Raw genomic sequence first — 57,477 nt, 5'->3', positions numbered from 1 at the left:
GCCGGACCGCTTGCGTCGATCTACACGGACTTCGCCCCTGGAATCGGATCGTACAATACACAGATAGTCGGTTACCAGTGCTCGTCGCTCGGGCAGGTGACGCGTGGGCATTTGATCGCAAAAGTGCCGTCTGCAAAATATGCCCGATTCTCCGCGGTGGGTTATTTTCCCGACGTTCTCACTCGATTGTGGAATCAGATCGATCACGCCGAGGAGAACGGGGAGATAGTGCGATCGTTCACCGGTGATTACGAGTGCTACCCGCACGCCTACAAAGTCGACCTGTATTTGGCCATCACGCAGCCCGGCGGTTCGTGATGAGCTTTCGGATCACCGCGCGCAGTGCCGAATTGTTCGGTGGGTTGGTGGCACCGCGGGTGGAGCCCGGTGCCGAGGCCAGTTGCAGCGAATGGATGGGATTCCTCCGAGATCGTGTGCGCGAGAAGAACATCGACGCCACGGAGGTGACCACCGTGTATGTCCCCGATGCGCACGGCACCGTCAATGCACTCGTCGGTGTCCCGCTGGACTCTCCGAGTGACGTCGCTGTGGGAGATGTGTTCGTATCCATACCGACTGGTGTGTTTGCAGTGTTCGTGCCCAGTGGTGGTCTCGCGGATCCGATCGAAGACGTCTGGGCGCAAGTCGACGAGTGCGTTCGATCCGGGACGCTATTCCGTGCTTACGCCGAGGAAGTAGAAGTCGTTACGAATGCTGGAGAAGTGGAACTTTTCGTTTCGATCGTTTTGTAAACGAGGTCTTCTTCATGTATTTGTCACTTTCGAATCACAAAATCGCCGATGAACCGGTTACTATTGGCAAGCGCTGACAAGCCCGTATAGGGAACGTGAATTCGAGTTCGTGGGTTCAGCACCCGGGAGCCAGCGCGGACCACAAGGTGTCGATGTCATCGCACGATCGACTGAGCAGGGGTGTAGCAACATGGTGAGACAACTCAGGGCCGAAGCCACTCGCGCGGCGGCGCTGCGCGCTGCAGCAGATCTCTTCCTCGACGTCGGGCATGCCAATGCCACGCTGAGTCAGGTGTCGGCGCAGTCCGGCGTGACCAAGGGCGCGCTGTACTTCCATTTCGCGTCCAAGGAAGAACTCGCTCGCGCCATCGTCGACGAAGGTCACGAGCGCGTGTCCACGGCCTGCGCGGGGCTGGTGGACAGCCGCAGCCCAGCCCTCGAGTCCGTCATCGGAATCTCGTACTCGGTTCTCGAACTGGCAGCGTCGGATCCGCTCGTTCGTGTGATGTACCGGTTGCAGATGGAGATCGACGGGTCCGACACCGCTCGCGGAAGCGTGTTCGGCACCTGGGGCAACATCTTCGAGCATCTTTTCGAGCGGGCCATCGAGCACGGCGACGTCGCCGACCACCTGGACGCAGGCAACGCGGCACTGCTGGTGTGCGAAATGCTGGCCGGGGTTCTGATGGTGTCCGAGGCGCAGTCGCGTCTGGAGGATGCGCCGTCTCGTATGGAGAAGGTGTGGAACACCGTGCTGCCGTCGTTGGTGCCTGCCGACAAGCTGGCCTACTTCCGCGAATTCGCAGCTCGCAGCCTCTCGAGCTTCGTGCGCGAGAACATCGATTCGAGCTCGGTCACCGTCTGACGTTCTCGTCGCCCGGGTGCTTGCTGCACGCCGACGTGAGGCGCACACTGTGTGACATGGAACACAGAATGTCGGACAACGAGCTCCGGAAAGCGATCGGCACTCTGCAGCACCGCGCGGACGATGCGCGGAAACGAGGTGCCGACGACGAGGCGACGCGTATCGAGAACACCGTCGCCGATTACCGAGACGAGATGTCGCAGAGATTGTGACGGCCCTGTCGGTCGTCACCGCGTAGGGTCGGAATCGACCTGACACGTGGCAACCGGTGGGGGAACAAGCTTCGATGGCTACATACGATCTGCGCGGCAAGAAGACGTTGATCACGGGAGCGGGCAGCGGAATCGGCCGGGCGACGGCCATCGCGGCTGCAGCGGTGGGAGCTGAACTGTTCCTTACCGACATCAACGCCTCCGGGCTTGCCGAGACCGTGGACCTGGTCGGTCGAGCGGGCGGCACGGTCAGTCACTCCTTGCCCTTCGACGTCTCCGATTTCGAAGCGGTCACCGCCTTCGCGGACGATATTCACGCCGAGTTCGGCAGCCTCGACGTCGTGATGAACGTCGCGGGCATCTCGGCGTGGGGCACCGTCGAGAATCTGGAGCATCGGCATTGGAAGTCCATGGTCGATGTCAATCTCATGGGTCCCATCCATGTCATCGAGAAATTCCTCCCGCCGATGATCGAGGCGGGCCGCGGTGGGCATCTGGTCAACGTCTCGTCCGCGGCGGGATTGATTCCTCTGCCCTGGCACGCTGCGTACAGCGCCAGCAAGTACGGCCTTCGTGGCGTGTCCGAAGTTCTTCGATACGACCTCAAACGTCACGGAATCGGCGTCAGCCTCGTCGTGCCCGGTGGGGTCAAGACCGGCCTGGTGCAGACGCTGCAGATCGCCGGTATCGATCGAGACGATCCTCGGGTGCAGAAGCTGCAGCACCGGTTCGAGAAGCGTGCTGTCGAACCGTCGGTCGTGGCCGATGCGATTCTCGCCGGTATCGCCAAACGCAAGTACCTCGTGTACTCCTCCAACGACATTCGCTTCGGTTACTGGATCTCGCGAAAGTTCGCGCCACCGTACGAGTTCGTGCTGCAACGAGCGAACGATCAGTTCTCCAAACTGCTCGAGCCGCGTCGCACCGACGGGGCGTCGAAGTCGACGTCCAGTGTGCGGGCACCGGGGCCGGAGTAGGAGAGCCGGTCGTGCGGGTTGGCCAGAGCGCAGCCGGCCAACGACAGACAACCACAGCCGATGCACCCGGTCAGATCGTCCCGTAAGCGAACCAACTGCTCGATACGCGAGTCCAGTTCGCGATGCCACCGCGTCGACAGCCTGGCCCAGTCCTCGCGGGTGGGCGTTCGCTCGTCCGGAAGTTCGCTCAACGCCTGACGGATGGTCGCGAGAGGGATTCCCACCTTCTGCGAGATACGAATGAACGCCACTCTGCGCAAAGTCTCGCGGTGAAACCTGCGCTGGTTGCCCGATGTTCGTCGACTGCTGATCAAGCCCTGCTTCTCGTAGAAATGCAACGCGGACACGGCGACGCCGCTGCGCTCCGACAGCTGGCCTGGAGTCAGTTCACGGACGTTCCACTCGGGCATCGGCACGACCTCGACATTACTTCAGGTCCGGATGCCAGCGCTGAACGACGAATGGGTTTACCGTTCGTTCATGAGCGTCGACTCCGCTGCGGGCCCGTTGGGAGCCAATTCCGAGGTAGGTGTGCTCCGCACTGTGATGCTGCACCGCCCGGGCGACGAGCTGCGGCGCCTGACTCCGAGAAACAACGACCAACTGCTGTTCGACGGATTGCCGTGGGTGGACCGGGCACAGGACGAGCACGATGCGTTCGCGGAGCTGCTGCGCAGCCGCGGCGTGACGGTGCTGCTGCTGGGCGAACTCCTCACCGAAGCGATGACGGTCAGCGGTGCCGCTCGGATGCAGGGCATCTCGGCTGCCGTCGACGCTCGGCGGCTCGGACGGGCTCTCGCCGAGGATCTCGCCCAGTACCTGCGCGGTATCCCGGCAGCCGAACTGGCTCAGATCCTGATGGCGGGCATGACGTTCGACGAGTTGCTCGAAGCCGAGTCCGGTGAGGCCGAGCCCAGTGGTGCCTCGCTGGTTCGCCGCATGCATCACGGGGGCGACTTCGTCATCGATCCGCTGCCCAATCTGCTGTTCACCCGTGACTCGTCGTTCTGGATCGACAACCGAGTGGCGATCACCTCCCTCGCCTTGCCTGCGCGAGTACGGGAAACGTCGCTGACCGACTTGATCTACGCATTCCATCCCATGTTCAAAGGCGTGCGACGTGCGTACGAATCCCGTACCGCTCCGGTCGAAGGCGGTGACGTGTTGCTGCTCGCTCCTGGAGTGGTCGCGGTGGGTGTGGGGGAGCGCACCACCCCTGCGGGCGCAGAAGCGTTGGCACGCAGTCTCTTCGAGGACGATCTGGCGCACAGCGTGTTGGTGGTGCCGATCGCGCAGGAGCGCGCGTCCATGCATCTGGACACCGTCTGCACCATGGTCGACACCGACGCGGTCGTGATGTATCCGGCTATTCAGGACACGTTGTCCGCGTTCACGATTCACCGCGAGGATGCCGGCGTCAGTATTCGCGGCGCCGACCCGTTCCTCGAAGCCGCTGCCGATGCGATGGGAATCGGCAAACTCCGGTTGATCGACACCGGACTCGATCATGTGACCGCCGAACGCGAGCAATGGGACGACGGCAACAACACCCTCGCGATCTCCCCGGGGGTGGTCGTTGCCTACGAGCGCAACGTCGAGACCAATGCGCGGCTCGAGGCGTCGGGCATCGAGGTGTTGCGAATCTCCGGGTCCGAGTTGGGCTCGGGCCGGGGTGGCCCCCGGTGTATGTCGTGCCCGGTGTCTCGCGAAAGGCTTTGACCGACAGGCGTTTCTACAGGACGGCGAGGACCTTGTCGGCGGGGCGAGCCAACACGGTTCCCTTGTCGGTGACCACGATCGGGCGTTCGATCAGTATGGGGTGCGCCGCCATCGCCGCGATCAAGGTCTCGTCGTCGGCCTCCGCCAGTTCGAGTTCTTTGTAGATGCTCTCGCGGGTGCGAACAGCCTGACGTGGTGAGAGTCCCGCGTCGGCGAGCAGCGTGCGGAGTTCGTCTTCGGTCGGCGGCGTCTCGAGGTACTTGACGACCTGGGGGACGATGCCCGCATCCTCGATCGTCTTCAGAACGGTGCGGGAGGTGTTGCAGCGTGGGTTGTGATAGATGGTTGCGGCCCGGGTCATGTTTGCAATCCTGTCACGCGGGTAGCCAACGCGACAGATCACGTCAGGAACGGGAGTAGTCGCATGACCGACAAGCGCATTGTCATTGCAGGTGGGCACGGCCAGATCGCCCAACATCTCACGCAGGTTCTCACGGCGCACGGTGACCGCGCTGTGTCGCTCATTCGCAACAGCGATCACGTCGATGCCGTCACGGCCCTCGGTGCGCTGCCGCAGGTCATCGATCTGGAGTCTGCGTCCGTCGACGAGTTGGCCGACGTTCTCTCCGGTGCCGACGCAGTGGTGTTCGCGGCCGGTGCAGGTCCCAACAGCGGTCCCGAGCGCAAGGACACCGTCGACCGGGCCGGTGCGGTGTTGTTGGCCGATGCCGCCGAGAAGGCCGGCGTTCGCCGCTACGTGCTGATCAGTTCCTTCGGGGCCGGTGAGCCGGTCGCGGACGACCTCGACGAGGGATGGAAAGCATACATCCGGGCCAAAACTGCTGCGGAAGAAGATGTTTCGTCCCGCGCGGGCTTGGACTGGACCGTTCTTCGCCCCGGCAAGCTGACCGACGAGGATGCGACGGACTCGGTTTCGCTCACCGAGCCTCCACTCGACCCCGGCGAGGTGACCCGTGCCGACGTGGCAGCGGTCGTCGCCCGTCTGATCGACACCGGCAGTGCCATCGGCAAAACGCTGATGCTCACGTCCGGATCGACGTCCATCGCCGACGCTGTCGACGCGGTTCGATGAGGCGATCGTGCGCGTAAGCATCGATCCGTCGAACACGACCCCGGTGTTCGAGCAATTGCGGATGCAGATTCTGGGATTGGTGCGGTCCGGGGATCTCATCGCCGGAACAAAGATCCCCACGGTACGTGGGCTTGCCGAAGAGCTGAAGATCGCGCCGAACACGGTGGCGAAGACCTACCGGGAGCTCGAACAGCAGGGAATCATCGAGACGCGGGGTAGGTCCGGATCGTTCGTGGCGTCCGGCGGTGATCCGTCACGGGACATCGCAGCCAGGGCCGCAACGGAATTCGTCCGGGCCGTCAGATCTATCGGTCTCGACGACGACCAGGCGCGAACGTTTCTAGAAGCTGCTCTGAAAGGGGCAGGCGGCCGGTAAGTTGACGCTTCAACCTCCTTCTGTCAGGGTGGTGCTGCCCATTCAGCCGCGCCAGAAGGATGCCTATCAATGAACTCCACACTCGTCCGTGACGCCGTCGCCCTCGTAGCTCGTATCGGCCTGGGAGTCGTCTTCATCGCCCACGGGTGGCAGAAGCTCAACACCTTCGGCCTCGACGGCACTGCTGCCAGCTTCGAGGCGATGAACATTCCGGTACCCACGGCGTCTGCCTACTTCGCAACGTTCGTCGAGCTCATCGGCGGCGGCGCATTGGTTCTCGGCATCTTCACTCCGATCGCCGGTCTGCTGCTGTTCGCCGACATGTTGGGAGCTGCATTCCTCGTCCACTTCGAGAACGGGGTGTTCGCCACCGAAAACGGCTACGAGCTCGTCGTCGCTCTCGGCGTCGGCGCGCTGATGCTCGCGGCGTTCGGTGCCGGTCGCATCAGCATCGACGGAATCACCAAGGGCAAGACCGCAATTCTGCAGTAGTCGGTAGCGAGCCGGGTGGGGCGCTCAGCGCCAGCTCGGTAACCACAATTGTTCCTGCCACATCTGCGGGGTGATCGGCATCGCGGTGAGGATCGGCCACAGCCACACGAAGTTGGCGATCACCACCGCGATGTACAGGCACACCAGAAGCAGTCCGGTGCCGCGTCTTTCGGCCGAGGCGCTCGCTTTTCCGATGATGTCGCCCAGTACCAGTGCGAAGCCCATCACCATGAACGGCGCGAGCGCCACCGCATAGAAGTAGTACATCTGCCGGTCGAGGGTCGCGAACCAGGGCAACAGTGCGGCACCGTAACCGACGAGAACCGTGGCGTAGCGCCAATCTCGTCGTACGAGAACGGACCACAGTGTCCAGGCGAGCATCGGCAAGGCCAACCACCACATCGCGGGCGTGCCGATCAGCATGATCGCCTTCACGCACGACGACGCCGAGCACCCCGACACGTTCTCGCCGTCGGCGAAGTAGTACAGCATGGGGCGTAGGCCCATCGGCCACGTCCACGGCTTGGATTCCCACGGGTGCCGATTGCCTGCCGAATTGGTCAGTCCCTCATGGAAATCGAGCACACTGCCGCTGTAGTACCAGAGCGACCGCAGGGCACCGGGGACAAAGGAGAACGGTCCGCCGAATCCGATTCCGTTGCCCACCTCGTGTCGGTCGACACCGGTCTCGGAGGTGAACCACGCCCAGTACGTCATCAGGTACACGGCGATCGGAACGATCACCAGCGCGTACAGCGCGGGTCCGATGTCGCGCACCGCAGTTCCGCGCCACGGTCGGCGAACCCCGTACGAACGACGAGCAGCCAGGTCGAACGCCACGCTCAGCAAGCCGAAGAACGCGATGAAATACAGACCCGACCACTTGGTGCCACATGCGAGACCCAGCATGACGCCGGCCCCGAAACGCCACCACCGCACACCCATTCGAGGGCCGAGATCGCTGACGTCCATGCGGCCCTCGGCTCGGACCGTCCACAGTCGCTTTCGCACGTCGTCGCGGTCGACGACCAGGCAACCCAGAGCAGCGGTGACGAACAGGGCCAGAAAGATGTCCAGCATGCCGATGCGGCTGCTGACGAACGTCACACCGTCGACGATGAGCAGAATCCCTGCGATCGCACCGATGAGCGTCGAGTGGGTGAGGCGTCGGACGATGCGAATCACCAGCAGTACCAACAGTGTTCCGGCGACCGCGGACGAAAAGCGCCATCCCCAACCGTTGTAGCCGAACAACGCCTCGCCGACGGCGATCAGCTGTTTGCCGACCGGCGGGTGCACCACCAGTCCGTAGGCCGGATTGTCCTCGAGCCCGCCGCCGGTGAGCACCTGATAGCCCTGCGGTGCGTAGTGCTTCTCGTCGAACACCGGCGTTCCGGCGTCGGTGGGGTACCGAAGCATTGTGAAACGCGTGATCGCACAGATGGCGGTGACGACGAGGGTGACGATCCAGCCGCGTCGTACATCGGTGTCGTGGAACCAGTCGCGCGCGGCAACAGTGGGCCCGGGACTGACCATCGACCGGTCGCCGGAGCGCTCAGAGGTCAGCAAGGTCACGTACCGATCGTAGGCGGTGTTCCGGAGTGGGCGGCAGGCCGCTGCACCGCATGGGAGACACTGGAGACATGCTCATCCTTGCTGCCACCCCGATGGGCGACGTCGGAGATGCCTCGCAGCGCCTGCGTGATGCCCTCGGTAGTGCCGATGTCGTGGCCGCCGAAGACACCCGACGCACCAAACAACTGGCGTCCTCCCTCGGCGTGACGATCGGGGGCAGGGTCGTCAGTTTCTACGACCAGGTCGAAACGGCGCGGCTACCCGCACTGGTCGAGGCCGTCGCCGAGGGAAAGACCGTACTGCTGGTGACCGACGCGGGCATGCCGTCGGTGAGCGATCCGGGCTACCGGTTGGTCGCGGCCTGCGTCGACGCCGACCTGCCGGTGACCTGCCTGCCCGGACCGTCGGCCGTCACGACCGCCCTCGCACTGTCGGGGCTGCCGGTGGAGCGCTTCTGCTTCGACGGATTCGCCCCGCGCAAGCAGGGACAGCGGCGCACGTATTTCCAGTCGGTGCTCGCCGAACCGCGTGCCATCGTCTTCTTCGAGGCCCCGCATCGGCTCGTCGCATGTCTCGAGGACGCGGTGCACGTTCTCGGCCCCGACCGCCGCGCTGCGGTGTGCCGAGAGCTCACCAAGACCTACGAGGAGGTACGCCGCGGCGGACTGGGGGAGCTGCTCGACTGGGCACGTGACGGAGTGCGCGGTGAGATCACCGTTGTACTCGAAGGAGCGGTCGCCGTCGCCGAGGAACCCGAGGATCTCGTGGCCGAGGTGGAATCGCTCGTGGCGTCGGGCATGCGGTTGAAGGACGCCTGCGCTCAGGTGGCCGTCGCAGGCGTGTCCAAGCGCGAGGTGTACGAGGCCGTTCTCGCCGCCCGCAAGGATCAGTGACGCTCAGCCCACCACGTGCTGGCGTAGCCCTTCGGTCGCTGCCTCGAGAATGGTCTTGGTGCCCTTCTTGACGAGGAAGCCGGGCAGGGGAGCCTTCGGGTCGACGGTCAGCTCGAATTCGACGTGCGTGCCGTTGCCCTTGGGCGTCAACGTGTATCGGCCTTCCTGGGCCTTCTGCTGTGAGCTCTCCACCAAGCTCCACGACACCTCGTTCTCGCTCCAGGTGTACTGGACCAACTGCTCGTCGTTGATGCCGATGATCGAGACCTTCATCTTGACGTGGTTCGGTCGACCGTCGTCGAAGCGGTCGACCACCTCGCACTTCTTGTGTACGGGGGACCACGAGGGGATGCCTTCGACGTCGGCGAGGACGTCGAGAATTGTCGCTGCGTCGGCCTCGATGTCGACGGACTTGTTCACTGTGACTGCCATGGGGAGAAGGTATCTCAGCTTTCTGTACTGGGGCTGACGTTCCGGGCGAACTCGCCGATGGCGCGTAGTGCGCGTCGGGCTTCGGGAACGAAATCGGCGGCCTGGAACACGTGCACCTGATCCTCGAAGACCTGTAGTTCGCAGTCGACGCCGGCGACGGCGAGGCGCTCCGCCATGAGTTCGGCGTCGGCATAGACCATTTCGGTCGATCCGACCTGGATCAGCACCGGCGGCAGGCCGGCGAGATCTCCGTCGACCGGTGAGACCCGAGGGCCGCGTTCACCTTCGATGACGATCCGTGCGTCGACCCGATCGGCGAGGGCGGTCAGTGCGGGAACAGCGTTGGACGGAAACACCGAACACTTCTTGGCGTTCTCGTGAGTCAGCTTGCCGGTGGGATCCATGTCGGTCAGCGGCGACATCGTGAAGATGCCGGCAGGTGCCGGAAGGCCGACGGTACGCAATGCGAGGGTGACCATGAAAGCCAGGTATCCGCCGGCCGAGTCCCCACCCATCAGGATCTGATCCGGCCGGTAGCCGGAGTCGAGGAGAAAGCGATAGGCGTCGACTCCGTCCTCGACGGCGTGCGCGATCGGGTTGCGCGGCATCATGCGGTAGTTCACCGACAGCACCGGGCCGTCGACGCTCTTGGAGACCCGCGAGGTCATCCGCCGGTGCGTTCTCAGTCCGCAGCACACGAACGCGCCGCCGTGCATGTACAGGACGACACGGTCGTTTCCACTGCCTTCGGCGCGGATCCACTCGGCCTCGCATTCGGAGAGCATGACGCGACTGCGGGTGGTGCCGCTGATCTGGGGGACGAGCAGACCCGCGTAATCGACCAAACCCATCGGCCACGGCAGCGACGGTGCCTGCGCCCACACCGTCAGGAACGGGCGCACGGTGAACTGCAGGTACTTGGACAGGATCTGCGACTGCAGGCTTGCTCCGCGGATATCGCGGCGGCGCGCAGTGGCTGCCGCGTCGGACGTTTTCACTACGGTGAGCGCCGGATTCATAGCCGTCGCCTCCATCCCCGTTGGCTGTTGCAGGGCGCGTGTGCGCCGTGCGTCGGATCCCCGTTCTGTTTGGAACCCCTGGTAACGGACAATAGCGGGTGGGATTTCGTGAGCGCACGTAAGGTCGTGTTCTGAGTCACATTCGGTGCCGTACCGTGACATAAAACAAATGGAAAAAGGACAGCTCATGGCACTCATGCCCATCACCGAATCGATGTTTCTGATCGCCGAGTCACGGGAGCACCCGATGCACGTGGGCGGGTTGCAACTGTTCATTCCACCGGGGGATCCGCACGAGTTCGCGCAGGAGGTGCATCGCAAGTTCACCACTGGTGAGGTACACGAGTTGTTCCGCAAACGGCCTGCCCGGCCCGTGCAGATCATGGGAAACCTGGCGTGGGCATTCGACCAGGACGTCGACTTCGAGTACCACGTCCGACGGGCCGTCCTGCCCTCGCCGGGGCGCATCCGCGAGCTGTTCCAGTTCCTCTCGCTCAATCACAGTTCCCCTCTCGATCGGTACCGGCCGATGTGGGAACTGCACATCGTGGAGGGTCTGGCCGACGGCCGAGTTGCGTTGTACACCAAGATGCATCACTCGCTGGTCGACGGCGTCAGCGCTCTGAAGCTGTCGATGCGCACGCTCACCGATGATCCGGAAGACCGCAACGGGGTGGCCACCTGGGACCCGTCGCTGTTCCGCAAGCGCAAGAATCAGGCCGTCGCCGAGCAGCCTGGGCGGCTGGCGCAACTGGGCAGCGGGCTTTCGGTGGGACGCAAGATTGCCGGCGACCTGGTGGATTTCGCGCCTGCCTCCGCGCGAATCGGATTGCGCGCGTTGAAGAAACAGGGCGCACAACTACCGCTGCAGGCGCCGCGGACGATGTTCAACGTGCCCATCGGTGGCGCTCGACGCTTCGCGGCGGAGAGCTGGTCGATCGAGCGTATTCGTAAGGTCGGTACCGCCCTCGATGCAACGCTGAACGACATGGTGCTCGCGATGTGCGCCGGTGCGCTGCGTGCCTACCTCATCGATCAGAACGCGCTCCCCGAGGAGCCACTGATTGCCATGGTGCCGGTCTCGCTGCGCAAGGAGGGTGACAGCAAGGACGCCGGTAACTCCGTGACGACCATTCTGTGCAACCTGGGGACCGACGAATCCGATCCGCTGCTTCGCCTCGGACGCATCAAGGAGTCCACCGTCCGAGGCAAGCAGATGATGGGGGAGCTCAACACCCTCGAAGCGCTTGCCGTCGGTGCAATCACCATGGCCCCGTTGTTGTTCGGGCCGGTGCCGGGATTCGTCGACTACACCCCCCCGCCGTTCAACGTGATCATCTCCAACGTGCCGGGTTCCAAGGAGGATCTCTACTGGAACGGCGCGAAACTCGACGGCATCTACCCGGCGTCCATCGTGTGCGACGGACAGGCGCTGAACATCACCGTCGCCAGCAACGGCGATTCGTTGAACTTCGGGCTCATCGGGTGCCGACGCAGTGTGCCGCACCTGCAGCGGATGCTCACGCATCTGGAGAACACGCTGGAGGAACTCGAAAAGGCGGCGTAGCCCCACGTGAGTGGAACCTCGTAGTGGGCTACGAAGTTCCACTCACGAGGGCTTACTTCTCCTCGTACTTGGGGAACACCGGCGTCGGGGCAGGGAGAGCGGTGCCGGGCACCGAACGTGTTGCGATGTCGGCGAATTCGCGGTTCGACGCCCCGAGTAGGTCGAGGATGCGCGACGCGGAATCGGGCATGACGGGCTGGGCCAGGATGCTCACGATGCGCAACACCTCGATCGTCACGTACAGCACCGTGGCCATGCGATCGGGGTCGGTCTTGCGCAGCACCCATGGCTGCTGCAGCGAGAAGTAGCGGTTGGTCTCGCCGAGTACCGACCAGATCGCTTCGAGCGCGGAATGGATTGCCTGCACATCGAATTCGCGTCGGCAGATCTCCAGCAGCGCGTCCGCGCGGGCCAGCATCGCCTCGTCCTCGGCGGTGAATGCACCCGGTGTCGGGAGCTGTCCTTCGAGATTCTTCGCCACCATCGTCAGCGAACGCTGCGCGAGGTTGCCCAGTTCGTTGGACAGGTCGGCATTGACGCGGGCGACGATCGCCTCGTGGCTGTAGCTGCCGTCCTGCCCGAACGAGACCTCGCGGAGGAAGAAGAAGCGCACCGGGTCGAGGCCGTAGTTCTCCACCAACGAGTCGGGGGTCAGCACGTTGCCCAGAGACTTGGACATCTTCTCGCCCTTGACATTCAAGAACCCGTGCACGAACACCCGCTTGGGTAGCTCGATGCCTGCGGACATCAGGAATGCAGGCCAGTAGACGGTGTGAAATCTCGTGATGTCCTTGCCGATGACGTGCAGATCGGCGGGCCAGAACTTCCGATACGCCTCCGAGTCGGTCTCGGGGAAACCCGCACCGGTGAGGTAGTTGGTCAACGCGTCGACCCACACGTACATGACGTGCGCGGGATCGCCGGGTACCGGCACACCCCAGTCGAATGTGGTCCGGGAGATCGACAGGTCGCGCAGACCGCCCTTGACGAAGTTCACGATCTCGTTGCGGCGCGTGTTCGGCGCGATGAAATCGGGCGACGCGTCGTACATCTCGAGCAGTTTGTCCTGGTACTGCGAGAGCCGGAAGAAGTACGACGACTCCTCGGTCCACTCGACGGGTGTGTTCGACTCGGTCGCGACGCGGGACCCGTCCTCGGTCAGGGTGGTCTCGGCCTCGGTGTAGAACGCCTCGTCGCGGACCGAGTACCAGCCGGAGTAGGAGTCGAGGTAGATGTCGCCGTTCGCCTCCATCCGTCGCCACAGTTCCTGGCTGGCGGCATGGTGGTCGGCATCGGTGGTGCGGATGAAGCGGCCGTAGGAGCTCTGCAGCAGATCGTGCGCCGCCTGGAAGGCGTCGGAATTGCGCGCCGCGAGCTCGCGGACGTCGATGCCCTCGTTCTGCGCGGTCTGCTGCATCTTGAGGCCGTGCTCGTCGGTTCCCGTCAGAAAGCGCACGTCGTAGCCATCGAGGCGCTTGAAGCGCGCGATCGTGTCGGTGGCGATGTATTCGTACGCGTGCCCGATGTGGGGTGCTCCGTTGGGGTACGCGATTGCCGTGGTGACGTAGAAGGGTGGCCGTGAGGCATCAGCTGGCGCAGTCATGGTGCGCCTACTCTATCCAGCGTGAGTAGAGAACGTCCCGCGCCACCGCTGCCCGATGCCGTCGGCACCCTCGTCGACGCCCACACCCACCTCGATGCCTGCGGAGCGACCGATGCCGCGAGCGTGGCCGCGATCGTCGATCGCGCCGAGTCGGTGGGGGTCACCCGGGTGGTCACGATCGCCGACGACCTCGACGCCGCGCGCTTCGCCGTCGACGCTGCATCCTGGGATCCACGGGTGTGGGCGGCGGTCGCGATCCATCCCACCCGCGCGAATGTGCTCGACGACGCAGCGAAGGCCGAGATCGAACGACTCGCGGCCGATCCCCGCGTCGTCGCCATCGGCGAAACGGGTCTGGACTACTACTGGCCCGGCAAGCTCGACGACTGTGCGACGGTCCCGGAGCAGCACGAGGGATTTCGCTGGCACATCGATCTCGCCAAGCGCCTCGGGAAGCCGCTGATGATCCACAACCGCGAGGCCGACGAGGATCTGCTCGCGGTCCTGGTCGCCGAGGGCGCTCCGGAGACGGTGATCTTCCACTGCTTCTCCGGCGGGCCCGAGACCGCCAAGGCCTGCGTCGACGCCGGTTACGTTCTCAGCTTCTCGGGGACGGTCAGTTTCAAGAACGCGCATGCGCTGCGTGAGGCCGCAGTGCTGGTGCCCGACGAGCTGGTGCTGGTGGAAACGGATGCTCCGTTTCTCACTCCGCATCCGTTTCGCGGTGCACCCAACGAGCCGTACTGCCTGCCGTACACCGCCCGGGCGCTGGCCGAGGTTCGTGGCCAGGACCCGGCCGAACTGTCGGCGCATGCCACGGCGAATGCCGAGCGGGTGTACGGGCTGTAGCTCCTTGGGTTGCGGCGGAGGTACTAATTCGTTACCGTACCGTGACCGAACTCGGGCGTTTCGACCCCGAAGTCACGCTTGCAACCGCCAGGAATACGAAACTTGTCGACTATCAGACGCCTCAACTCCGCTCGTTCGACCACGCTCTACCTGGTCATCGCGGCCCTGTTGATGACGCTGGTCGCCGGGGGCGTGATGGCGGTGAGCCGTCACAAAACCGTGACCATCGACGTCGACGGCGACATGATTTCGCTGAGCACGATGAAGACCGACGTCAACAGCGCTCTCGTCGATGCCGGCTACACGCCGTCGGACAAGGATCTGGTCGTTCCCGCGCCCGACTCCGGGCTGAGCGACGGCGACACCGTCGTGCTGCGCCGCGCCCGCGAGATCACCCTGAACGTCGACGGCAAGCCGGAGGAGATCTGGACCACCGCGTTGACCGTCGAGGAAGCTCTGCAGCAGACGGGCCTCGCCGAGGACGTCCACGTGTCGGCGTCTCGCTCCGAGCGGTTGCCCCTCGACGGCACCGAACTGGACGTGGCCCTGCCCAAGCAGGTCTCGCTGGTCGACGGAGGCAGTCCGGCAACGCCGGTGACGCTCGCCGCTCCGACCGTGCGCGAATTCCTCGAAGCAGCGGGCAAGCCGTTGGAAGAGGCCGACACCGTGTCGCCGGATCCGGATGCCGCCGTCACCGACGGTGCCGAGATCGTCGTCACGCGCGACCGGACCGTCACCAAGACCGAGACCACCGACACCGATGCCCCGGAACAGCGCATCGAGGATCCGACGATGAACATGAGCAAGACCGTCGTCGAGAACCCCGGCGCTCCCGGCGTCTCCGACATCACCTGGAAGATCAACATGGTCAACGGGGTCGAGGCCGGACGCGAGAAGATCGACGAAGTCGTCAAGGTGCCGGCGCAGCCGAAGACCGTTCGAGTCGGAGCCAAGCCCGGCACCGAGGTCCCACCCGTGGAGAACGGTGCGATCTGGGACGCGCTTGCTCAATGCGAGGCAACCGGCAACTGGGCCATCAACACCGGTAACGGTTTCTACGGCGGCGTGCAGTTCGACCAGAACACCTGGGAACGCCAGGGCGGCCTGAAATACGCACCGCGCGCCGACCTCGCCACCCGCGAAGAACAGATCGCCATCGCATCGGTGACGCAGAAGTCGCAGGGCTGGGGCGCATGGCCGGCATGCACCTCGCGTCTGGGTTACCGCTGATCACCTGCCCGCCCGTAGAGTTCGCACCGTGTCCGAACATGTGAGGGGAGCTGCGGCTCTGCTCGGTCCTGCCGAAGTCCGCTCTCTCGCTGCCGAGCTCGACGTGCGTCCCACCAAACAACTCGGCCAGAACTTCGTGCACGACGCCAACACCGTGCGACGCATCGTCGCCTCCGCCGGTGTCGGACCTCAGGACACCGTCCTCGAAGTCGGTCCCGGCCTCGGATCGTTGACTCTCGCTCTGCTCGATGTGGCCGACGCCGTTGTCGCGGTCGAGATCGACCCCAAGCTCGCGACCCGGCTGCCCATCACGGTGGCCGACCGCGCCCCCACCCTCGCCGAACGGTTGACGGTCATCGAAGCCGACGCGTTGCGCGTACGGGCCGAGGACATTCCCGGACACCCGACGGCATTGGTGGCGAACCTGCCGTACAACGTCGCGGTGCCTGTGCTCATTCACCTGTTTTCGGAGCTACCCAGCCTGCGGGTGGCCGTGGTGATGGTCCAGGCCGAGGTTGCCGATCGCCTCGCCGCGGTACCGGGAAGCAAGATCTACGGCATTCCCAGCGTCAAGGCCCGATTCTTCGGTGACGTCAAACGGGCCGGGGCAGTAGGCCGTTCGGTGTTCTGGCCGGTTCCCAAAGTGGAATCGGGGCTGGTGCGCATCGATCGATACGCCGAGCCGCCGTGGCCGACCGACACTGCACACCGGAAGTCGGTATTCGCCGTCATCGACGCCGCATTCGCCCAGCGCCGCAAGACTTTACGAGCAGCCCTCGCGGGGTGGGCCGGTTCACCCGTCGCCGCGGAGCGCAGACTTCGCGAGGCCGGAATCGATCCCACGGCCCGCGGGGAAACGATCGACGCGGCAGCGTTCGTTCGTCTGGCGGCTACCGAGGCCTGACGTCTCGTTCTTACAGGTGAATGTCCGACAGTCGCGTCAGTTCGGTCCACTTCGACGCCTCGGCGCGTGCCGCTGCGACAGGTGCGTACCGGTCGGCCTCGGTGAGACTTCCCAGCTCCAAGCCGGTCGCCGACGCGATGTCTGCTACCGGAACCTGATACGTGCGGTACGGGCCGAGCGGTGGGGGATCGGTCTCGACCCGTAGCGGTTTGTCGAGAATCGGGTCGAGTGACGGCGACTGATCGAGCACGTATCCGGTGCACGCCGGTGCCGAATCCTGGGACCACGCGGCAATCTTGAAGAAGCGACGTGGTATGGCAATGCCTCGGTAGATCGGATCGTCGTCGACGAAGATGCAGCCACTGAACACCGAGAGTCGTTGCCCGTACTGCTCGGCATGGCCCAGTACGTAATCCTCGAGCCCCAGCCACAGAGTTTTCGATTGGTTCAGAGTGGCCGTCTGCGGAGCGCACACCGTGTAGTGGAAGGTATCCGCATTGGCGCGCGTCGCGACCGACAGCTCGCCCCACACCGGATCTCGTCGGCGAACGAGATGCCCACGGTCGAGGTCGTTGTTCGAGTACAACTCGTTCCCCGCCTGCTGCGCTGCCGGAAGCCGCTCGTCCAGACGCCAATCATCGCCTCGCTCCACGTCTTTCAGACTCGAGCCGTCGATGTTCACACCGGTGACCGCGGCAAGGCGTCGGGCAGGATCCATGGACACCGAGAAATGCGTGTACGGAAGAACCACCAGGCCTGCCCGACTCGGCAGCGGAACGTCGATGTCGGCCAGGAAGCTCGGGTCGAAACCGAGTGGGGTCGTCATGGACCCATTGACTCACGCGTCGGTTACCGGAGGGTGAACCGCGGCGAGGTATCGCCGTTCGAGGGCCGCGTGACGCTCGGCGACCACGCGGCATTCCTCTTTCAGTTCCGGCGGGTCGAGCACGGTGAAGTCGGTGTCGAAGGCCGCCAGCCAGCGGGCGATCGACGGCAGTGAGTCTCCCGAGAGCACCACCGCACACGAGGTGTCGTCGATGGATTCGAGTGTGCCCCAGTGCTCGTCGACCATCGGGGCGATCGTCTCGATCGGCGCATGCAAGCGAATGCGCGCCTGAACCTGGGTGAACGCGCGGTCGATTCCCTGCGAGACGTAGGCCGCCGCGCCGCCCGCAGGTAACTCCCGCGGCGTGAACCGTGGGCCGGTGGGAATCTTCGGAGTGAGCCGATCCACCCGATACGATCGCCAATCCTGGCGCAGCACATCCCAACCCAGCAGATACCACCGCGCTCCCGCCCGAACCAAGCTGTAGGGCTCCACCTCGCGCCGAGACTCCGAACCGTCGTGCTTGCGGTAGTCGAATCTCAGTCGCTCGTGACCGTGACACACCGCAGCCACCGTCGACAACACCGCCGCATCCACCGCAGACCGCGGGGTGTGCTCCACCACGTCGATCCGGAGGGCGTCGAGCCGATGCCGGATGCGCGACGGCATCACCTGCCGCAGCTTCGTCAACGCACGCAACGACGCCTCGCCGATCCCCGCCACCGACCCACCGGCCGCCGACTGCAAACCGAACGCCACCGCCAAGGCCTCGTCGTCGTCGAGCAGTAGCGGGGGCATCTCGGCACCCGGCCCCAACTGATAGCCGCCGCCGACGCCCGGCGTCGCATTGACCGGGTAGCCGATGTCGCGCAGCTTGTCGACGTCCCGCCGCAGCGTGCGAGGCGTCACGTCGAGCCGTTCCGCCAGCTCGGCACCCGCCCAATCGCGCCGGGTCTGCAGAAGCGACAACAGCCGCAACAGCCGGGCCGAGGTTTCCTTCATATCCACACAATGCCACCGAATGCGGACACCTTCGGTCCTCTTTACCGACCCGACCCCGCCACCGAAGTCCACTCAACGTGACATTGACCCCCGGAAGTGCCCGACGGTCGTTCCGCAGGCTGCACTCCAGTCCACTCAACGTGACATTGAGTACCCCCAGGTGGGCCGCCTGATGGTGAACCCGGCCCCTGTTTCTCCACTACTGTGGTTAAACGTGCTGTCTGTCGTTCCCACGCCCGTTGTCGTTCGGGCCCCGTCGAAGGTGAATCTGCATCTTTCGGTCGGTGACCTGCGTCCCGACGGCTTTCACGAGTTGACGACGGTGTTCCAGGCGCTGTCTCTCTCCGATGAGTTGTCGGTCGTTCCGGCGAAGGCGTTGTCGGTTCGGGTGCGCGGCGACGACGCGAAGGTCGTTCCGACGGATTCGCGGAACCTGGTCTGGAAGGCCGCCGAGTTGGTGGGCCGTCGGGTCGGGCGCGAGCCGTCGGTGGAGATCACCATCGACAAGGGCATTCCGGTCGCCGGCGGCATGGCGGGCGGTAGTGCCGATGCTGCCGCGACGTTGGTTGCGCTCAACGCGATGTGGCATCTCGAACTCTCGCGTGACGAGCTCGACGAGGTGGCCGCCGAACTCGGTAGCGATGTGCCGTTCTCGTTGCACGGCGGGACTGCCGTAGGTACCGGCCGCGGTGAGAAGTTGCTTCCGGTGCTCTCGCGTAACAACTTTCATTGGGTTCTGGCATTGGCGAAGGGTGGTCTGCAGACCCCCGCCGTGTACGGCGAGCTCGATCAGTTGCGGGCCAAGGGCGATCCGCCCAGGCTCGGTGGAACAGAGGATTTGATGCATGCCCTCGCGTCGGGTGATGCGCGGGCCCTCGCCCCGCTGTTGGGCAACGATCTACAAGCCGCTGCGGTCTCGCTGATGCCGCAGTTGCGTCGCACGCTGAGAGCGGGTGTCACTGCGGGTGCGTTGGCGGGCATCGTGTCCGGCTCGGGCCCCACGTGTGCGTTCCTGTGCGCCGACGCCGATGCGGCGGTGTCGGTGAGCGCTGAATTGTCCGGTGCAGGCGTGTGCCGCACCGTCCGTGTTGCGAGTGGACCGGTTCCCGGTGCTCGTGTGGTCACTAGTGAATCGAATGGTTTTTCCTGATGGTCAATCTCGTCAATCTCGAAAACGTCAGTAAGTCCTTCGGCGTCAAGCCTCTGCTCGACGGCGTCTCGCTCGGTGTGCAGGAGGGCGAACGCATCGGCATGGTCGGCCTCAACGGCGGTGGCAAGACCACCACCCTCGAGGTTCTCGCCGGCATCGAACCCCCCGATTCGGGACGCGTCAGCCGAGTGAACGGACTGCGGATGGCCGTCGTCACTCAGCGTGGTGTGTTGCCGCCCGGGTCGACGGTCGGTCAGGTGGTGCTCGATCCGCTCGGGATGGCCGAGCACGAGTGGGCCGGTGATTCCCGGGTACGAAACATTTTGACCGGCATCGGTATTGCCGACCTGGGTCCGGCCGGTAGCTCCGGACTGGACGCGCCGATCGACAACCTCTCCGGTGGCGAGCGTCGACGAGTCGCGTTGGCAGCAGCCCTCGTTCAGGATCTGGATCTGTTGGTGCTCGATGAGCCCACCAACCACCTCGACGTCGAGGGCGTGCAGTGGCTGGCCGCGCACCTGGTGAGTCGTCGGAGCGCGCTACTGGTCGTCACGCACGATCGGTGGTTCCTCGACACCGTCGCCAATCAGACGTGGGAGGTCGTCGGGGGTGGTATCGAAACCTACGAGGGTGGCTACAACGATTGGGTCTTCGCGCGTGCAGAGCGCTCCCGTCAGGCCGACGCATCCGAGGAGCGGCGTCGCAACCTCGCCCGCAAGGAACTCGCATGGCTGCGCCGCGGTGCTCCCGCGCGAACGTCCAAGCCCAAATACCGCATCGAGGCCGCCGAGGCACTGATTGCCGACGTACCGCCGCCTCGTGACTCCGTGGCGCTGTCCTCCTTTGCGCAGCGCCGTCTGGGCAAGGTCGTCATCGAACTCGAGGACGCGCGCCTGGAAACTCCTGACGGCCGTGAGCTGGTCAAGGACTTCACGTGGCGTCTGGCTCCCGGCGAGCGCGTCGGTCTCGTCGGCGTCAACGGATCGGGCAAGACGACGATGCTGCGCACGCTCGCCGGTGAACTGCAGCCCGCTGCGGGCAAGCGCATCCAGGGCCAGACCGTCAAGATCGGTTGGCTGAAGCAGGAATTGGACGACCTACCCAAGAAGCTGCGGGTCCTCGACGCGGTCAAGGAGGTGGCCGAGCGGATCACGTTGGGCGACAAGGAGATTTCCGCCGGGCAGCTCGCGGAAAGGCTGGGCTTCACCCCAGCTCGCCAGCGCACGCCGGTCGGAGATCTGTCCGGTGGCGAACGCCGTCGCTTGCAGTTGACGCGAGTCCTGATGGCCGAGCCGAACGTGCTGTTGCTCGACGAGCCGACCAACGACCTGGACATCGACACCCTGCAGCAGCTCGAGGACATCCTGGACGGCTGGGCGGGCACGCTCGTCGTCATCAGTCACGACCGGTACCTCATCGAGCGCATCTGTGACTCGACGTGGGCACTGTTCGGTGACGGCAAGCTCACCAACCTGCCCGGCGGCATCGAGGATTACCTGCGCAGGCGGGCCGTCCTCGCCGCCGACGCGACGCCGGACTCGTTGACCACCGGCGGGGTGCCGCGGAAGGCAACCCGTGATGCGGCTTCGGAGCGCGCGGCCCGTAAGGAACTCAGCAAGCTCGAGAAGCTCGTCATTCGCCTGTCCAAGCGGGAGACCGAACTGCACGCCGAACTCGCCGAGGCTGCCACTGCGCCGGACAAGCTCGTGGCCCTCGACACCGAACTCAAGCAGGTTCTCGCCGACAAGGACGTCGCCGAGGAACGCTGGATGGAATTGGCCGCCGAACTGGAGTAGAGGGCTTCGCCCATGTGAGTGGTAACTCGTATCCTGCTACGAAGTTTCATGCACATGCGCGCAGCGCATACTGTGGTCATGGCATCGGTCGTCGCAGAAGTGATGGGTTCGGATTTCGCTCGTCTGCATCCCAAGGTCCAATGGCGTTTCGGTTTGCAGTCCTCGGATCATCGGGCTCAGTTCGGGGTCGGTGTAATGAAGGAGATGACTCACTCTCGTCTCGTTCCTCCGCCGCTGCTGTGGGCCGGTCGTAAGCGAGGCCTGTTTCCTGCTGGGGTGGGCAAGGATGTGCCCTTCACCATTGCCAACTATGCGTACGTCGACGAATTGGGCCGCGAGACAATGTCTTTCGTGCGTCGCTTCGCGTTCGCCGCGCGTCCGCAGGGGATGAATTCGGTGATGGTGTCGTCCGCAGAATCCGACGCGTATGCGCTCGACTATCTGGGCTTCTCTTCGGACATGGTGGTGCACACCACGTGTGCGGTCGACTCCGACGGTGGGTTGGTGCTCGAGAGCGAGGTGCCGCGGTTTCTGCTCGGTCCCATTGCGCCGAAGTTGCCGAGGGTGGCCTCTGCGGTCACGATCGGCCGGGAATGGTGGGACGCGGCTGAGGAACGGCACCGCATCGAGATCGAAGTCAAGAGCCCGGTGCTCGGCCAGTTGTTCCTGTATCGCGGGTGGTTCACCGCGGAGGAGCGCGAGTGCCGTCCCGCCGACATACCGTCCGACGCGCGGCCGCGCTCGATCGAATCACGCGAATAGCGCTACTGTTACGCGTCGATCGAAGCAGGTGAAAGGGAGTCCGCAGTGGCCGTAGTCGAAGCCGAGGTAGTCGGTGGTGTCGGGCATATCGTCCTGAACCGGCCGGAGGCCCTGAACTCGTTGAACGAGGCCATGATCCACGGCATTCGCGCGGCACTCGATGCGTGGCGGGACGACGACACCGTCGGTTCGGTTCTGGTGACGAGCAGTTCACCGCGCGCGTTCTGCGCCGGCGGAGACATCAAGGCCATCAGGCAGGCCGTGATCGACGGCGACCGAGAAGCCGGGCCGCGCTACTTCTCTGCCGAGTACGACCTCGACGAGATCATTGCGACGTACCCCAAGCCGTATGTGGCGGTCGTCGAGGCCGCGGCGTTCGGGGGAGGGTTAGGAATCTCGGTGCACGGCAGCGTGCGGATCGTGACCGAGAACGCTCTTCTGGCGATGCCGGAGACGGCGATCGGATTCGTTCCCGATGTGGGTTCGAGCTATTTCCTGTCCCGGTTGCCCGATCACATCGGACGCTACTTGGCGCTGACGGGCACGCGGATCACCGGATCCGACGCTGTGACACTGGGATTGGCGACACACTTCTGTCCCAGCGAATCCGTCCAGGCGCTCAAGGACGACATTCTCGGCGGCACCGATCTCGGTGCAGCGCTCGCGCGACACACGACCCCGCCGCCGACGACGGAATTGTCGTTCGACGCGAAGGCGGTGGCCACGGTGTTCGAGAAGACCTCGCTCGTCGACATCATCGATGTATTGGAGTGCGATACCGCGTGGTCTCGCACGACCAAGACTCAGTTGGCAACGCTGTCGCCGACGTCCTTGATGGCCACCGATGCCCTGATCGAGCGGGCTGCGGACAGTACGTTGCGGGAGTGCCTCGATCGCGAGTTGCGGCTGGCGACATGGATCATCACGGAACCGGACTTCGCCGAGGGGGTGCGCGCAGTGCTGGTCGACAAGGACCGCGCGCCGCAGTGGAAGCCTCTGGTGCTCGAGATGGTGCGACCAGAGGCCTTCCAGCAGCTGCTGTGACCGTCAGTGGGTCAGCGGTAACCCTTGGCGGGGTTCTGCAGGTCCAGCACGATGGTCTGGCCGTTGGAACGCACGTGGATCTCCGGGTTCTGCAGACCACCGGAGACGAGGTATTCGCCGAGGAGCTGAAGCAACTCGTCGGGGCCGACGGAAGTGTCGGGGGTGCGGATGTCGCCGGTGCGGCTGCCGAGTTCGTTCTGGGTCAGCCGACCCGCGATACGAACCGAGGCGACGCCCATGGCGGTACGACGGTCGGGTGCCTGGCCGCGGCCGAGAGACGGCGACGTGCTGCCGCTGGAGGCGTGAGCGGTGGAACGGCCGTTGGTGGGCAGGCCGTGTTCTGAGATCTGATCGCTGGTGGTCACTTCAACCTCGTTCGATTCCGTGGCGGGCTTCTCTGATGCTGCGGGCTGTGGAGCGGATGCCGTGTCGGTGGACGTGACCACTGCCGCCGGGAAATCGGTGGTGGTTTCGGCCGCCTTCTCGGCGGGTGCAGCTACCGAACTGTCGGTGCGGGCACCGTTGGACGGAGTGGAATCGGACTTCGGCGGCGTCGCCAAACGATGCGCGGGAGCGCCACCGACCTTGATCCCGGCCAATGGGTAGTTCGTTCCCTTAGTCATGTCGTTTTCCACTTCATCGTGATTCTCGGGTGGTTCCGCGCCGAGACGCCATGATCGGAGAACTCACATGACGCCCAACTCGGCGTCGAGCACGCCAAAACGTACTCGAAGTTTGTTCGGACCGCCTGAGAGTAGCATCACGATTGTTTAGATCGCCATTTTTTGGTCCAAAGGCTTGTTCTGGATCCTGAACCACACCACGAAACCCCAGGTCACAAACCCGGCGTATACCAAGTAGAGGACAGCGGACGGGTAGAAACCGGCGATCACCAGCAGCGGGACGCCCACGATGTCCACCGCGATCCAGATGAGCCAGAATTCGGTGAGCCCGCGGGCCATGCCGAACGTCGCGAGCATCGAGCCGGTGAAGATCCACGCATCGGCCCACTTGCCGAACGAACCGAGGTACCCGAACAGCTGCGCGAACACGATCGTTCCGACGACTGCGACAGTGATCATCACCAGTCGCTCACGGGCAGTGCCCCAGCGTGGAACGACGGCGGCCCCCGAGTTCTTCGAGCCGCGCATCCACCGGGCCAGCCCGTAGGCGCTGACGGCAATGAACATCAGCTGCCGTCCGGCTTGTCCGTACAGATCCAACGCCTGCGGAGTGTGGAACACCCCGCCCATGAAGACGGTGAACAGCAGCGCATTTCCGATGATTCCCACCGGCCACGCCCACACGACTCGACGCATCCCGCCGACCGCGGAGAGCAGTCCGAAGCCGTTCCCGATCACCTCGCGCCACAGCACCGGGTGGCCCAGCACGCTGAATTCGGCGTCGAGCAGATCTGTCAGCACCGCGACAGGCTACTGATCGCCTGCGGCGACGAGGGGCTCGAGGGTGAGCTCGGGCATCTCCTTCTGGATGTACTGCAGTCGCCATTTGTCGCTGACGAGAGCCAGCAGGGCGCCGTCGGTCCGGGTGAAGACCTCGACGCCGCGCTGACGGCCCAATTCGACGGCCGACGCCGCGTCGGTGCGCCGAGCAAGTGAGTAACCCAACGGTTCCATCCGAGCGTCGACGCCGAATTCGGTCTTCATTCGTGCGGTGACCACCTCGAACTGCATCGGGCCGACGGCCGCGAGAACCGGGGAGGCGTCGCCGCGAATGTCGTTGCGCAGCACCTGAACCACGCCCTCGGAGTCGAGTTGTTCGACGGCTCGGCGGAACTTCTTGTACTTGTCGGCGCTGTCGACGCGCAGTGCCGAGAAGTGCTCGGGTGCGAACGACGGGATCGGTGGGAACTCGACCTTCTTGTCGGTGTACAACGTGTGGCCGGGCGCGAGCGCGGTGGCGTTGACCAGACCGACGATGTCGCCGGGGTAGGCATTCTCGACCGTCGTCCGGTCACGCCCGAAGACGGTGAGCGCGTACTTGGTGGTGAACGGCTTCTTGGTCTGTGCGTGCGTGACGACCATGCCCCGCTCGAACACGCCCGAAACGACGCGCATGAAGGCCAGGCGGTCCCGGTGCGCGGTGTCCATGCCGGCCTGCACCTTGAACACGACGGCACTGAAGGGATCGGTCACCGCGCGCACCCCGTCGGAGACGTCGGCCCGGGGGCCGGGTGCGGGGGCCAGCGCCACCAGGGTGTCGAGGATCTGGCGCACGCCGAAGTTCAGCATCGCCGATCCGAAGATCACCGGCGACGTCTGGCCGGCGAGGAACATCTCCTGGTCGTGTTGCTGGCCGCTCGAGATCAGCAGATCGCTCTCCTCGACGGCGGTGTCCCAGTCGACGCCCTCGCGCTGCGCGGCGGCCTCGGCCGTCATGAATTCCTCGGGCGCGATTGTGGCACCACCGGCGGTTCGGGTGAAGCGGATGTAACTGCGGTCCTGCACATCGAGCAGGCCACGGAAGTCACCCGCGATGCCGACGGGCCAGTACAGAGGCGTCGGCGTCAGGCCGATTCGTGACTCGATCTCGTCGAGCAGTTCGAGCGGGGACTGACCCGGGCGGTCCCACTTGTTGATGACGGTGATGACCGGGATCCCGAACTGGCGGCACACCTGGAACAGCTTGAGGGTCTGCGGCTCGAGGCCCTTCGCGGCGTCGATGAGCATGACGGCCGCGTCGACCGCCGTCAGGACGCGGTAGGTGTCCTCGGAGAAATCGGCGTGCCCGGGGGTATCGACGAGGTTGATCACGTTGGTGACCTCGGCGTCGGGGGAGGTCTGGTAATTGAACTGCAGCGCAGTCGAACTCACCGAAATGCCGCGCGCCTTCTCCATCTCCATCCAGTCCGAGACCGTGGAGCGGCGGCCAGCCTTGCCGTGAATGGCACCGGCCTCGGAGATGACGCGCGCGTGCAGGGCGAGGGCCTCGGTGAGCGTCGACTTACCGGCATCGGGGTGTGAGATCACCGCGAATGTTCGACGCCTCGCGACCTCGAAATCGAGTTCCCTGGCCGAGTGTCGAGCGGGGCCGGAGTTCGGTCCTGACCCGTCGAGTGCTGCATCGACGTCGGGGGAACTGGGCGGGGTACTCACGAAGGCCTCTATCTCGTAGTCACGGCAACGGCAAAGGTCAAGGATACGCGGCCGGTAACGGTCACCGGTCATCGCGGGATTGCTTAGGGTGAGGGACGCGGAAGGACCGTCGAACGAGGAGATGACGCGTTGAGCAAGTTCACCGACGAGATGTTCGAGACCGCAAGCAGCAGCAAACGTGGTTTGGTCACCGGCGAGCCCGAGGCGGCGTTGCGCCAGTCGTGGGGTGAGATCCACGAGCAGGCGCGGCGGATGGCGGGCGCGTTGGCCGACGCGGGGGTCGAACACGGCGACGCGATCGGCATTCTCGCCGGCCAGCCCGTCGACATCGCACCTGCGTGCCAGGCCACGTGGATGCGCGGAGCGTCGGTGACGATGTTGCATCAGCCCACCCCGCGGACCGATCTGGCCGTCTGGGGCGAGGACACCGAAACCGTCGTCCGGATGATCGACGCGAAGGCGGTGATTCTGGGAGCTCCGTTCGACATCGCCGCACCGGTGCTCGTCGAGCGCGGCATCACTGTGCTGAAGATCGACGACATGAAGTCCGGTCGCGACATCGATCCGGTGCCGACGGCCGAGACCGACATCGCGCTGCAGCAGCTCACGTCCGGCTCCACCGGGTCGCCCAAGGCCGTGCGCATCACGCACGAGAACTTCTACGTCAATGCGTACGCGATGATCGATCGCATCGAGTTCGACGTCAATTCCGACGTCATGGTCAGTTGGTTGCCGCTCTTCCACGACATGGGCATGGTGGGCTTTCTGTCGGTGCCGATGCAGGTAGGTGCCGAGGTCGTGAGCATCACTCCGTTGGACTTCCTGCGCTCGCCGCTGTTGTGGGCCAAGCTCATCGACAAGTACCGCGGAACAGTCACTGCTGCACCCAATTTCGCGTATTCACTGTTGGCGCGTCGGCTGCGTCAGGCGGAGGACGATCTGGATCTGGATCTGTCCACGCTGCGTTACGCGTGGAACGGTGCCGAACCCGTCGACCCCGACACGATGATCGCATTGGCAGAAGCGGGTGCGCCGTACAAACTCGATCCTGCGGCCCTCGCGCCCGTGTACGGAATGGCGGAAACGACTCTCGCCGTGTCGATTCCGGACCCCGGCCAAGGGCAGGTGATCGACGTCGTCGACGCGGATCTACTCGAAACGCTCGGCCGCGCAGTCCCGTCCACCCGCGGCAACACCCGATCCCTGGCCACTCTCGGAAAGTTCGTTCCCGGTCTCGAGGGCCGCGTCGTGGACAAGGAAGGGCAGGTGCTCACCGCGCGCGGCGTCGGCATCATCGAGGTCCGCGGCAAGGCCGTCACGCCCGGATACATCACCGTCGACGGCCCCGTGCCGACACAGGACGCCGACGGCTGGCTCGATACCGGCGACGTCGGCTACATCACCGAGGACGAACTGGTCGTCGTCTGCGGCCGGGTCAAGGACGTCATCATCATGGGCGGCCGCAACATCTATCCCACCGATATCGAGCGAGCGGCGGGCACCGTCGCGGGAGTTCGGCCCGGTAACGCCGTCGCGATCCGCCTCGACGCCGGCGACAAGCGCGAAAGCTTCGCTGTTGCAGTCGAAACGAACGATATCGACAACCCCGACGAGGTCAAGCGGATCGAGCGTGAAGTGATCCACGCGGTGCATTCGGAGGTAGGAGTACGCCCGCGCACGGTGGCAGTCCTGGGGCCGGGCAGCATCCCGAAGACGTCGAGCGGCAAACTGCGACGGGCCAATTCGGTGTCGCTGCTGAACTGATCAGCGCGGGTGCACCCGATTCTGGGCGGCCTCGAGACCGACCTTCAGCAGTAGCTCGGCGGCGTCGGCGGCTTCTTCGATCACGACGCCGAGGTCCTTGCGTTCGGGCGTCGAGAAGGGCTTGAGCACGAACGACGCCGGATCCATCCGTCCCGGTGGCCGTCCGACGCCCACGCGGACCCGCAGGTAGTCCTTGGTGCCGAGGTGCTGAGAAATCGAGCGCAGACCGTTGTGCCCGCCCTCACCGCCGCCGAGCTTGAGTCGCAGTGCGCCGAAGTCGATGTCCAATTCGTCGTGCACCACCACGATGTTCGCGGGGTCGACGGAGAAGAACCGAGCCAGTGCCGCCACCGGCTGGCCCGAGAGGTTCATGAACGTTCGCGGCTTCGCGACGACGACCGAACGGCCGTCGAGCCGGGCCTGCACGATGTCGGAATTGGACTTCTTGTGCGACGAGAACGACGAGCCGACGCGCCCGGCGAGTGCGTCGGCGACCATGAAGCCCACGTTGTGCCGAGTCTTGTCGTACGGCGGACCGGGGTTGCCGAGCCCGACTATCAGGGCGGGGCCGTTTTCGGTGCTCACGGGCGTCATTCTTCCATCGATGGTTCGAAACGAACGGCGCGCCGTCTCCCGAAGGAGAACAGCGCGCCGCTCGAGATGCAGGGGAGAGGATCAGCTCTCGTCGGAGCTGTCTTCGTCCTCGGAAGCTGCTTCTTCCTGAGTCTCGGCTTCGCCGGTCTCGGAGATCGGCTCGGTGCCTTCGCCGTCGGCCTCGAGGTCTTCCTCGGACGGTGCCTCGACGACGTTGACCAGGAGGGTCTCGCCGTCGGAGATGAGGGTGACGTCGGACGGCAGATCCAGGTCTGCCGCGGTGATCTGCGTGCCGATCTCGGAACCCTCGACGGAGACGACGAAGTTCTCCGGGATCTCGAGCGCGTCGGCCTCGATCTCGACGGCGGTCGAGTCGGTGGTGACGAGGGTGCCCGGTGCGGCGTCGCCCTCGACGATGATGTTGACCTCGACGGTGACGCGCTCGCCCTTGTTCAGGACGAGGAGGTCGGCGTGCTCGATGCTGCGACGGATCGGGTGCACGACGATCGACTTGGTCAGTGCCAGCTGCGACTTGCCGGCGATGTCGAGGGTGAGCACAGCGTTGGTGCCGTCGTTACGCAGCACGGCAGCGAATGCGCGGGCGTCGAGTGCCAGGTGCTGGGGGTCGGTTGCGTGTCCGTACAGAACGGCGGGAACGAGGCCGTCGCGACGAGCGCGGCGTGCGGCACCCTTGCCGAATTCGGTGCGGACCTGCGCGGTGAGGTTGTTTACCTTCGATGCCATGGTGCTACATGCTCCTGATAACTGTGATCTGTGGTTCGTGCGGCGTACTTCGTCGGGCTGTCAAACTCGTCGGGGCGGACACGAACGAGCGCGGCCAACGGGGCCGAGCCGCGTCGATAACGGTGGATCCTGATGAGCCGGATCTACCCTCGCCGAGACAACCTGGAAGACAATACACGATGCTCCGCAGTGGCTCGGTTATGTGCCTGCTGGGGCACTTACCCGCGCCACTGCGAGCGCAGCGAGCAACTCGGCGGCCACCGACCGGGCGACGGCGATGGCGTCGTCCCGACCGCCTGCGGTTCCCATGACCACCGCACCCTCGTGCAGCAGTGACAATCGAGTCCCGAGCTCGTCTGAATCGGGGTATCCGGCATCGGCGGCCAGGCGTGCGAACAGCGATCGCGTCCACGCCTTCTCCGACTCGATGATGGCCAACACCGGGCTGTCGGTGCCGCCGAACTCGGCGAATGCGTTGACGAATCCGCAGCCGCGATGGTTGTCGCACATCCACAGGTCGAGTGCGTCGTAGACCCCTAGTACCCGCTGCTCACCCTGGTCGAGGGAGTCGACGTACTGCGTCACGTGCGCACACCAGAGGTCGTATCGCCGCTTCAGGTAGCGCTGCACCAGGCCGTCCTTGGAGCCGAAGCGGTCGTACAGGGTCTTCTTGGTCGTGCCGGCTTCCTCGGCGATCAGGTCGACGCCGACGGCGCGGATTCCGCGGTCGTAGAAGAGCTCGCTCGCGACGGCGAGAATTCGTTCCGCTGCGGGGGTCAGTGGCTTGTCGTGCATGGCGACCTTTCGAAAGCGCTGGTCGGAGTGGGGTGCACTGCGAGTATACAGACCTGTATGTTTACATCGCTCTCATGACCTCACGCATCGATGTTCTCGCCGGTACAGCTCTGGTGATTCTGTGGAGTTCGGGCTTCATCGGAGCAGAATTCGGCACCGCCGAAGCTCCGGCCCACACGCTGCTGGCCTGGAGGTACCTGGTGGCAGTCGTGCTCCTCGTCGCGTGGTGCAGATGGCGACGACTCACCCCGACGTGGCACGCGCTGCGTATCCACGCAGTCCTCGGCCTCTTCTGTCAGTTCCTCTACCTCGGTGCCACCATCACCGGCATCGGCATGGGCGTCCCTCCGGGCGTCGCCGCCCTGATCGCTGCTTTGCAGCCGTTGGTGGTCGCGCTGGCCTCGAGCCGGATCTTCGGCGAACGCGTCGGATCGAGAGGAATCCTCGGCCTCGTCGTCGGCATCGCCGGAGTGACGCTCGTCGTCATCGGTGACCTGTCCGGTGCCGATCTCGCGTGGCCCGTCTACCTGCTGCCCGCCGCGGGCATGCTGGCGCTGTCGGCCGGGACGATCGGGCAACGGCTACTGGATCCGAAAGAACCCATCGCGCTGGCCATGGCCATCCAATGTGGCATCAGCGCAGTCGGTTTCATGACGTGGAGTGCAATTGCCGGTGACGCGGTACCGCCGATGACGACGGGTTTCTGGGCTGCGGTGGCGTGGACGGTGGTTCTGTCGACCTTCGGCGCATACGGCGCGTACCTGTTCGTCGTGCGCCGCAGTGGACCGACTCGTGCCAGCGTGCTGCTCTACCTGACACCGCCGACGACGATGCTCTGGGCTTTCGTGATGTTCGGCGACGCGGTCACGTGGTTCGGTATCGCGGGCCTCGCAGTCTCGGGGATCGGGGTCGGCGCCTACCTCAGCGCACATCCGGACCCCAGGGCACGCTCACGCACCGGCGAGCGCAGCGAGCATCGTGTCCAGCTCGGTGAAGGTGACGAAGTAGTGCGGGGATGCACGGACGACGGCGTCGAGTCCCCGGCCTGTCATGTCCAGTCGAGTGGAACCGCGATGGCTCACCGTGACCGTCACGTTTCGGTCGGCAAGTCGGTCGCGGACGGCCACCGGCTCCTCACCGTCCACGGTGAACGAGACGATGCCGCTCTTGCGGTCACCGAGATCGTGGACGGTGACCCCGGGAATGCGTCGCATTCCGGCACGTAGGTACTCGGCGCGCTCGGAGATGGCGTCCGCGGCGTCGTCGATACCCAGTTCGAGTAGATAGTCGACGGCCGCGCCGAGGGCGAGGCGGGCTGCGACGTCGCATTCCCAGAACTCGAAACGTGTTGCGTCGTCGGCCATTCGGTAGGTCGACGAGTCCTCCCACTGCGCGCTGTGCAGATCGAGAGCCGGTGGATGCAAGCTCGCGGCCAATTCCGGACGCAGGTACAGGAACCCGGTACCTCGGGGCCCGCGTAGCCACTTGCGACCGGTGGCCGACAGCGCATCGACGCCGAGTTCGTCGACGTCCACCCGCAGCTGGCCGATGGACTGACACGCGTCGAGCAGGACGAGGGCACCGTGCCGATGGGCGAGGTCGGCCACTGCGCGGGCCGGGTTGATCAAGCCCCCGTTGGTGGGCGCGTGCACGACCGACACCACCCGGACCCGGTCGTCGAGCATCTGCTCGAGGGCGTCCACGTCGATGCACCCCGACGCGTCGCTCGGAATCACCTCGACCGTGGCCCCGGAGACCTCGGCGCGGTGCAGCGCGGAAATGGCGTTGCTGGCGTATTCGGCCTCGCACAGCAGGATTCGATCCCCGGCCGACAACGGCACCGAGTAGAAGAAGTCGGTCCACGCACGAGTGGCGGAATCGCTCAGAGCGATGGTCGACGCCGGTGCCCCGATCAGGGTTCCGATCGATGCCTTGACGGCCGCGAGATCGTCGAGGCGTTCGCTCGCGGCCCGGTACCCGCCGATCTCCGCCTCGCGGCGCAGATGGGCGATCGCGGTGTCGACGACGACGGTGGGCGGCAGCGAGGAGCCGGCGCTGTCGAGAAATACCCGGCCCGACGCACCAGGGGTGTCGCGGCGAATGCGGTCGTGATCGAGCATCGATAGTCCTTCCGGTAGCGAACTCTCGGGCATCAGGGTTCCACAATCGGTAGCCTCGTTACGACGCGGGATCTCGGCGTTTTCGATCCTGGCAGCTGGGTACATTGCGTAGTCGGATCGCGGTGAGTGGGAAAGAAGGAAATGTGTCCTCCAACGAGAAGTCCCTCGAGCTGAGCACGCGCCCAGCCATCGAGGCATATGTGTCGAAGGTGTGTTTCAAGCTGGGGCCACCGTCGCTCATCGGTGCCGAACTCGAATGGCTCACGGCCCTCGACGACGGTTCGCGGCCCTCCCTGTCAGCTCTGGCCGCTGCGCTCGGTGATCACTCCCCGCGCAGTATCGCTCCCGAGTCACCCGCCCTGACGTTGCCGGGCGGAAGTATCGTCACCGTCGAACCGGGCGGCCAAGTCGAATTGTCCAGTTCGCCTTCTATTTCCGTTTCCCAGCTCGAACCGCTGCTCGACGCCGATGCCCGACTGTTGCACGACATGCTCGGTCGCGACGGCATCTCCATCAGCGCAGTTCCCGCCGACGCCGTGCGAGATCCCGAACGACTACTGGTCTTACCGCGCTACTGCGCGATGGAAAACCGTTTCACCACCATCGGGCCTTTCGGCAAACTGATGATGTGCAACACCGCCGCCACCCAGGTCAGTGTCGATGCCGGACGTGATCGGGCCGAGGTCACTTCGCGATGGCAGATGCTGCACGCCATCGGCCCGGCCTTCGTCGCTGCGTTCGCGCGCTCTCCCGAACTCGCCGGGGCACCGACGGGTGCGTGGGCATCGCAGCGAATGCGAACCTGGCTCGAACTCGATTCCAGCCGGACCACGGTACCGAACACGGGCGATCCGATCGCCGATTACGCGCGGTGGGCACTCGACGTTCCGCTCCTCTGTATTCGGGGAACCACCCAGAACTGGGAAGCGCCGTCCGGCATCCCTTTTGCGCAGTGGCTCGACGATCCGAGCGTTGTCGGTCGTCCGGCAACCTACGCCGATCTCGATTACCACCTGACGACGCTGTTCCCGCATGTCCGAGCCTGCGGCCACCTCGAAATCCGTTACCTCGACGCGCAACCCGACGGTCAATGGGTGATACCGGCCGCCGCGTTCGAGGCGCTGTTGTCCACTCCCGGTCTGGTTTCCCAGGCCACCGAACTCGGCGCAGGCACAGCTGGTCGGTGGCTCGATGCGGCCCGTGCAGGTCTGGCCGATGGCGAGCTGCGCAGGGCCGCAAGCGACGTGCTCGATCTCGCATCATCCGCGGGAGGAGAGTTCTCCCAGCAGTTGCGTGCGGCATCTCGGAGATGTCGCGCCGGTATTTCGCCCCACGAATTCGATGCGGTGTCGCCGACATCGCAGAGCCGAAAGGAATCGGTGTGAGCGCCGAAGAACTCAGGACCAGGATCGAGACCGTGCTGACTCGGAGCCGGTCCCGCAGTGCCGCGCTCACCGAGTGCGTGGACGAAACCGAACTGATGGCTCAGCATTCGCCGTTGATGAGTCCGCTGATCTGGGACCTGGCACACATCGGCAGTCAGGAAGAACTCTGGCTCGTGCGCGACGTCGGTGGCCGCGATCCGGTGCGGCCGGACATCGACGAGTTGTACGACGCGTTCAAGCACTCGCGTTCGTCGCGAACGTCCCTGCCGCTCCTGACGCCCGAGGAAGCGCGCGCCTACGTGCATACCGTGCGGGACAAGGCCTGGGACGTGTTGGAGCACAGCACGTTCGAGGGTCGGCCGGTCGAGAAGCACGGGTTCGCGTTCGGAATGATCGCCCAGCACGAGCAGCAGCACGACGAAACCATGCTCGCAACGCACCAGTTGCGTTCCGGCCCAGCCGTTCTCACTGCTCCCGCGCCACCGACGTCCACGATGCCGGTGGCGGGGGAAGCCATCATTGCCGGTGGGCCGTTCTCGATGGGAACGTCACTCGACCCGTGGGCGTTGGACAACGAGCGGCCTGCACACGCCGTGCACGTGCCGACCTTCGCCATCGACCGGGCCCCGATCACCAATGCGCAGTACATGAATTTCATCGCCGACGGCGGCTACGAGCGTCCCGAGTTGTGGACGGAGAAGGGGTGGGCGCACCGCGTCGATGCGCAGCTCACCGCCCCGCAGTTCTGGGAGTCCGATTCCGACGGCACCTGGTGGCGTCGAAGCTTCGGGGTGCGCAGACCGGTGCGTCCGCAGCAGCCCGTCGTGCACGTGTGCTGGTTCGAGGCCGACGCCTATGCGCGCTGGGCAGGCAAGCGGCTACCGACGGAAGCGGAATGGGAGAAGGCCGCGCGGTACGACGCGGCGTCGAACACCACCCGCGCCTACCCCTGGGGCGACGCCGAACCCACTGCTGCACATGCCAATCTGAATCAGCGACATCTCGAACCGGCCGATGTGGGGGCGTATCCGCAGGGTGTCTCCTCGGCCGGGGTCCATCAGCTGATCGGTGACGTGTGGGAGTGGACGTCCTCGGATTTCGACGCGTACCCGGGATTCGAGGCATTCCCGTATGCCGAGTACTCGGAGGTGTTTCTGCGCGGCGACTACAAGGTGTTGCGCGGCGGCTCTTTCGGCACCGACGAGGTGGCCTGCCGCGGGACGTTCCGAAATTGGGATCACCCGATTCGTCGGCAGATCTTCAGTGGGTTCCGGTTGGCCCGTGACGTCGAGTCGCACTGAATGTGCCGTCATCTCGGGTACCTCGGAGCAACCACCTCGGTCGGGTCACTGCTGACCCGGGGCAAGAACTCGCTGCGCACACAATCGTTCGCGCCCACCGACATGCGGGGCGGCGGCACCATCAACGCCGACGGGTTCGGCGTTGCCTGGTGGGACGGCGACGACACCGTACGCAGCTATCGCAATCCGATGCCCATCTGGACCGACCCTGCGGTCGACGATGCTCTGCCGCAACTGCAGTCGACGTCGGTGATCGCGGCGGTCCGATCGGCCACCGTGGGAATGCCGGTCGAACGCAGTGCCTGTGCCCCGTTCACCGACGAGCGATGGGCATTCAGCCACAACGGCGTCGTGTTCGGTTGGCCGGAATCGTTGGCGGAGCTGTGGTCGGAGATTCCGCCGACCGATGCGTTGATGCTGCCGGCCCCTACCGACGCCGCCGGATTGTGGATCGTGTTGCGAAACCTGTTGCGCACACACGATCCCGAGTCGGCATTGCGCATGCTGGTTCGAGAGGTTCTGGCCAGGTCGCCCAAGGCGCGCCTGAATTTTCTGCTTTCGGACGGCACGTCCATGTATGCCACGGCGGTGCATCATTCGCTGTCGGTACTGCAGACCGAGGATTCGGTCACGATCGCTTCCGAACCCGTCGACGACGATCCCGAATGGATCTCTATCGACGACCGCAGCATCGTCGTCGCGACAGCGACCGGTGTCACCGTTTCGACCCTGGAAGAATGAAGGAGAGTCATGAGCACGGTGGACGTACATCTGACCGATACGACGCTGCTGGACGAATTGCGCAAGGACGTGCGGGAGGGCTTGACCGCCGACCCGAAGTGGCTCTCGCCCAAGTACTTCTACGATGCCGTCGGCAGTGAGCTGTTCGAGCAGATCACGGTGCTGCCGGAGTACTACCCGACCCGCACCGAGCGCGCGCTGATCGAGGAGCATGCACTCGACATCGCCCGGGCCACCGAATCGTCGATGTTGATCGAGCTGGGCTCGGGTTCGTCGGAGAAGACCAAGCTGCTGTTGTCTGCCGGCATCGAACACGGTTCGCTGAGAACGTATGTGCCTCAGGATGTGTCCAGTACGGCCTTGGAGGGTGCCATCGAGCAGATCTCGAAGGAGTTCCCGACGCTGGAACTGCACGGCATCGTCAGCGATTTCACCGATACCCTGCACAATCTTCCCTCCGGAACAGGCCGCACCATCGCCTTCCTCGGCGGCACTCTGGGGAACCTCATCCCGCAGGAACGCGAGGAATTCCTGGCGGCCGTAGCGGACGCACTCGACCCCGGCGAGTTTCTGCTGCTCGGGGTGGGCTTGGTGATCGATCCGGACGTGCTCGTTCCCGCGTACGACGACGCGGCCGGGGTGACAGCCGAGTTCAACCGAAACGTGTTGTCGGTCCTGAACTCTCGGCTCGGCGCGAACTTCGACCCCGAGGCCTTCGAGCACGTGGCGCTGTGGAACGCCGAGCACGAGTGGATCGAGATGCGCCTGCGGGCCACCGCTGCGCAGGAGGTGTATTTGCAGGATCTCGACCTGCACGTGCACTTCGAGTCCGGAGAAGATCTACGTACCGAGATCTCCGCGAAGTTCCGGCCGGACGGCATTGCCGGTGAATTGAAGATGGCGGGCTTCGACGTCCTCCATCTGTGGTCCGACGCAGATTCGCGTTTCGCTCTGATCCTGGCCGGAAGGGTCTGAACGACAGAGCCGGCATTGCGGGCACCACTGCACACTACGACCGCCGATCGACGGGATTCCGTCGATCGGCGTCGGTAGTGCGCAACCCTGCCCGTCAACGACGCGTATTCACGGGAGTCGACGTCCCGTTGCTGCAATCGACTTCCGGCGACGACGCACCACCGTGATGATTTCGTCTACGACGCGATCGAGTTCGGCGAGCGCTGTGGCCGCCGAGTATCGCAGCACCAACCATCCGTCGAGTACCAACTCGTTCTGCCGTCGACGATCACTGTTGAACGTCGCGGGATCGGTGTGGAACTCTCGTCCATCGATCTCGACGATGACTCGTGCGGAAAAGTCGACCAGGTCGCCGTAGAACCTACCTACGCGCGCATTGATCTCCATTGTGAAGTGGCGAGCTTTCAATGCCCGCGCCACGACCCGTTCCGGCTCGGATAGAGTTCTCGGGCAACAGGTTCGAAGCTGCTTGCGCACTGCAGCCATTCCGTCCATGCCTTTTGCCGTGTCACACAGTTCAGCGACCCGACGCCACGGCACGTGATTGTCTATGGCGTTGTCGAAGAACTTCTCGAGATCGGGCGTCGACAAGCAGGTCGCGACATCGACGAACGTTTGCTCCAGGGACACCACTCGCATGCCGCGTCGCGTGGTGATGTCGCCGAGAACTCGGCGGTGAACTCGGATCCAGGGCACCGACCTCGACTGGCCGGTCGGGCCGACAGTGACGTCGACCAGACGTGGTTCGTATTGGATCAGTCCCCATAACCATGCCGCACTTTCGTGACTCAGTGCGGCCTCCGGTCTCCACAGGGTGGCCCCTAGGCACAGTCCGAAATAGTCCGGCTTCTCCGTCGCGTAGACCTTCGGTAGCAGTCGCACCAGCTCACCCGACCGCGACCGCCTCGAAATCGTGCTCGTGCTGATTCCTTGTGCGAGCAATTGCTGCACTGTGTAGACCCCCATTGCTACACCGTTGCGGCTGACGGGCCCGCGCAACAGTGGCAATCTCGCAATTGTGGATAACTCGACGACGTTATCCACAGGACTGCCCGGCGGAGCGGGCACGGTTGCACGCTACGGTCGCCGATCGACGGAATTCCGTCGATCGGCGTCGGTAGTGCGCAACCATGCCCCTGGTAGCCAACCCGAAGCCTCGAGGTCAGGTGTCCGCCAACGCAAGTACCGGCGAGATCTTGTTCGCCCGCCGCGCCGGTGCCAACGATGCTCCGAGAGCGAGAAGCCCGCCGCACAGCACCGTGCCTGCGATGACGGCCCAGGGGAGTGTCGGAGCAGACACGCCGCCGCCGCTCAGTGAGCCCAGCAGCGATTGTGCTGCGGCCCAACCGTATCCGATTCCGAGGATCAGCCCGAAGCCCATCGACGCGACCACCATCTGGGTGCTCTCCGAGACGATCATGGAACGAATCTGCTTGCGGGTGAACCCGAGGGCGCGCAACAGACCGATTTCCCGGGTGCGTTGCAGGATGCTCAGCAGCAGGTTGTTCACCATGCCGACCGCGGCGATGACGGCGGAGAAACCGATGAGGCCGGTCATGATTCCGACGGTTACCGTCAGCACTTGACCGATGGTCTCCTCGTCGTACTCGTCGACGAGCATCGATCGATAGCTGTACATCGCGACTGCGAAGGTGACCACCAAGGTCACCCCGATGAGCAGGCCCACTGCAGTGCGGGTGCTGCGATCCGGATAGCGAATTGCGTTGGCGGACGCCAATCGTGCGGCCGGCCCGCGGCCCGCCATCCTTCCGACGAGTCGGAGCACGCCGGGCAGGATTCGGTACGCACCCACCATGATGCCGGTGAACGATGCCACACCGCCGAAGAACGCGACCAGTACTCCGCCGGGGTTGACCATCCCGATCAGCACACCGAGGCCGAGCAGCACGACACCGCCGGCGATGAGCACGATCGACAACACCGTCCGTACCCGCCGCGACCGTGGAGTCTCGATTCCGGTGTCGACGGCACCTCCCGTCGCCTGAATCGGAGTGACGTCCAGAACTTTCCGTGATCCGACGTACGACGCCAACGTCGTCGTCAGAACCACGGTGACGACGGGAAGGACCACCAGCGGTTGCACGGACGTGTACTGCACATCCGGCAACTGACGGGCCGATACCGCGACGGCGCGGGCCAGGTGACTGACACCGACACCGAGCACCAGACCGACTGCGCCACCGAACAACCCGACGAGGAAGCCTTCCCGGGCGACCGATCGACGCAGATCACGAGCCCGGGCACCCAGCAGGCGGAGCAGCGCGATGGTGCGGGTGCGGCCGGCCACGATCGTCGCGAACGTGTTCGAGGTGACGACAGCCGCGACATACAGGGCAAGGCCGATGAACACCAGTGCCACGCAGTACAACGCCACGATTCCGGTGCTGTCGCTGCCGTCGTCGAAGATGTCGACCAGAAACGCAGTGGCCTGGATCAGCACGACGCCGAAGAACGACGCGAGCGCCGTCACCAGAATGCTCGCACCGTGTTCCCGAGACGCCCGAGCAGATGTGGACACGCTCATCGGAGAACACCTTCCATTCCCAGCATGTAGTTCGAGATCTGTTCCGGCGTCGAGCGTCCCAGTTCGTCGACGATCCGGCCGTCGGCGAGGAAGACGATGCGATCGGCGTAACTGGCCGCGACTGGATCGTGGGTGACCATCACGATGGATTGGCGGTACTGATGTACCGCCGCAGCGAGGAGGCCGAGAACCTCACGCCCGGTGCGGGAGTCGAGGTTGCCGGTGGGCTCGTCGGCGAAGATCAGCTGCGGCCGAGTACCCAGAGCGCGAGCGATCGCGACGCGTTGCTGCTGCCCACCCGAGAGCTGATGGGGCCGGTGCCCGACGCGGCTCTGCAACCCCAGGGTGTCGATGAGTTGCTCGATCCAGGCCGACTCCTCAGCGGTGGGCGCTCGGCCGTCCAGCTCGAACGGCAGCAGAATGTTGCCCCTGACGTCGAGCGTCGGAACGAGATTGAACGACTGGAAGATGAAGCCGACCTGCTTGCGGCGCAACGTCGTCAGAGCGTCGTCGCCCGCCGACGTGATGTCGGCTCCGGCCAGCATGAGCTGCCCGGAACTGGGGGTGTCCAACCCTGCCATGACATGCATGAGGGTGGACTTGCCGGAACCCGATGGCCCCATGATGGCGGTGAACCTGCCGCCGTGAATGTCGAGAGAGACGTTGTCGAGCGCGCTCACCGGGTTGGACGAGTCGCCGAAATGCTTGCTGACTTGGATTGCCCGTGCAACAGGGCCTGCTGTGATCGTCATGGCACCAACGCTATGAATTCGCAGGACCGAAGTAATCAGGCGCGAGTCTTCGCGTCGTACATCTGCAGGATGACTTCGGTGTCAGTCTCCAGTCAGTCCGTGCTCGAAGGCGTAGACCACCAACTGCACCCGATCACGCAGGTGGAGTTTGGCGAAGATGCGGCTGATGTGTGTCTTCACGGTGGCTTCGCTGAGATACTCCAGCTCGGCGATCTCGGAGTTGCTCAACCCTCGTGCGGTGAGCCTGAACAGCTCCTTCTCCCGCGCCGTGAGAGTGGCGAATTCGGCCGGTGCCTTCGGTACAGCGGGAGTCGGGGTGAAGTGCGCGAGCAGGCCGGTCGTCGCCGACGCAGCAATGACCGAGTTGCCCGCGTGCACCGTGCGGATCGCGGCGAGGAGGAACTCCGGGTCGGCGTCCTTGAGGACGAATCCGCTTGCACCGGAACGGATTGCACGTGCAGCGCTCTCGTCGAGATCGAACGTCGTCAAGACCAGAATCCGGGGCGGGTGCTCGGATGCGGCCAGGATCTGCTCGGTGGCGGCAATACCGTCGAGCACCGGCATCCGTACGTCCATGAGCATCACGTCCGGCGTTGCGGACGCAGCGAGCGCAACGGCCTCGACGCCGTTCCCGGCTTCCCCGACGAACTCGAGGTCGGACTGGGAGGAGATGAGCATACGAATGCCCGCCCGGAACAGTTGCTGGTCGTCCACCAGGGCCACTCTGATGCGCTCGCTCATGACACTTTTCCCTTGCTGGCTTCGGACGCGGCAGGCAGCCACGCAGTGACGGTCCACGACGAGTCGTCACCGGACGCGATGCACGTACCGCCCGAGAGACCGGCACGCTCCTTCATGCCGGCGACACCGTGGCCGGAGGATTCGGTGACCGAACGGCCGGGACGGACACTGTTGCGGACCGTCAGTTCGACGCCGGCAGAATCGGATTCGATGGTGACGGACACCGGCTCGTCCGGGTCGCCGTGGCGCAGCGCATTGGTCAACGATTCCTGTGCGATGCGGTACAGCGCCAGGTGCGCTCCGGCCCCCAACGACGAGCCGGTGGTGTCGATGGTGGCGTCGATCTGCAGACCGGTGGCCCGCATCGAGGCGAGCAGTCGATCCAGATCCTCAGACGTAGGGTTCGGAAGGTCGCCTTGACTGTGTCGCAGCTGGCCGAGCAGTACCCGTACATCGGACAGCGCGGCGCGAGCGGTATCGGAGATGGTGGTCAGTGCGGTGTCCACCGCGGCGGGATCGACAGCGCGTACGTACCGCGCGCCGTCGGCCTGTGCGATCACCACGGCCAGCGAATGCGCGACGATGTCGTGCATGTCGCGGGCAATTCGGTTGCGCTCCTGCTCGATTGCCACCTCGTGCTCGGCGCGGGCCTGATGAACCTCCGCGAGCTCACGGGCGTGCGCGGATTCGATCGATGTGCGCCGCGCGTAAGCCAAGCGACCCAAGGCCCAGGACAACCCGAGTATCGCCCACAGGCCCGCGAGGAGGAAAGCGAACTGTAGGAGCCGGGGTTCCTGAAAGCCCTCTTCCGTGGGTGGGCCGAACGGATTTCCGTCCACGTAGGCCAGATACACCGCTGCGATCACTCCGCCGCCGACGGCGGACGCGAGCCCGAGGCGTCGAACCACGTTGTCGCCGTACGCGGCCGTGCAATACAGAATCGCGAAGATCGCAGTGTCCGCGGACAGCGGCAGCACTCCGGTGACCATCTGCACGACGGCCAGCACCCAGGCGAGCGCCAAGGACCATCGTGGTGATCGGCGTCGGATGGCCAGTGCAACGCCGAACCCGACCAGAACGCCCACACCTGCGGTACCGGCGACTCCGTTCACGGTGGACGCCAGCAGCAGCAGGACGAACACGACCGCGTACGCGGCGTCGAGTACCTGCCGTGAGATCGAAAGCTTGCGCAGCACTCGATCAGACTACGTGCATCAGTTGGTGCGGCGACGCGCCTTCTCGAGGGCGGCCAGCGTCGTCAGAACGGTCGTCCGCTGCTTCTCGAGATCCTTCATACGTGCGCGTGCCGGTAGGCCCTGCGCGCCGTCCAGTGCGCTGATCTGTTCGTCCACCGAGGTGAGCTGAGTCAGCAACTTCTCCACCCGCGACTGCAGTTCGATCGCGTCGATCCCGGTGACACCGGCCTGCGACTTCTTGGTGGGTGCCTTCGCCGGAGCAGACCCCGACGTCGTCGCCGAAGAAGACGCCGCTGCGTTCACTGCAGCAGCGGCTCTGGGCCGCAACGCTTTGCGGACCGCGGCCGGGTCGGGGAGCTTCTCGAGTCGAATGCGGTTGAGCACCTCACGCGCATCGCGGGCGGTGACGCGGTACTCGCGCTCCTCCTCGTCGTCGGACGCGAGCGTGCCACCGAGAGGCCGCAGGCCGTACATGCCGATGAAGTGCTTCGCCTCGTCGATGACGGCTTCCTTCTCTCGGCACAGACCGCACCGCGGCTCGTTACGGAAGGTTTCGACGCTGTCGGTGCTGCCGCACCAGACGCACCCGCCCGGCGTCCATCGAGCGATTCTGACGGTAGTAGTTCCGGCCGGGGCGTTGAGAGAATGTGCGTCGATCACGACGAGTCATCTTAGGTGACAACAAAACCCGCCCCGCACGCCCCCGTCTCGCGAGCTGCATATTCCGGCCACGGGCGTGACGTAGTTCATGCAGTGCAGGTGGGGAGCGGGCGGAGCGGGTTTCGGATCGAGCGAAACAGACCTGGGGGTCGGGAGTGGAGCCTGCGGAATGACCCAGGGGTACTACGCGCTGCCGTTGAAAAGGCTGGTGACCGAACCGTTTTCGAAGACCTCGCGGATGGTGCGGGCGAGCAGCGGTGCGATCGAGAGTTCGGTCAGCGTGTCGAAGCGCTTCTCGTCGCTGATCGGCAGGGTGTTGGTGACGACGACTTCCTTGGCACCGCAGTTGGCGAGGCGCTCGGCGGCCGGGTTGGACAGCACGCCGTGGGTTGCGGCGATGACGACGTCACCCGCTCCGGCTTCTTTGAGTACCTTGACTGCGCCTGCGATGGTGCCGCCGGTGTCGATCATGTCGTCGATGAGGATGCAGGTGCGGCCTTCGACCTCGCCGACGACGCGGTTGGACTTGACCTGGTTGGGCACCAGGGGATCACGCGTCTTGTGGATGAAGGCGAGCGGTGCGCCGCCGAACGAGTCGGCCCACTTCTCGGCGACGCGCACGCGGCCGGAGTCGGGGGAGACGACGGTGATGTGTTCGAGGCTGTACTTGCCGCGGATGTGATCGGCGAGCTGGCTGTGGGCATGCATGTGGTCGACGGGGCCGTCGAAGAAGCCCTGGATCTGGTCGGTGTGCAGATCGACGGTGATGATGCGGTCGGCACCGGCGGTCTTGAGCAGATCGGCGACGAGGCGAGCGGAGATCGGCTCGCGGCCGCGGTGCTTCTTGTCCTGGCGTGCGTACGGGTAGAACGGGAGGATCGCGGTGATGCGCTTGGCGGATCCACGCTTGAGTGCGTCGATCATGATGAGCTGTTCCATCAGCCAGGTGTTCAGCGGGAACGGGTGCGACTGCAGAACGAACGCGTCCGATCCGCGGACCGACTCCTCGAAGCGCACGAAGATCTCGCCGTTGGCGAAGTCACGTGCCGTCTGCGGGGTGACGTCGATTCCGAGTTCCTTGGCGACCTGCTCGGCCAACTCCGGATGTGCTCGGCCAGAGAACAACATGAGGTTCTTCTGGTTGTCGATCCAATTAGGGGTGGTCACTGCTTTTCGCCGTCCTTTAGTTCTTGCCGAGCACGATCTGCGCGCGCCGCTGCCTGTGCAGCTTCGGTTCCGGGCCTGTTGTGAACGACCCAGCCTTCGATATTGCGTTGCTTGCCACCGGACACGGCCAGTGCGCCGGGAGGAACATCGTCCCGAACCACTGTTCCTGCACCGGTGTAAGCGCCGTCGCCCACGTGCACAGGGGCGACGAACGTCGAGTCGGATCCTGTGCGTACGTGGGATCCGATTTCCGTGCGGCTCTTGTTGACGCCGTCGTAGTTGGCGAAGACGTTGGAGCAGCCGATGTTGCTGTGCTCCCCGATCGTGGCGTCGCCGACGTAGGTGAGATGCGGGACCTTGGTGTGGTTGCCGATCGTCGCGTTCTTCGTCTCCACGTAGGCACCGAGTTTTCCGCCGGTGCCGAGGACAGTTCCAGGACGGAGATAGGTGAACGGCCCGACCGTCGCATCGGGGCCGATGACGGCCTGCTCGGCGTGGGTACGGACGACCGACGCGCGCTCGCCGATCTCGACGTCACGCAGTGTCGAGTCGGGACCGACGACCGCGTCGTCGGCGATGTGCGTCTTGCCGTGGAGTTGAACGCCGGGTTCGATGCGTACGTCCGCGCCGAGGGTGACGTCGATGTCGATCCAGGTGGTCGCGGGATCGACGACGGTCACTCCTGCGCGCATGTGTCGTTCGATGATGTGGCGGTTGAGCACGGACGTGACGTGCGCCAGCTGAACGCGATCGTTGACGCCCACCACCAGGTCCGGATCGGCGAGCTGGGTGCCGTAGACGGCCTTGCCGTCGGCCTTGCTGATCTTGACCACGTCGGTCAGGTACAGCTCGTGCTGCGCGTTGGCGGTGCTGAGCTTGCCCAATGCCGTGCGCAGAGCGACCGCGTCGAATGCGTAGACGCCGGAGTTGACCTCACCGATGAGTACCTGAGCGGGAGTGGCGTCGGCATGTTCGACGATCTCGGCCACTTCGCCGTCGTCCGTACGCACGATGCGGCCGTAGCCGTTGGCGTCCTCGGGGAGGAAGGTCAGTACCGTCGCCGCCGCTGGGCGGGGAGCGCTCAGGTGCTCGTCGAGCAGAGCTTTGAGGGTATGGCCGTCGAGCAGCGGGACGTCGGCGGCAGTGACGAGGACGGTGCCCTCGAAGTCGTCCGGCAGCGCCGCGAGGCCGCACTGGACGGCGTGCCCGGTGCCGAGCTGTCGATCCTGCACTGCGGTGTGGATGGTGCGGCCGAACGTGGCGGCCAGATCGTGAACTGCGGCGCTCACCCGTTCGCGATCGTGGCCGACAACGGTGACCAGGTGGTCCGGGCCCAGATCGGCGGCGGCGTGAAGCGCATGGGCGAGCATGGTGCGGCCGGCCAGGGGATGCAGAACTTTCGGAGTCTTGGACCGCATTCGGGTACCTGCACCCGCAGCGAGAACGACCACGGCGGTCTGCACAGGCATTGAGCTCCTCGGGGCGATGACGCGAAACGGGCATGCACGAATGGTCTTGCTCGCTCCGCCGCCAGGACTCGAACCTGAACTATCTGAACCAAAATCAGAGGTGCTGCCATTACACCACGGCGGATAATCGACCAGCGGTGGCAGCAGTGGCCGACGAAGAGAACGACGCCTTCGTTAGCCGCTGCGCTCCCACTGAGCGCACCGATCCTCGCATGAGAGGTGGCGGTGAGTCGAACCGCGACGCATAACAGACCACTCGCGTCGTTCCGGCGCGGCCCCTGCGACAGGAAAAACGGATGGATCGGGCATCGTTAGTCTGTAGTAGGCGTCGATTCGACGTCCGCATTGCCCACGGTCGGTGACGGAAGCGGTTTTCGATGACAGGCGCAGCCTCCGAGCAGGAACGCACACCTCGTGTACGCATGACGGGGACACAGAGACGCGAGCAGTTGATCGAGGTGGGGCGCACGCTGTTCGCCGAGCGTGGGTACGAGGCGGCGTCGGTGGAGGAGATCGCCGGACGCGCGAACGTGTCCAAGCCGGTGGTCTACGAACACTTCGGGGGCAAGGAAGGCCTTTATGCCGTCATCGTGGATCGCGAGATGTCGACGCTGCTGGGGATGATCACCAGTTCACTCGAACTCAACCGGTCGCGTATTCGGGTCGAACGAGTCGCGCTCGCCCTGCTGACGTACATCGAGGAGCGCACCGACGGATTCCGCATTCTGGTCCGTGATTCGCCGGCCTCGGCCGAGGACGGCAAGTACTCGTCTCTCCTCAACGAGGCTGTGGGACGCGTCGGGCACATGCTCGCGGGGGATTTCTCCCGGCGCGGTCTGGATCCGGAATTCGCGCCGATGTATGCGCAGGCGTTGGTCGGCATGGTGTCGATGACGGCCCAGTGGTGGCTCGACGTGCGAACGCCGCCCAAGGAAGTGGTTGCGGCCCACGTGGTGAACCTTTGCTGGAACGGGCTGACGAATCTGGAGGCGGACCCTCGACTGACCGAGGAATGACAACTCTGTTTCGGCTCTCACCGAGGAAAAAAGGGGGTATCGTCCCCTTTGTCGGGCGGGAGGGCCGCAACACATCAGGGGCGATTGTCATCCGGACCGATGCATGTTGACGTCAAACGTAAAGCTGCTCAGTGGTACCGTTCGGGCGTAATTTGCGCAGTGGAAGTTCAATCGCAGAGGCGGATCCTATGGTCAGGCAGGCTCGCGCTGAGATCACTCGCGACACCGTGCTTGCAGGCGCAGCGAATGTCTTCCTGCGCCTCGGGTACGCGAACGCAAGCCTCAGTGAAATCATCTCTCAGTCCCAGGTCACCAAGGGCGCGTTGTACTTCCATTTCGGCTCGAAGGAAGAACTCGCACGTGCGGTCATCGACGAGGGCAATGCGCGTCTGAGCACGGCTTGCATGCAGTTCAACGACGGGCGCATCCCGGCCCTGGAAGCTGCGATCGGGATCTCCTACATCGTCGTCGACCTCTCCGTCACCGACCCGATGGTGTCGGCGATGCTGCGTCTGAGCCATCAGATCGGTGATTACCGCGGCACCGAGGGCAACGTCATGGCCGGCTGGAGCGTCGCGTTCGACAAGCTCGCCGCCAAGGCCATCGCACAGGGTGACATCGACCCCAGTTCGGATCCGAGCACCATCGGTTCGCTCGTGCTCGAAATCCTCACCGGCGTTCACATGGTCGCCGTCGCCACCTCCACCACCGAGGAACTGCCCTCGCGCATGGAGCGACTCTGGTACTACCTGCTCCCCGCGCTGGTGCCGACCAACAAGTTGGACTACTTCCGCGAATTCGCGGCCCGTCGCGTCATTCGCTTCGGTCCGTAGTTCGGGCCCCCAGTTCCAGGCTCTGATTTCGAGGCCCTGATTTCGAGGCCCTGATTCTCGGGCTCGGTCCTGGTTCGACGGCATCTCCCGCGTGTCACGGTGTCGGTGCGCTCCCATAGACTCGACGGGACTGTGCGTGCGCAGCCATCGCCTCGACTCGTTCAGGAGCATTGCTGTTGTCTTCCGATTCCCTGCCTGCCATGACCACGTCCGGGCCGGCCCCGATCGTTCCCGACGCGGCGCTTCACCTTTCGGGGCTCGCCAGTGTCGCGTTGACGGATGCGTCGATGGTCGCGGTCGCCGACGCGATCGGAACGGCCGAGCACACGTTGATCGGGCCGCACTCGGTGCGCCCGTTCGTGGCCGCCGCAATCGCACAGCACACCCAACTTCTGGTCGTCACCGCGACGGGACGCGAAGCCGACGACCTGACGAGTGAACTCACCCAGATTCTCGGTGGCGGCGTCGCCATGTTCCCGTCGTGGGAGACGCTGCCGCACGAACGGCTCTCCCCGAGCGCCGATACCGTGGGCAAGCGGCTCGATGTGCTCCGTCGTCTCGCCCGCCCCGGTGACAGCGACTACGGCGATCCGCTGCGTGTCATCGTCACCACCGTTCGCTCGCTGGTGCAGCCGATGGCCCCGGGTCTCGGCGAGATCGAACCCGTCACGCTCAAAGTCGGTCTCGATCTGGACTTCGACGGGCTGATCCATCGCCTCGTTGAATTCGGCTACCTGCGCGTCGACATGGTGGGCAAGCGCGGCGAATTCGCCGTCCGCGGCGGCATACTGGACCTGTTCTCGCCGACGGCCGATCATCCGGTCCGCGTCGAATTCTGGGGCGACGAGATCACCGAGCTCCGCGCATTCGCCGTCTCCGATCAGCGATCGCTCCCCGATCACGAGGTCGATCTCGTCATCGCGCCGCCGTGTCGAGAATTGCTTCTCACGCAGGAGGTTCGCGATCGCGCGGCCGTGCTCGCCGCCGACAATGCCGGTGACACCGCGTTGGTAGAGATGCTGGACAAGCTGTCGGCCGGAGTCCCGGTGGAGGGCATGGAGGCGCTGCTGCCGCTGTTGCAACCCGGCGAGTTGCAACTGCTCGCCGACACATTGCCCGCCGGGACCCACGTCCTGCTCTGCGATCCCGAGCGAATCCGAACTCGCGCAACCGATTTGGTCCGCACCGGACAGGAATTCCTCGAAGCGTCCTGGACTGCGGCATCCATCGGTGGAGCCGCGCCGCTGGATACGTCCACCCTCGATACGTCCAGCCTCGAGGGGGCCTCGCTCGATCTCGGTGCCTCCGCGTACCGCTCGCTGCGGCAGGTACGCGAATCGGCCCAGGTGCACGGCCGGCCGTGGTGGACCATCAGCCCCTTGGCGTCGGGCAACGGCGAAGAAGTGGAGCTCGCCGTCGATCCCGTGCCCGAGGTGCGAGGTTCCGAGGAAGCGTTGACGGCGCTGTACGCCACCCTGCGAGCCCACATCGCCACCGGTGGACGGGCCGTCATCTCCGTGGCCGGAGCCGGTACCGCCAAGCGCATCATCGAGCGCCTCGCCGAGGCCGAAGTGCCTGCCGCACACCTCGATTCCGGTGCCGTCCCGGTTCCGGACGTCGTCAACGTCCTGTGCGGATCGTTGCACGACGGTCTGGTGTTCCCCGACGCGAAGCTCGTGGTCGTCACCGAGAGCGACCTCACCGGCAACCGTGTCGCGGCGGCGGGGGAGGGGCGCAAGCTACCGGCGAAGCGTCGCAATCAGGTCGATCCGCTGGCTCTCGTTGCCGGCGACAGCGTCGTCCACGATCAGCACGGCATCGGCCGGTTCGTCGAGATGGTCGAGCGCACCATCGGCGGTGCCCGGCGCGAATACCTCGTCGTCGAATACGCGCCGAGCAAGCGCGGTCACCCCGGCGACCGACTGTTCGTGCCGATGGATTCGCTCGATCAACTCTCGCGCTACGTCGGCGGCGAACTGCCGACACTGAGCAAGCTCGGCGGGTCCGACTGGGCGAACACCAAACGCAAGGCGCGCAAGGCGGTTCGCGAGATCGCCGGCGAACTCGTGCAGCTGTATGCCGCTCGCCAGGCGGCTCCGGGACACGCGTTCGGGGCCGACACTCCGTGGCAGCGCGAGATGGAAGATGCGTTCGGGTTCACCGAGACGGTCGATCAGATGACAGCCATTACCGAGGTCAAGGCCGACATGGAGAAGGCCGTCCCGATGGACCGCGTCATCCTCGGCGATGTGGGTTACGGCAAGACCGAGATCGCCGTGCGCGCCGCGTTCAAGGCAGTTCAGGACGGCAAGCAGGTGGCCGTCCTGGTCCCGACAACGCTTCTCGCTCAACAGCATCTGCAGACGTTCACCGCGCGGATGGCGTCGTTCCCGGTGACGGTCAAGGGGCTCTCGCGCTTCACCCACGGTGCCGATTCCAAAGAAGTGATGGCCGGATTGGCCGACGGCACCGTCGACATCGTCGTCGGCACGCACAGGTTGCTGCAGACCGGTGTCGCCTGGAAGGACCTCGGCCTGGTCATCGTCGACGAGGAGCAGCGTTTCGGCGTCGAGCACAAGGAGCACATCAAGTCGCTCCGTACTCACGTCGACGTGCTGACGATGTCGGCCACCCCGATTCCGCGAACGCTGGAGATGAGCCTGGCGGGCATTCGCGAGATGTCGACCATCCTCACCCCGCCCGAGGAGCGGCATCCGGTGCTGACCTACGTCGGTGCCTACAACGACAAGCAGGTTGCCGCCGCCATTCGGCGCGAATTGCTGCGTGACGGCCAGGTGTTCTTCGTGCACAACCGAGTGAGCTCGATCGACAAGGCCGCCAAGAAGATTCGGGATCTCGTCCCCGAGGCGCGAGTGGCGACCGCACACGGTCAGATGAACGAGGAAACACTCGAACGCACCGTGCAGGGTTTCTGGCAACGCGAGACCGACGTGTTGGTGTGCACCACCATCATCGAGACCGGTCTCGATATCTCCAACGCCAACACGCTGATCGTCGAACGCTCCGATTCGCTCGGCCTGTCCCAGCTGCATCAGCTGCGCGGTCGAGTGGGTCGTAGCCGCGAACGCGGGTACGCGTACTTCCTGTACCCGCCGGAGAAGCCGCTCACCGAAACCGCCTACGACCGGTTGGCGACCATCTCGCAGAACTCCGACCTCGGAGCCGGTATGGCCGTGGCGATGAAGGACCTCGAAATTCGTGGTGCCGGAAACGTTCTGGGAGCCGAGCAGTCCGGCCACGTCGCCGGCGTCGGATTCGATCTGTACGTAAGGCTCGTCGGTGAAGCGGTCGAGGCCTACCGCGCGGCCGCCGACGGTAAGCCGATCACGACGGACGAGGCACCCAAGGAAGTGCGTATCGACCTCCCCGTCGACGCGAACATCCCACCGGATTACGTCACCAGCGACCGGCTTCGGCTCGAGGGCTACCGGAAGCTCGCCGCCGCGGCCGACTCCGAGGGCATCGACGCCGTCATCGACGAACTCGTCGATCGCTACGGCCCGCTACCCGAGGAGGTCGGCCGCCTGGTCTCCATCGCGAAGCTGCGCTTGATCGCCAAGGAGTACGGCCTGACCGACGTCAATGTGGCCGGGACACAGGTGAAATTGGCTCCGATGGACCTGCCCGATTCCAAGCAGATCAGGCTCAAGCGCCTCTACCCGAGCGCGACGTATCGTGCGACCACCGGAGTGGTGCAGCTGCCGTTGCCCCGCGTCGAAGGCGGCGGTGTCGGAGCGGCGCGCGTCCGCGATGTCGAATTGGTGCAGTTCATCGCCGATCTCATCCTATCCTTGGACGGGAAGCCATCTCGGTCCGTCCTGTTGGAGCAAACTGTGGGGGTGTAGCGGTGACGATCGTTCTGCTCGACCCTGTTCGTCCTACTCAGGTACCGGTGGACGCCGTCGAATTTCTCGGTGGCGCAGTGCAGTTCACCGAAGAGGTTCCGGTGAAGGTGCGCTGGTTGTTCTCCGGCACCGCCGCGCCCGACGACGTCGATGCCGTGTTGGTGAGCACCGACCGGACCAATCCCGATGTACAGAACCGGATCGCCCGCGGCGAACGCGTCGTCGCGGCCGAGAAGCTTCCTGGCGACGACGTCATCGCGGCGGTCCAGCTGATGGACCGTTTGCGTAGCGTCGGCGGCTGGGAAGCTCAGCAGACGCACGAGTCGCTGCGCGGCTATCTTCTGGAAGAGACCTACGAGCTGCTCGACGCCATCGCCGCCGGCAATTTGGTCGACCTCCGTGAAGAGCTGGGAGACCTGTTGTTACAGGTGCTCTTTCACTCCCGGATCGCTCAGGACGCCGCCGAGGACCCCTTCGACGTCGATGACGTTGCCGCAGGTCTGGTGCGGAAGCTGACACACCGCAGCCCGCATCTGAGCCGAACCGACACCGGACCGATCGACATCGTCGAGCAGGAGCGGATGTGGGAAGAGAAGAAGGCGTCGGAAAAAGCCAGGGGCTCCTGCCTGGACGGTATCGCGATGTCTCAGCCGTCACTTGCATTGGCGCAGAAGGTGATCGGTCGCGCGAGCAAGGCGGGACTGCCCGACGAGCTCGTTCCGGACGGTTTGCGGGTCGTCCACATCGGCGTCGACCATTCGAACGGCGGGGACAGTGCCGAGGACGCATTACGGCGTCGAGTACTCGATTTCGCCGCGTTGATCCGTAATGCCGAGGCATCGGCCCGCAATGCGGGCGTCACGCCGGGAGAGATGAGTGCGTTGGATTGGATCGAACACTGGGGTCTACGGGGCTGACCGGGACGCTTTCTGCTTCCAGGCACGCGAAGACAGCAATCGCATCCCGTTCAAAGCAACGATGACCGTGGAGCTTTCGTGACCGGCCACGCCGATCGGTAGCGGAAGGGTACCGATCAGATCCCAGGCCACCAATACCACGATGAACGTCGCCGCAATCGCCAGGTTCGCGACCACGATGCGGTGAGCCCGCCGCGAAAGCGCGATGACGGACGCCAGGGCCCCGAGGTCGTCGCGGATCAGGACGGCATCGGCGGTGTCGAGCGCGAGATCGGATCCTCGACGTCCCATGGCGACACCGATGTCGGCCGTGGCCATCGCCGGTGCGTCGTTGACGCCGTCGCCGACCAACAGCACTCGCCGCGGGGTCTCGCCGTCGGTACGTTCCATCTGCAGTTGTGTGACGGCCTCGGCCTTGTCCTGGGGCAGCAGCCCCGCGCGTACGTCGACAATTCCGGCGCGCGCTGCGACTGCTCGAGCGACGCGGTCGTTGTCGCCGGTAAGGAGCACCGGTCGGGTGCCGACCAGACGTTCGAGACCTGCGACCGTGGTGTCGGCTTCGGCGCGAACGATGTCGACGAGTCCGATCACCGCGATCGCTTCTCCGTCGAGGTGCACGATCACCGCCGTCATGCCCTCGGCTTCTCGAAGGGCGGCGGTGCGCTCGGCCGGGGCGTTCGTGTTGTACTGTGCGGCTTCGGGTTTGGTGACCGTGACGGTGCGGCCGTCGACCCTGGCCGTGACTCCCATGCCGGGTGTCGAATCGAAGTGCGTTGCGGTCGTTATCGACACACCTCTAGCCTTCGCGAATTCGACGACGGCAGTCCCGATGGGGTGCTCACTTCCGTTCTCCGCTGCAGCTGCCAGGCGGAGTACCTCGTGCTCGGTGAACTCACCCAGCGCGTCGATGCGTTCGACTCGCGGTGTTCCCTCGGTGAGGGTCCCCGTCTTGTCGAAGGCGACCGTGTCGATGGAGCGCAGCTGTTCCATCGCCACGGCAGACTTGACCAGCACGCCGTTCCTGCCGGCGGTGGCCATCGCTGCGAGTAGGGGCGGCATGGTCGCCAGGACCACCGCGCACGGTGACGCGACGATCATGAACGTCATCGCCCGCAGCAACGACGATTCGAGGTCGTTCCCGAGCAGCATCGGTACCGCGAATATCGCTGCGGTACAGAGCACGACGGTCTTCGAGTAGTACTGCTCGACTTTGTCTATGAACAGTTGCTTCTCGGCCTTGGTCTCGGACGCATGCTCGACCAGGGTGACGATGCGCGCGATGATCGTGTCGGACGGGTCGACGTCGATCCTGATCCGTAGTGCGCCGGTGCCGTTGATGGTGCCGGCAAACACCTCGTCGCCCACGGATTTCGAGACGGGTACCGATTCCCCCGTGATCGAGGCCTGATCGATGTCGGATGCGCCGTCGACTATGGTGCCTTCACCCGAAATGCGTTCGCCGGGGCGCACTGTCACGATGTCGCCCGGGCGGAGGTCGGATGCGGCGACCGTTCGTTCGTGGCCGGCGGTGTCGAGCACGGTCGCGGTCTCGGGTGCCAGTTCGAGCAAACTCCGAATCGAGTCGGCGGTGCGTCTGGTGAGCACCGCTTCGAGGGCACCGGACGTGGCGAAGATGACGATCAGCAGTGCGCCGTCGAAGATCTGCCCGATCGCGGCGGCACCGAGTGCGGCGACGATCATCAGCAGGTCGACGTCGAGAGTTCGGTCCCGCAACGCCCGGAGTCCTTCGAGCGCAGGCTCCCACCCACCGGTGGCGTAGCAGGCGAGGTACAGCGCCCAGTACGTCCATGTCGGCGCGTCGATCAATTGCGCGAGAAGTCCGAGGGCGAACAGTGCTGTCGCGGCCAGCGCCCATCTGACTTCGGCGATGTCGACGAGACGGGTGCGGCTTGCGCCGGCTGGATGTCGCACGTCGGCCGGTGCCGGGGCGGTGCTGGTGGAAGTCATGCGGGCCTTCGTTCCGTCGGACAGTGCGAACATCACCGTACAGGATTACATGAAGACCTTTACATGTGTACATAAACTATAGTTGTCGCATGGGACATGGAGTCGAGGGACGCAGCACGCCACCTGCGCAGCTCGATGCCGAATCTGCCGCCACGGTGGCCGCGACCCTCCAGGCTCTGGCCACGCCGAGTCGACTGCGCATTCTGACGCAGCTACGGCAGGGGCCGAGTGGGGTCAACGATTTGGCCGACGCAGTGGAAATGGAACAGTCGGCGGTGTCGCATCAGCTCCGGTTGTTACGCGCCATGGGACTGGTCACCGGTACGCGCTCGGGCCGAAGCGTCATCTATCGCCTGTACGACAACCACGTCGCGATGCTGCTCGACGAGGCCGTCTATCACATCGAGCACCTCGGAATGTCGGCGTCGGACTTTCCCTCCGACGCCGACTCCGCCTGAGTTGTTCTCACTCGCCCAATACTCGCGTTGGCTGGGGCATTCCTCGTCCCTCGGGTCGGGATCAATGTGGGTTTCAGTCGGTCAGAGTGCAACAAAGGCGCATTGATCCGGCCCGGCTACCTACGCCAGAACAAGTGATGAGTCATACCGCTGCTACTCGGGACAACTTCGTGCTCGAATCTGTCGTTCAATTCGTCGGGTGAATCCCACAGCTTCAGGCCCGAGCCGAATTCGATGGGTGTGACGGCGATGTGCATGGTGTCGACCAGATCGGCGTCGAGGAATTCGCGGATGCTGGTGACGCCACCGCCGAGTCGCACGTCCTTCCCGTCGGCCGCCTCCTTCGCCTGTTTCAGTACGTCGGCGGGCTCGCCGTCGACGAAGTGAAAAGTGGTGTCGGAGAGTGTGATCGACGGCCGTTCGTGGTGGGTGAGCACGAAGACGGGCGTGTGGAACGGCGGCTCGTCGCCCCACCAGCCCTGCCACTCGTGATCGGCCCACGGTCCGCGTTGTGGCCCGAACTTGTGTCGGCCCATGATCTCGGCACCGATGTTGTGGGCGAAATCGCGGGCGAAGTAGTCGTCGAGTCCGCGGCTTCCGCTCGATCCGGCGTTTCCAGGAAAACTGGCGGTGGCGAAGTACCACCTCATCAGTGCCAGATGGTCGAGACCGAACGGGCTCTCGAGGCTCTGGTCCTCGCCCGCAGCAATCCCGTCGCTCGAGACGGTGAAATTCTGTACCCGAACCAGCTGACCCATATGTGCTCCCGATGTCGATGACGAAAACATACGACGATGTAGACCGAACCGCGTGCACGAACTCACCGCCCGGACGGGGTGGGGCCGGCGAAGAATCACTCGAACAGTGTCGAACCCCAGTATTCGGATTCTCCGACGCCGGGTGGGCACGCGAATACCGCAGACCCGACGTGTTGGATGTATTCGTTCAGTGCGTCCTTGCGAGACAGGGCCAACTGCATCGGGACGAATTGGGTCAGGGGATCGCGGCAGTAGGCGATGAAGAACAGTCCGGCGTCGAGGTGTCCGAAGCCGTCCGATCCGTCGGTGAAGTTGTATCCCCGACGCAGGATCTGGACGCCGCCGAGGTTTTCCTTCGACGCCAGACGCACGTGTGCGGTCTTGTCGATGAAGGTGCCTTCCGGTCCCTGTGACTCGAAGTCGAGTGCGTCGAATTCGTCCTTCTGGCCGAGCGGTGCGCCGGTTCCCTTGCTGCGTCCGATCACTCGCTCTTGTTCCTTGAGCGTGGTGCGGTCCCACGATTCGATGAGCATGCGGATGCGGCGGGCCACGAGGTAGGAGCCGCCTGCCATCCATTCCTGATCGTCGTCAGGGGCAACCCAGACGTTCTCGTCCAGCAAAGACGGGTCCTCGGCCTTGAGGTTGGCGGTCCCGTCCTTGAAGCCGAACAGGTTTCGTGGGGTGTCCTGTGTGGTCGAGGTGGACGAGGTGCGTCCGAAGCCCAGCTGAGACCACTTGACCGACACCGTGCCGAACCCGACGCGGGCGAGGTTGCGAATGGCGTGGACGGCAACCTGCGGGTCGTCGGCGCAGGCCTGGATGCACAGGTCTCCGCCGGAGCGGCGGGGGTCGAGGTTGTCGGCCGGGAAGTGCTGCAGATCGGCAAGCGACGCAGGCTTTTTCGACGCCAGATCGAATCGGTCGAACAGCGCCGGACCGAACCCGATCGTCAGCGTCAGCGACGATGCGGACAGGCCGAGAGCCTCGCCGGTGTCGGTGGGCGGGTTGTACTGGCCGCCGTCGACAGCTCCGCCGTCGAACGTCTCCTCGCCCTGCACCAACCGCTCGGCCATCAGGGTCCACTTCTTCAGCAGCGCAACGAACTCGTCGCGAGAGTCGGTGGTGACGTCGAACGCGACGAAGTGCATGCGGTCCTGTGCCGGGGTGACGATGCCGGCCTGATGGTCGCCGCGGAACTCGACGACGTCCGACGTCGGCACCTCGGCTCCCGAGGCCGTCGCGTGTCCCGCGATGGCCCCGACTCCGACGAGTGCAGCCCCGGTCCCGACGGCACCGAACAGGCGCCGCCGGGAGAACTGTCCAGTCTTACTGTCCGGCAACGACACCCTGCACCTGGCTCACTTCGGCGGACAGTGCGTCGATCTTGTTCGACAGTTCCTGTCGCTGCGGTTCGGTCACGGTGTCGTAGAAGACGAAGCCGTCGCCGCTGCGGTACTTGGCGAGTTCGGCGTCGAGTTCTGCGAAGCGGGCGTCGATCGCGGTGCCCAGTTCGGCGTTGCGCTCGTCGAGGATCGGACGCACGGCCGCGATGGCTGCCTGCGAGCCGTCGACGTTGGCCTGGAAGTCCCACAGGTCGGTGTGCGAGAAGAAGTCCTCTTCTCCGCTGATCTTGGTCTTGGCGACCTCGTCGAGCAATCCCTGTGCGCCACCGGCGACCTGGACGGGGTCGATGGTGAAGTCGTCGGCCTTGATCTTGTCTGCGAGTTCGGTGATGTCGGCCTCGAGCTGATCGGCCATCGCATTGGTGTCGGGCTGCAGTCCCTGCGTCCACAGGTCCTTCTCGATGCGGTGGAAGCCGGTCCACTCCGCGCCGGGCTCGACGTCGGGCTCACGCAGGTCGATGCGCGGATCGAGATCGTCCGGGAAGCTCTCGGCGACCGGCTCGATGCGCTCGTAATAGCTACGCGCGATGGGGAACTGGGCCTTGGCTGCGGCAACGTCGCCGCTCTTGACCGCGGTGACGAACGACGTCGTGGTCTCCTGCAACGCGTCGATCTGACTGACGACGTAGCGCTTGTAGCCGTCGGCTGCCTCGGCGAGCAAGCCGTCCTCGTCCGTCTGGCGAACCGAATCGCCGGTCACGACGTAATCGGCCCGGACGCCGTCGCCCACCATGCCTGCCTTGCAGGCGGTTTGGTACGTGCCGGGGTCGGGCAGAGCGACGATGAGCTGACGCGTCAGACCCGGTCCGATGTTCTCGACCTCGCCCATGACGCGGTCGCCCTCGCCGTAGACGTAGAACTCGGTGACCTTGCTGCCGTTGTTGGTGATCTGGAACGTGGAGTTTCCGGTGGTGCCCTCGGATGCACCGACGTCGCAGGACGAGTCGGTGGCCGTGACGGCGATATCGCCCGACGCGGCCTCGGTCGAGGACTTCTCGGTGCATCCGGCCAGGGCCATCGGTAGAACCGCGACCGCGGCCAGAGCGTAGGTGGTA

At 64.8% G+C, this 57,477-nt stretch carries 55 protein-coding genes, 1 tRNA gene and 1 pseudogene (1 of these 57 only partly in view); 28 read left to right on the top strand and 29 right to left on the bottom strand.

All coding sequences use genetic code 11. The annotated features are described in order from the left end of the window. Positions 1–318, top strand: the 3' portion of a protein-coding gene (locus CH262_RS00310) for a GyrI-like domain-containing protein (RefSeq protein ID WP_027496057.1). 135 nt of this gene lie to the left of the window's left edge; 318 of the gene's 453 nt are visible here — the last part of the coding sequence; its start codon lies beyond the left edge, outside the window; it ends in the stop codon at positions 316–318. Here the strand turns inward: CH262_RS00310 and CH262_RS27425 are convergent. Then, entirely contained in the window at positions 296–571 is a 276-nt protein-coding gene (locus CH262_RS27425; protein WP_179274876.1) for a hypothetical protein, read from the bottom strand. The genes CH262_RS00310 and CH262_RS27425 overlap by 23 nt on opposite strands. Positions 572–942: 371 nt before the next feature. Here CH262_RS27425 and CH262_RS00300 point away from each other — a divergent pair, with 371 nt between their 5' ends. From CH262_RS00300 to CH262_RS00295, 3 genes are all read left to right on the top strand, one after another. Further along, positions 943–1,617 carry a ScbR family autoregulator-binding transcription factor gene (locus CH262_RS00300; protein WP_027496059.1) on the top strand — a complete coding sequence of 225 codons (675 nt, stop codon included), beginning with the start codon at positions 943–945 and terminating at the stop codon, positions 1,615–1,617. Positions 1,618–1,673: 56 nt separating this feature from the next. Continuing rightward, positions 1,674–1,829, top strand: coding sequence for a hypothetical protein (locus tag CH262_RS27420; RefSeq protein WP_167329154.1), 156 nt, complete (start codon positions 1,674–1,676; stop codon positions 1,827–1,829). A gap of 74 nt (positions 1,830–1,903) precedes the next feature. Next, the gene (locus CH262_RS00295; protein ID WP_032407705.1) at positions 1,904–2,806 is read left to right on the top strand and encodes an SDR family oxidoreductase; all 903 of its coding nucleotides are present in this window, start codon (positions 1,904–1,906) and stop codon (positions 2,804–2,806) included. Here the strand turns inward: CH262_RS00295 and soxR are convergent. Beyond that, complete coding sequence (soxR, locus tag CH262_RS00290; protein ID WP_027496060.1) at positions 2,722–3,222, bottom strand: redox-sensitive transcriptional activator SoxR; 501 nt, start codon at positions 3,220–3,222, stop codon at positions 2,722–2,724. The two genes, CH262_RS00295 and soxR, sit on opposite strands and share 85 nt — an antisense overlap. Before the next feature lie 64 nt (positions 3,223–3,286). On the opposite strand from soxR, the gene CH262_RS00285 reads away from it, so the two are divergent. Then, complete coding sequence (locus CH262_RS00285) at positions 3,287–4,525, top strand: arginine deiminase (protein WP_027496061.1); 1,239 nt, start codon at positions 3,287–3,289, stop codon at positions 4,523–4,525. A gap of 13 nt (positions 4,526–4,538) precedes the next feature. On the opposite strand, the gene arsC is transcribed toward CH262_RS00285, so the two are convergent. Further along, on the bottom strand, positions 4,539–4,886 hold the full coding sequence (gene arsC, locus CH262_RS00280) for an arsenate reductase (glutaredoxin) (protein WP_027496062.1): 348 nt from the start codon (positions 4,884–4,886) through the stop codon (positions 4,539–4,541). 63 nt (positions 4,887–4,949) lie between these two features. Between arsC and CH262_RS00275 the strand changes: the two genes are divergently transcribed. The 3 genes from CH262_RS00275 to CH262_RS00265 all read left to right on the top strand — a co-directional run bounded on the left by CH262_RS00275 (position 4,950) and on the right by CH262_RS00265 (position 6,486). Then, positions 4,950–5,618: an SDR family oxidoreductase gene (locus CH262_RS00275; protein WP_027496063.1), complete on the top strand. Its 669-nt coding sequence runs from the start codon at positions 4,950–4,952 to the stop codon at positions 5,616–5,618. A gap of 7 nt (positions 5,619–5,625) precedes the next feature. Beyond that, positions 5,626–5,994, top strand: coding sequence for a GntR family transcriptional regulator (locus CH262_RS00270; protein WP_027496064.1), 369 nt, complete (start codon positions 5,626–5,628; stop codon positions 5,992–5,994). Positions 5,995–6,063: 69 nt separating this feature from the next. Then, complete coding sequence (locus CH262_RS00265) at positions 6,064–6,486, top strand: DoxX family protein (protein WP_027496065.1); 423 nt, start codon at positions 6,064–6,066, stop codon at positions 6,484–6,486. A 24-nt stretch (positions 6,487–6,510) separates the two neighbouring features. Here the strand turns inward: CH262_RS00265 and CH262_RS00260 are convergent, their stop codons facing one another. Continuing rightward, entirely contained in the window at positions 6,511–8,022 is a 1,512-nt protein-coding gene (locus tag CH262_RS00260; RefSeq protein ID WP_032371542.1) for a dolichyl-phosphate-mannose--protein mannosyltransferase, read from the bottom strand. A gap of 107 nt (positions 8,023–8,129) precedes the next feature. Here CH262_RS00260 and rsmI point away from each other — a divergent pair, with 107 nt between their 5' ends. Next, on the top strand, positions 8,130–8,954 hold the full coding sequence (gene rsmI, locus CH262_RS00255; protein WP_027496067.1) for a 16S rRNA (cytidine(1402)-2'-O)-methyltransferase: 825 nt from the start codon (positions 8,130–8,132) through the stop codon (positions 8,952–8,954). A 3-nt stretch (positions 8,955–8,957) separates the two neighbouring features. On the opposite strand, the gene CH262_RS00250 is transcribed toward rsmI, so the two are convergent. Both CH262_RS00250 and CH262_RS00245 read right to left on the bottom strand, forming a co-directional pair. Continuing rightward, on the bottom strand, positions 8,958–9,386 hold the full coding sequence (locus CH262_RS00250; protein ID WP_032373033.1) for an SRPBCC family protein: 429 nt from the start codon (positions 9,384–9,386) through the stop codon (positions 8,958–8,960). 14 nt (positions 9,387–9,400) lie between these two features. Beyond that, on the bottom strand, positions 9,401–10,405 hold the full coding sequence (locus CH262_RS00245; RefSeq protein WP_094716640.1) for an alpha/beta hydrolase: 1,005 nt from the start codon (positions 10,403–10,405) through the stop codon (positions 9,401–9,403). 187 nt (positions 10,406–10,592) lie between these two features. Between CH262_RS00245 and CH262_RS00240 the strand changes: the two genes are divergently transcribed. Further along, complete coding sequence (locus CH262_RS00240; protein ID WP_094716706.1) at positions 10,593–11,972, top strand: WS/DGAT/MGAT family O-acyltransferase; 1,380 nt, start codon at positions 10,593–10,595, stop codon at positions 11,970–11,972. 52 nt (positions 11,973–12,024) lie between these two features. Here the strand turns inward: CH262_RS00240 and metG are convergent, their stop codons facing one another. After that, a complete protein-coding gene (gene metG, locus CH262_RS00235) occupies positions 12,025–13,575 on the bottom strand; it encodes a methionine--tRNA ligase (RefSeq protein ID WP_094716639.1) in 1,551 nt (516 codons plus the stop codon). Between the two features lie 21 nt (positions 13,576–13,596). Here metG and CH262_RS00230 point away from each other — a divergent pair, with 21 nt between their 5' ends. The 3 genes from CH262_RS00230 to rsmA all read left to right on the top strand — a co-directional run bounded on the left by CH262_RS00230 (position 13,597) and on the right by rsmA (position 16,558). Continuing rightward, a complete protein-coding gene (locus tag CH262_RS00230; RefSeq protein ID WP_094716638.1) occupies positions 13,597–14,424 on the top strand; it encodes a TatD family hydrolase in 828 nt (275 codons plus the stop codon). 102 nt (positions 14,425–14,526) lie between these two features. Continuing rightward, complete coding sequence (locus tag CH262_RS00225) at positions 14,527–15,654, top strand: resuscitation-promoting factor (protein WP_027496073.1); 1,128 nt, start codon at positions 14,527–14,529, stop codon at positions 15,652–15,654. Positions 15,655–15,682: 28 nt separating this feature from the next. Continuing rightward, positions 15,683–16,558, top strand: coding sequence for a 16S rRNA (adenine(1518)-N(6)/adenine(1519)-N(6))-dimethyltransferase RsmA (rsmA, locus tag CH262_RS00220; protein WP_032364124.1), 876 nt, complete (start codon positions 15,683–15,685; stop codon positions 16,556–16,558). 10 nt (positions 16,559–16,568) lie between these two features. Here the strand turns inward: rsmA and CH262_RS00215 are convergent, their stop codons facing one another. Next, the gene (locus tag CH262_RS00215; protein WP_094716637.1) at positions 16,569–17,384 is read right to left on the bottom strand and encodes a DNA/RNA non-specific endonuclease; all 816 of its coding nucleotides are present in this window, start codon (positions 17,382–17,384) and stop codon (positions 16,569–16,571) included. 12 nt (positions 17,385–17,396) lie between these two features. Beyond that, positions 17,397–18,386, bottom strand: a complete 990-nt coding sequence (locus tag CH262_RS00210; protein ID WP_094716636.1) for a helix-turn-helix transcriptional regulator — start codon at positions 18,384–18,386, stop codon at positions 17,397–17,399. 214 nt (positions 18,387–18,600) lie between these two features. Here CH262_RS00210 and CH262_RS00205 point away from each other — a divergent pair, with 214 nt between their 5' ends. The 4 genes from CH262_RS00205 to CH262_RS00190 all read left to right on the top strand — a co-directional run bounded on the left by CH262_RS00205 (position 18,601) and on the right by CH262_RS00190 (position 23,138). Continuing rightward, entirely contained in the window at positions 18,601–19,536 is a 936-nt protein-coding gene (locus CH262_RS00205; protein WP_094716635.1) for a 4-(cytidine 5'-diphospho)-2-C-methyl-D-erythritol kinase, read from the top strand. After that, the gene (locus CH262_RS00200; protein WP_027496078.1) at positions 19,536–21,332 is read left to right on the top strand and encodes an ABC-F family ATP-binding cassette domain-containing protein; all 1,797 of its coding nucleotides are present in this window, start codon (positions 19,536–19,538) and stop codon (positions 21,330–21,332) included. Before CH262_RS00205 ends, CH262_RS00200 begins: the two co-directional genes overlap by 1 nt. Positions 21,333–21,410: 78 nt before the next feature. Beyond that, a complete protein-coding gene (locus CH262_RS00195) occupies positions 21,411–22,094 on the top strand; it encodes a DUF4166 domain-containing protein (protein ID WP_094716705.1) in 684 nt (227 codons plus the stop codon). 45 nt (positions 22,095–22,139) lie between these two features. Continuing rightward, the gene (locus tag CH262_RS00190) at positions 22,140–23,138 is read left to right on the top strand and encodes an enoyl-CoA hydratase/isomerase family protein (RefSeq protein WP_094716634.1); all 999 of its coding nucleotides are present in this window, start codon (positions 22,140–22,142) and stop codon (positions 23,136–23,138) included. A gap of 11 nt (positions 23,139–23,149) precedes the next feature. Here CH262_RS00190 and CH262_RS00185 read toward each other — a convergent pair whose 3' ends face one another. From CH262_RS00185 to CH262_RS00175, 3 genes are all read right to left on the bottom strand, one after another. Next, positions 23,150–23,761: a hypothetical protein gene (locus tag CH262_RS00185; RefSeq protein ID WP_027496081.1), complete on the bottom strand. Its 612-nt coding sequence runs from the start codon at positions 23,759–23,761 to the stop codon at positions 23,150–23,152. Positions 23,762–23,908: 147 nt separating this feature from the next. Then, positions 23,909–24,562: a nicotinamide mononucleotide transporter family protein gene (locus CH262_RS00180; protein ID WP_032364119.1), complete on the bottom strand. Its 654-nt coding sequence runs from the start codon at positions 24,560–24,562 to the stop codon at positions 23,909–23,911. A 9-nt stretch (positions 24,563–24,571) separates the two neighbouring features. After that, complete coding sequence (locus CH262_RS00175) at positions 24,572–26,254, bottom strand: peptide chain release factor 3 (protein WP_094716633.1); 1,683 nt, start codon at positions 26,252–26,254, stop codon at positions 24,572–24,574. A 129-nt stretch (positions 26,255–26,383) separates the two neighbouring features. Between CH262_RS00175 and CH262_RS00170 the strand changes: the two genes are divergently transcribed. After that, positions 26,384–28,018: a fatty acyl-AMP ligase gene (locus CH262_RS00170; RefSeq protein WP_027496084.1), complete on the top strand. Its 1,635-nt coding sequence runs from the start codon at positions 26,384–26,386 to the stop codon at positions 28,016–28,018. On the opposite strand, the gene pth is transcribed toward CH262_RS00170, so the two are convergent. The 3 genes from pth to CH262_RS00155 all read right to left on the bottom strand — a co-directional run bounded on the left by pth (position 28,019) and on the right by CH262_RS00155 (position 30,151). Further along, positions 28,019–28,612 carry an aminoacyl-tRNA hydrolase gene (gene pth, locus CH262_RS00165; RefSeq protein WP_094716632.1) on the bottom strand — a complete coding sequence of 198 codons (594 nt, stop codon included), beginning with the start codon at positions 28,610–28,612 and terminating at the stop codon, positions 28,019–28,021. Positions 28,613–28,693: 81 nt separating this feature from the next. After that, positions 28,694–29,356 (bottom strand): 50S ribosomal protein L25/general stress protein Ctc, encoded by a 663-nt coding sequence (locus CH262_RS00160; protein WP_094716631.1) that lies wholly within the window; start codon positions 29,354–29,356, stop codon positions 28,694–28,696. Between the two features lie 198 nt (positions 29,357–29,554). Next, positions 29,555–30,151, bottom strand: a complete 597-nt coding sequence (locus tag CH262_RS00155; protein ID WP_094716630.1) for a TetR/AcrR family transcriptional regulator — start codon at positions 30,149–30,151, stop codon at positions 29,555–29,557. 74 nt (positions 30,152–30,225) lie between these two features. Between CH262_RS00155 and CH262_RS00150 the strand changes: the two are divergent. Beyond that, a pseudogene (locus CH262_RS00150) lies at positions 30,226–31,050 on the top strand (DMT family transporter); the annotation flags it as partial. A gap of 51 nt (positions 31,051–31,101) precedes the next feature. Here the strand turns inward: CH262_RS00150 and CH262_RS00145 are convergent. Then, on the bottom strand, positions 31,102–32,271 hold the full coding sequence (locus CH262_RS00145; RefSeq protein ID WP_094716704.1) for an aminotransferase class V-fold PLP-dependent enzyme: 1,170 nt from the start codon (positions 32,269–32,271) through the stop codon (positions 31,102–31,104). 143 nt (positions 32,272–32,414) lie between these two features. Here CH262_RS00145 and egtA point away from each other — a divergent pair, with 143 nt between their 5' ends. The 4 genes from egtA to egtD are packed head-to-tail and all read left to right on the top strand — an operon-like array spanning position 32,415 to position 36,673. After that, positions 32,415–33,656, top strand: coding sequence for an ergothioneine biosynthesis glutamate--cysteine ligase EgtA (gene egtA, locus CH262_RS00140; RefSeq protein ID WP_094716629.1), 1,242 nt, complete (start codon positions 32,415–32,417; stop codon positions 33,654–33,656). Beyond that, positions 33,653–34,957 (top strand): ergothioneine biosynthesis protein EgtB, encoded by a 1,305-nt coding sequence (gene egtB / locus CH262_RS00135; RefSeq protein WP_179274875.1) that lies wholly within the window; start codon positions 33,653–33,655, stop codon positions 34,955–34,957. Before egtA ends, egtB begins: the two co-directional genes overlap by 4 nt. Further along, entirely contained in the window at positions 34,958–35,698 is a 741-nt protein-coding gene (egtC, locus tag CH262_RS00130) for an ergothioneine biosynthesis protein EgtC (RefSeq protein ID WP_094716627.1), read from the top strand. Between the two features lie 9 nt (positions 35,699–35,707). Beyond that, complete coding sequence (gene egtD, locus CH262_RS00125) at positions 35,708–36,673, top strand: L-histidine N(alpha)-methyltransferase (RefSeq protein ID WP_032407565.1); 966 nt, start codon at positions 35,708–35,710, stop codon at positions 36,671–36,673. A gap of 108 nt (positions 36,674–36,781) precedes the next feature. On the opposite strand, the gene CH262_RS00120 is transcribed toward egtD, so the two are convergent. The 9 genes from CH262_RS00120 to CH262_RS00080 all read right to left on the bottom strand — a co-directional run bounded on the left by CH262_RS00120 (position 36,782) and on the right by CH262_RS00080 (position 45,327). Continuing rightward, positions 36,782–37,639, bottom strand: a complete 858-nt coding sequence (locus CH262_RS00120; protein ID WP_094716626.1) for a DUF559 domain-containing protein — start codon at positions 37,637–37,639, stop codon at positions 36,782–36,784. Between the two features lie 196 nt (positions 37,640–37,835). After that, on the bottom strand, positions 37,836–39,218 hold the full coding sequence (locus CH262_RS00115; protein ID WP_027496095.1) for an ABC transporter permease: 1,383 nt from the start codon (positions 39,216–39,218) through the stop codon (positions 37,836–37,838). Next, the gene (locus tag CH262_RS00110) at positions 39,215–39,970 is read right to left on the bottom strand and encodes an ABC transporter ATP-binding protein (RefSeq protein WP_094716625.1); all 756 of its coding nucleotides are present in this window, start codon (positions 39,968–39,970) and stop codon (positions 39,215–39,217) included. Before CH262_RS00110 ends, CH262_RS00115 begins: the two co-directional genes overlap by 4 nt. 81 nt (positions 39,971–40,051) lie before the next feature. Further along, complete coding sequence (locus tag CH262_RS00105; protein WP_032364108.1) at positions 40,052–40,711, bottom strand: response regulator; 660 nt, start codon at positions 40,709–40,711, stop codon at positions 40,052–40,054. Next, positions 40,708–41,907, bottom strand: coding sequence for a sensor histidine kinase (locus tag CH262_RS00100; RefSeq protein WP_032373017.1), 1,200 nt, complete (start codon positions 41,905–41,907; stop codon positions 40,708–40,710). The genes CH262_RS00105 and CH262_RS00100 overlap by 4 nt, the downstream gene beginning before the upstream one ends. Positions 41,908–41,925: 18 nt before the next feature. Further along, a complete protein-coding gene (locus tag CH262_RS00095; RefSeq protein ID WP_027496099.1) occupies positions 41,926–42,567 on the bottom strand; it encodes a hypothetical protein in 642 nt (213 codons plus the stop codon). Between the two features lie 183 nt (positions 42,568–42,750). Then, the gene (locus tag CH262_RS00090; protein ID WP_027496100.1) at positions 42,751–43,734 is read right to left on the bottom strand and encodes a ribose-phosphate diphosphokinase; all 984 of its coding nucleotides are present in this window, start codon (positions 43,732–43,734) and stop codon (positions 42,751–42,753) included. Beyond that, positions 43,731–45,203, bottom strand: coding sequence for a bifunctional UDP-N-acetylglucosamine diphosphorylase/glucosamine-1-phosphate N-acetyltransferase GlmU (glmU, locus tag CH262_RS00085; RefSeq protein WP_032381758.1), 1,473 nt, complete (start codon positions 45,201–45,203; stop codon positions 43,731–43,733). Before glmU ends, CH262_RS00090 begins: the two co-directional genes overlap by 4 nt. A 53-nt stretch (positions 45,204–45,256) precedes the next feature. Continuing rightward, positions 45,257–45,327: transfer RNA gene (locus tag CH262_RS00080), tRNA-Gln, on the bottom strand. 253 nt (positions 45,328–45,580) lie between these two features. Here CH262_RS00080 and CH262_RS00075 point away from each other — a divergent pair. The 4 genes from CH262_RS00075 to CH262_RS00060 all read left to right on the top strand — a co-directional run bounded on the left by CH262_RS00075 (position 45,581) and on the right by CH262_RS00060 (position 51,835). After that, on the top strand, positions 45,581–46,219 hold the full coding sequence (locus CH262_RS00075; protein WP_032364106.1) for a TetR/AcrR family transcriptional regulator: 639 nt from the start codon (positions 45,581–45,583) through the stop codon (positions 46,217–46,219). A 188-nt stretch (positions 46,220–46,407) separates the two neighbouring features. Further along, the gene (locus CH262_RS00070) at positions 46,408–47,052 is read left to right on the top strand and encodes a ScbR family autoregulator-binding transcription factor (protein ID WP_027496103.1); all 645 of its coding nucleotides are present in this window, start codon (positions 46,408–46,410) and stop codon (positions 47,050–47,052) included. A 200-nt stretch (positions 47,053–47,252) separates the two neighbouring features. Next, positions 47,253–50,918, top strand: a complete 3,666-nt coding sequence (mfd, locus tag CH262_RS00065) for a transcription-repair coupling factor (protein ID WP_032385656.1) — start codon at positions 47,253–47,255, stop codon at positions 50,916–50,918. A gap of 2 nt (positions 50,919–50,920) precedes the next feature. Then, complete coding sequence (locus tag CH262_RS00060; RefSeq protein WP_027496105.1) at positions 50,921–51,835, top strand: MazG family protein; 915 nt, start codon at positions 50,921–50,923, stop codon at positions 51,833–51,835. On the opposite strand, the gene CH262_RS00055 is transcribed toward CH262_RS00060, so the two are convergent. Beyond that, entirely contained in the window at positions 51,824–53,803 is a 1,980-nt protein-coding gene (locus CH262_RS00055) for a heavy metal translocating P-type ATPase (protein WP_080731866.1), read from the bottom strand. The two genes, CH262_RS00060 and CH262_RS00055, sit on opposite strands and share 12 nt — an antisense overlap. An 89-nt stretch (positions 53,804–53,892) precedes the next feature. Here CH262_RS00055 and CH262_RS00050 point away from each other — a divergent pair, with 89 nt between their 5' ends. Further along, positions 53,893–54,261 carry an ArsR/SmtB family transcription factor gene (locus CH262_RS00050; protein WP_027496107.1) on the top strand — a complete coding sequence of 123 codons (369 nt, stop codon included), beginning with the start codon at positions 53,893–53,895 and terminating at the stop codon, positions 54,259–54,261. A 116-nt stretch (positions 54,262–54,377) separates the two neighbouring features. On the opposite strand, the gene CH262_RS00045 is transcribed toward CH262_RS00050, so the two are convergent. From CH262_RS00045 to efeO, 3 genes are all read right to left on the bottom strand, one after another. Further along, on the bottom strand, positions 54,378–55,019 hold the full coding sequence (locus CH262_RS00045; protein ID WP_094716624.1) for a dihydrofolate reductase family protein: 642 nt from the start codon (positions 55,017–55,019) through the stop codon (positions 54,378–54,380). Positions 55,020–55,114: 95 nt separating this feature from the next. Further along, entirely contained in the window at positions 55,115–56,365 is a 1,251-nt protein-coding gene (efeB, locus tag CH262_RS00040; RefSeq protein ID WP_094716623.1) for an iron uptake transporter deferrochelatase/peroxidase subunit, read from the bottom strand. Beyond that, the coding region (gene efeO, locus CH262_RS00035) for an iron uptake system protein EfeO (RefSeq protein ID WP_143547037.1) at positions 56,346–57,477 on the bottom strand (1,132 nt) is incomplete at its 5' end. The genes efeB and efeO, both read right to left, overlap by 20 nt.

It is taken from the genome of Rhodococcus sp. 05-2255-1e, from assembly GCF_002259025.1.
GTDB lineage: Bacteria > Actinomycetota > Actinomycetes > Mycobacteriales > Mycobacteriaceae > Rhodococcoides > Rhodococcoides fascians.
Note: the sequence above shows the minus strand (reverse complement) of the source record. Positions and strands in the feature narration are given on the sequence as shown.

Coding starts and splice junctions, on each gene's coding strand:
- CH262_RS27425 (WP_179274876.1), bottom strand. CDS start 571: ATGGATACGAACACATCTCCCACAGCGACGTCACTCGGAGAGTCCAGC.
- CH262_RS00300 (WP_027496059.1), top strand. CDS start 943: ATGGTGAGACAACTCAGGGCCGAAGCCACTCGCGCGGCGGCGCTGCGC.
- CH262_RS27420 (WP_167329154.1), top strand. CDS start 1,674: ATGGAACACAGAATGTCGGACAACGAGCTCCGGAAAGCGATCGGCACT.
- CH262_RS00295 (WP_032407705.1), top strand. CDS start 1,904: ATGGCTACATACGATCTGCGCGGCAAGAAGACGTTGATCACGGGAGCG.
- CH262_RS00285 (WP_027496061.1), top strand. CDS start 3,287: ATGAGCGTCGACTCCGCTGCGGGCCCGTTGGGAGCCAATTCCGAGGTA.
- arsC (WP_027496062.1), bottom strand. CDS start 4,886: ATGACCCGGGCCGCAACCATCTATCACAACCCACGCTGCAACACCTCC.
- CH262_RS00275 (WP_027496063.1), top strand. CDS start 4,950: ATGACCGACAAGCGCATTGTCATTGCAGGTGGGCACGGCCAGATCGCC.
- CH262_RS00265 (WP_027496065.1), top strand. CDS start 6,064: ATGAACTCCACACTCGTCCGTGACGCCGTCGCCCTCGTAGCTCGTATC.
- CH262_RS00260 (WP_032371542.1), bottom strand. CDS start 8,022: ATGGTCAGTCCCGGGCCCACTGTTGCCGCGCGCGACTGGTTCCACGAC.
- rsmI (WP_027496067.1), top strand. CDS start 8,130: ATGCTCATCCTTGCTGCCACCCCGATGGGCGACGTCGGAGATGCCTCG.
- CH262_RS00250 (WP_032373033.1), bottom strand. CDS start 9,386: ATGGCAGTCACAGTGAACAAGTCCGTCGACATCGAGGCCGACGCAGCG.
- CH262_RS00245 (WP_094716640.1), bottom strand. CDS start 10,405: ATGAATCCGGCGCTCACCGTAGTGAAAACGTCCGACGCGGCAGCCACT.
- CH262_RS00240 (WP_094716706.1), top strand. CDS start 10,593: ATGGCACTCATGCCCATCACCGAATCGATGTTTCTGATCGCCGAGTCA.
- metG (WP_094716639.1), bottom strand. CDS start 13,575: ATGACTGCGCCAGCTGATGCCTCACGGCCACCCTTCTACGTCACCACG.
- CH262_RS00215 (WP_094716637.1), bottom strand. CDS start 17,384: ATGACGACCCCACTCGGTTTCGACCCGAGCTTCCTGGCCGACATCGAC.
- CH262_RS00210 (WP_094716636.1), bottom strand. CDS start 18,386: ATGAAGGAAACCTCGGCCCGGCTGTTGCGGCTGTTGTCGCTTCTGCAG.
- CH262_RS00200 (WP_027496078.1), top strand. CDS start 19,536: ATGGTCAATCTCGTCAATCTCGAAAACGTCAGTAAGTCCTTCGGCGTC.
- CH262_RS00195 (WP_094716705.1), top strand. CDS start 21,411: ATGGCATCGGTCGTCGCAGAAGTGATGGGTTCGGATTTCGCTCGTCTG.
- CH262_RS00185 (WP_027496081.1), bottom strand. CDS start 23,761: ATGACTAAGGGAACGAACTACCCATTGGCCGGGATCAAGGTCGGTGGC.
- pth (WP_094716632.1), bottom strand. CDS start 28,612: ATGACGCCCGTGAGCACCGAAAACGGCCCCGCCCTGATAGTCGGGCTC.
- CH262_RS00160 (WP_094716631.1), bottom strand. CDS start 29,356: ATGGCATCGAAGGTAAACAACCTCACCGCGCAGGTCCGCACCGAATTC.
- CH262_RS00155 (WP_094716630.1), bottom strand. CDS start 30,151: ATGCACGACAAGCCACTGACCCCCGCAGCGGAACGAATTCTCGCCGTC.
- CH262_RS00145 (WP_094716704.1), bottom strand. CDS start 32,271: ATGCTCGATCACGACCGCATTCGCCGCGACACCCCTGGTGCGTCGGGC.
- egtC (WP_094716627.1), top strand. CDS start 34,958: ATGTGCCGTCATCTCGGGTACCTCGGAGCAACCACCTCGGTCGGGTCA.
- egtD (WP_032407565.1), top strand. CDS start 35,708: ATGAGCACGGTGGACGTACATCTGACCGATACGACGCTGCTGGACGAA.
- CH262_RS00120 (WP_094716626.1), bottom strand. CDS start 37,639: ATGGGGGTCTACACAGTGCAGCAATTGCTCGCACAAGGAATCAGCACG.
- CH262_RS00115 (WP_027496095.1), bottom strand. CDS start 39,218: ATGAGCGTGTCCACATCTGCTCGGGCGTCTCGGGAACACGGTGCGAGC.
- CH262_RS00110 (WP_094716625.1), bottom strand. CDS start 39,970: ATGACGATCACAGCAGGCCCTGTTGCACGGGCAATCCAAGTCAGCAAG.
- CH262_RS00105 (WP_032364108.1), bottom strand. CDS start 40,711: ATGAGCGAGCGCATCAGAGTGGCCCTGGTGGACGACCAGCAACTGTTC.
- glmU (WP_032381758.1), bottom strand. CDS start 45,203: ATGCCTGTGCAGACCGCCGTGGTCGTTCTCGCTGCGGGTGCAGGTACC.
- CH262_RS00075 (WP_032364106.1), top strand. CDS start 45,581: ATGACAGGCGCAGCCTCCGAGCAGGAACGCACACCTCGTGTACGCATG.
- CH262_RS00070 (WP_027496103.1), top strand. CDS start 46,408: ATGGTCAGGCAGGCTCGCGCTGAGATCACTCGCGACACCGTGCTTGCA.
- mfd (WP_032385656.1), top strand. CDS start 47,253: ATGACCACGTCCGGGCCGGCCCCGATCGTTCCCGACGCGGCGCTTCAC.
- CH262_RS00055 (WP_080731866.1), bottom strand. CDS start 53,803: ATGACTTCCACCAGCACCGCCCCGGCACCGGCCGACGTGCGACATCCA.
- CH262_RS00050 (WP_027496107.1), top strand. CDS start 53,893: ATGGGACATGGAGTCGAGGGACGCAGCACGCCACCTGCGCAGCTCGAT.
- CH262_RS00045 (WP_094716624.1), bottom strand. CDS start 55,019: ATGGGTCAGCTGGTTCGGGTACAGAATTTCACCGTCTCGAGCGACGGG.